At 47.0% G+C, this 57,671-nt stretch carries 42 protein-coding genes (2 of these 42 cut by a window edge); 37 read left to right on the top strand and 5 right to left on the bottom strand.

Going from position 1 to position 57,671, the window contains the following annotated elements; all coding sequences use genetic code 11:
* From Q0V21_RS07125 to Q0V21_RS07045, 17 genes are all read left to right on the top strand, one after another.
* On the top strand, positions 1–10,149 hold the 3' portion of the coding sequence (locus tag Q0V21_RS07125) for a non-ribosomal peptide synthetase/type I polyketide synthase (protein ID WP_301878183.1). It extends 6,720 nt beyond the left edge of the window; 10,149 of the gene's 16,869 nt are visible here — the last part of the coding sequence; its start codon lies beyond the left edge, outside the window; the stop codon is at positions 10,147–10,149.
* Complete coding sequence (locus tag Q0V21_RS07120; RefSeq protein ID WP_301878182.1) at positions 10,139–14,203, top strand: beta-ketoacyl synthase N-terminal-like domain-containing protein; 4,065 nt, start codon at positions 10,139–10,141, stop codon at positions 14,201–14,203. The genes Q0V21_RS07125 and Q0V21_RS07120 overlap by 11 nt, the downstream gene beginning before the upstream one ends.
* Positions 14,200–14,457, top strand: coding sequence for an acyl carrier protein (locus tag Q0V21_RS07115; RefSeq protein WP_079350544.1), 258 nt, complete (start codon positions 14,200–14,202; stop codon positions 14,455–14,457). Before Q0V21_RS07120 ends, Q0V21_RS07115 begins: the two co-directional genes overlap by 4 nt.
* Positions 14,454–15,602 (top strand): acyl-CoA dehydrogenase family protein, encoded by a 1,149-nt coding sequence (locus Q0V21_RS07110; protein WP_301878181.1) that lies wholly within the window; start codon positions 14,454–14,456, stop codon positions 15,600–15,602. Before Q0V21_RS07115 ends, Q0V21_RS07110 begins: the two co-directional genes overlap by 4 nt.
* Positions 15,599–16,564, top strand: coding sequence for an ACP S-malonyltransferase (locus tag Q0V21_RS07105; RefSeq protein ID WP_301878180.1), 966 nt, complete (start codon positions 15,599–15,601; stop codon positions 16,562–16,564). The genes Q0V21_RS07110 and Q0V21_RS07105 overlap by 4 nt, the downstream gene beginning before the upstream one ends.
* A 15-nt stretch (positions 16,565–16,579) precedes the next feature.
* Positions 16,580–17,899: an aspartate aminotransferase family protein gene (locus tag Q0V21_RS07100; RefSeq protein WP_079350541.1), complete on the top strand. Its 1,320-nt coding sequence runs from the start codon at positions 16,580–16,582 to the stop codon at positions 17,897–17,899.
* A 29-nt stretch (positions 17,900–17,928) separates the two neighbouring features.
* Positions 17,929–18,780 carry a 3-hydroxyacyl-CoA dehydrogenase family protein gene (locus Q0V21_RS07095; protein WP_079350540.1) on the top strand — a complete coding sequence of 284 codons (852 nt, stop codon included), beginning with the start codon at positions 17,929–17,931 and terminating at the stop codon, positions 18,778–18,780.
* Between the two features lie 19 nt (positions 18,781–18,799).
* Complete coding sequence (locus Q0V21_RS07090; RefSeq protein ID WP_079350539.1) at positions 18,800–19,849, top strand: HAD-IIIC family phosphatase; 1,050 nt, start codon at positions 18,800–18,802, stop codon at positions 19,847–19,849.
* A 15-nt stretch (positions 19,850–19,864) separates the two neighbouring features.
* Positions 19,865–20,128, top strand: coding sequence for an acyl carrier protein (locus Q0V21_RS07085; RefSeq protein ID WP_079350538.1), 264 nt, complete (start codon positions 19,865–19,867; stop codon positions 20,126–20,128).
* On the top strand, positions 20,125–21,009 hold the full coding sequence (locus Q0V21_RS07080; protein ID WP_179132913.1) for a hypothetical protein: 885 nt from the start codon (positions 20,125–20,127) through the stop codon (positions 21,007–21,009). The genes Q0V21_RS07085 and Q0V21_RS07080 overlap by 4 nt, the downstream gene beginning before the upstream one ends.
* A gap of 21 nt (positions 21,010–21,030) precedes the next feature.
* The gene (locus Q0V21_RS07075) at positions 21,031–21,771 is read left to right on the top strand and encodes a thioesterase II family protein (protein WP_079350537.1); all 741 of its coding nucleotides are present in this window, start codon (positions 21,031–21,033) and stop codon (positions 21,769–21,771) included.
* Positions 21,772–21,806: 35 nt separating this feature from the next.
* Positions 21,807–24,140, top strand: coding sequence for an ABC transporter permease (locus tag Q0V21_RS07070; RefSeq protein ID WP_079350536.1), 2,334 nt, complete (start codon positions 21,807–21,809; stop codon positions 24,138–24,140).
* Positions 24,141–24,153: 13 nt separating this feature from the next.
* Positions 24,154–24,921: an ABC transporter ATP-binding protein gene (locus Q0V21_RS07065; RefSeq protein ID WP_079350535.1), complete on the top strand. Its 768-nt coding sequence runs from the start codon at positions 24,154–24,156 to the stop codon at positions 24,919–24,921.
* A 60-nt stretch (positions 24,922–24,981) separates the two neighbouring features.
* The gene (locus Q0V21_RS07060; RefSeq protein ID WP_079350534.1) at positions 24,982–25,617 is read left to right on the top strand and encodes a TetR/AcrR family transcriptional regulator; all 636 of its coding nucleotides are present in this window, start codon (positions 24,982–24,984) and stop codon (positions 25,615–25,617) included.
* A 20-nt stretch (positions 25,618–25,637) separates the two neighbouring features.
* Positions 25,638–26,966: an MFS transporter gene (locus Q0V21_RS07055; protein ID WP_079350533.1), complete on the top strand. Its 1,329-nt coding sequence runs from the start codon at positions 25,638–25,640 to the stop codon at positions 26,964–26,966.
* A 66-nt stretch (positions 26,967–27,032) separates the two neighbouring features.
* Positions 27,033–27,260, top strand: a complete 228-nt coding sequence (locus Q0V21_RS07050) for a transcriptional regulator (RefSeq protein ID WP_079350532.1) — start codon at positions 27,033–27,035, stop codon at positions 27,258–27,260.
* A gap of 176 nt (positions 27,261–27,436) precedes the next feature.
* Entirely contained in the window at positions 27,437–27,925 is a 489-nt protein-coding gene (locus tag Q0V21_RS07045) for an NUDIX hydrolase (RefSeq protein ID WP_079350531.1), read from the top strand.
* A gap of 718 nt (positions 27,926–28,643) precedes the next feature.
* On the opposite strand, the gene Q0V21_RS07040 is transcribed toward Q0V21_RS07045, so the two are convergent.
* Positions 28,644–29,495: an aldo/keto reductase gene (locus Q0V21_RS07040; protein ID WP_079350529.1), complete on the bottom strand. Its 852-nt coding sequence runs from the start codon at positions 29,493–29,495 to the stop codon at positions 28,644–28,646.
* 171 nt (positions 29,496–29,666) lie between these two features.
* On the opposite strand from Q0V21_RS07040, the gene Q0V21_RS07035 reads away from it, so the two are divergent.
* The 6 genes from Q0V21_RS07035 to Q0V21_RS07010 all read left to right on the top strand — a co-directional run bounded on the left by Q0V21_RS07035 (position 29,667) and on the right by Q0V21_RS07010 (position 34,755).
* The gene (locus tag Q0V21_RS07035; RefSeq protein ID WP_079350528.1) at positions 29,667–30,116 is read left to right on the top strand and encodes a MerR family transcriptional regulator; all 450 of its coding nucleotides are present in this window, start codon (positions 29,667–29,669) and stop codon (positions 30,114–30,116) included.
* A 350-nt stretch (positions 30,117–30,466) separates the two neighbouring features.
* Positions 30,467–31,357, top strand: a complete 891-nt coding sequence (locus Q0V21_RS07030) for an AraC family transcriptional regulator (protein ID WP_079350527.1) — start codon at positions 30,467–30,469, stop codon at positions 31,355–31,357.
* A gap of 236 nt (positions 31,358–31,593) precedes the next feature.
* Positions 31,594–32,202: a chloramphenicol phosphotransferase CPT family protein gene (locus tag Q0V21_RS07025; RefSeq protein WP_079350526.1), complete on the top strand. Its 609-nt coding sequence runs from the start codon at positions 31,594–31,596 to the stop codon at positions 32,200–32,202.
* 695 nt (positions 32,203–32,897) lie between these two features.
* Entirely contained in the window at positions 32,898–33,518 is a 621-nt protein-coding gene (locus Q0V21_RS07020; protein ID WP_079350525.1) for a hypothetical protein, read from the top strand.
* Between the two features lie 119 nt (positions 33,519–33,637).
* On the top strand, positions 33,638–34,258 hold the full coding sequence (locus tag Q0V21_RS07015; protein WP_079350524.1) for a hypothetical protein: 621 nt from the start codon (positions 33,638–33,640) through the stop codon (positions 34,256–34,258).
* Between the two features lie 41 nt (positions 34,259–34,299).
* Complete coding sequence (locus tag Q0V21_RS07010; protein WP_079350523.1) at positions 34,300–34,755, top strand: DinB family protein; 456 nt, start codon at positions 34,300–34,302, stop codon at positions 34,753–34,755.
* Between the two features lie 117 nt (positions 34,756–34,872).
* On the opposite strand, the gene Q0V21_RS07005 is transcribed toward Q0V21_RS07010, so the two are convergent.
* Positions 34,873–35,427 carry a stalk domain-containing protein gene (locus Q0V21_RS07005; RefSeq protein WP_079350522.1) on the bottom strand — a complete coding sequence of 185 codons (555 nt, stop codon included), beginning with the start codon at positions 35,425–35,427 and terminating at the stop codon, positions 34,873–34,875.
* 200 nt (positions 35,428–35,627) lie between these two features.
* Here Q0V21_RS07005 and Q0V21_RS07000 point away from each other — a divergent pair, with 200 nt between their 5' ends.
* From Q0V21_RS07000 to Q0V21_RS06980, 5 genes are all read left to right on the top strand, one after another.
* A complete protein-coding gene (locus Q0V21_RS07000; protein ID WP_079350521.1) occupies positions 35,628–36,071 on the top strand; it encodes a GNAT family N-acetyltransferase in 444 nt (147 codons plus the stop codon).
* A 105-nt stretch (positions 36,072–36,176) separates the two neighbouring features.
* Positions 36,177–37,055: an EamA family transporter RarD gene (gene rarD / locus Q0V21_RS06995; RefSeq protein ID WP_079350726.1), complete on the top strand. Its 879-nt coding sequence runs from the start codon at positions 36,177–36,179 to the stop codon at positions 37,053–37,055.
* A 21-nt stretch (positions 37,056–37,076) separates the two neighbouring features.
* The gene (locus tag Q0V21_RS06990) at positions 37,077–37,394 is read left to right on the top strand and encodes an AbrB/MazE/SpoVT family DNA-binding domain-containing protein (RefSeq protein WP_285078723.1); all 318 of its coding nucleotides are present in this window, start codon (positions 37,077–37,079) and stop codon (positions 37,392–37,394) included.
* A gap of 410 nt (positions 37,395–37,804) precedes the next feature.
* Positions 37,805–40,957, top strand: coding sequence for a GNAT family N-acetyltransferase (locus Q0V21_RS06985; RefSeq protein WP_079350520.1), 3,153 nt, complete (start codon positions 37,805–37,807; stop codon positions 40,955–40,957).
* Position 40,958: 1 nt separating this feature from the next.
* Positions 40,959–41,837: an amidohydrolase family protein gene (locus tag Q0V21_RS06980; RefSeq protein ID WP_079350519.1), complete on the top strand. Its 879-nt coding sequence runs from the start codon at positions 40,959–40,961 to the stop codon at positions 41,835–41,837.
* 179 nt (positions 41,838–42,016) lie between these two features.
* Here the strand turns inward: Q0V21_RS06980 and Q0V21_RS06975 are convergent, their stop codons facing one another.
* Together Q0V21_RS06975 and Q0V21_RS06970 are read right to left on the bottom strand one after the other, a co-directional pair.
* Complete coding sequence (locus Q0V21_RS06975; protein ID WP_079350518.1) at positions 42,017–42,973, bottom strand: phosphotransferase; 957 nt, start codon at positions 42,971–42,973, stop codon at positions 42,017–42,019.
* A 21-nt stretch (positions 42,974–42,994) separates the two neighbouring features.
* Complete coding sequence (locus Q0V21_RS06970) at positions 42,995–44,089, bottom strand: hypothetical protein (protein WP_301878178.1); 1,095 nt, start codon at positions 44,087–44,089, stop codon at positions 42,995–42,997.
* A gap of 293 nt (positions 44,090–44,382) precedes the next feature.
* On the opposite strand from Q0V21_RS06970, the gene Q0V21_RS06965 reads away from it, so the two are divergent.
* Complete coding sequence (locus tag Q0V21_RS06965) at positions 44,383–46,440, top strand: methyl-accepting chemotaxis protein (RefSeq protein ID WP_301878177.1); 2,058 nt, start codon at positions 44,383–44,385, stop codon at positions 46,438–46,440.
* A gap of 320 nt (positions 46,441–46,760) precedes the next feature.
* Complete coding sequence (locus Q0V21_RS06960) at positions 46,761–47,177, top strand: hypothetical protein (protein ID WP_301878176.1); 417 nt, start codon at positions 46,761–46,763, stop codon at positions 47,175–47,177.
* A 441-nt stretch (positions 47,178–47,618) separates the two neighbouring features.
* Here Q0V21_RS06960 and Q0V21_RS06955 read toward each other — a convergent pair whose 3' ends face one another.
* On the bottom strand, positions 47,619–47,981 hold the full coding sequence (locus Q0V21_RS06955) for an iron-sulfur cluster biosynthesis family protein (RefSeq protein ID WP_079350514.1): 363 nt from the start codon (positions 47,979–47,981) through the stop codon (positions 47,619–47,621).
* Positions 47,982–48,332: 351 nt separating this feature from the next.
* Here Q0V21_RS06955 and Q0V21_RS06950 point away from each other — a divergent pair, with 351 nt between their 5' ends.
* From Q0V21_RS06950 to Q0V21_RS06920, 7 genes are all read left to right on the top strand, one after another.
* A complete protein-coding gene (locus Q0V21_RS06950) occupies positions 48,333–49,361 on the top strand; it encodes a LacI family DNA-binding transcriptional regulator (RefSeq protein ID WP_301878175.1) in 1,029 nt (342 codons plus the stop codon).
* Positions 49,362–49,543: 182 nt separating this feature from the next.
* A complete protein-coding gene (locus Q0V21_RS06945) occupies positions 49,544–50,803 on the top strand; it encodes an ABC transporter substrate-binding protein (RefSeq protein ID WP_079350513.1) in 1,260 nt (419 codons plus the stop codon).
* 74 nt (positions 50,804–50,877) lie between these two features.
* On the top strand, positions 50,878–51,765 hold the full coding sequence (locus Q0V21_RS06940) for a carbohydrate ABC transporter permease (RefSeq protein ID WP_079350512.1): 888 nt from the start codon (positions 50,878–50,880) through the stop codon (positions 51,763–51,765).
* The gene (locus tag Q0V21_RS06935) at positions 51,758–52,603 is read left to right on the top strand and encodes a carbohydrate ABC transporter permease (protein WP_301878173.1); all 846 of its coding nucleotides are present in this window, start codon (positions 51,758–51,760) and stop codon (positions 52,601–52,603) included. The genes Q0V21_RS06940 and Q0V21_RS06935 overlap by 8 nt, the downstream gene beginning before the upstream one ends.
* 87 nt (positions 52,604–52,690) lie before the next feature.
* On the top strand, positions 52,691–54,280 hold the full coding sequence (locus Q0V21_RS06930) for a glycoside hydrolase family 30 protein (protein ID WP_301878172.1): 1,590 nt from the start codon (positions 52,691–52,693) through the stop codon (positions 54,278–54,280).
* Positions 54,281–54,349: 69 nt separating this feature from the next.
* Positions 54,350–57,340: a beta-galactosidase gene (locus Q0V21_RS06925; RefSeq protein ID WP_301878170.1), complete on the top strand. Its 2,991-nt coding sequence runs from the start codon at positions 54,350–54,352 to the stop codon at positions 57,338–57,340.
* Between the two features lie 301 nt (positions 57,341–57,641).
* Positions 57,642–57,671, top strand: the 5' end (the start) of a protein-coding gene (locus Q0V21_RS06920; RefSeq protein WP_079350510.1) for a glycoside hydrolase family 43 protein. Its footprint extends 1,305 nt past the window's final position; the window shows 30 of its 1,335 coding nt (coding positions 1–30); the start codon lies at positions 57,642–57,644; its stop codon lies off the right edge, out of view.

Genomic DNA, 57,671 nt, shown 5'->3' with positions numbered 1-57,671 from the left:
GATTACGCGGTATGGCAGCAGCAGCGTCTCGCTTCACAGGGCTATCAATCGCATCAGGCGTTCTGGCTGGAACATCTGGGCCCTTCGGTGCCTGTCCTTCAGCTTCCGCTAGATCATGCACGTCCTTCGCAGCGAACCATGCAAGGGGAACGTCTCCATTTCACCTTGAGTCCTTCGCTGACAGAGCGCCTGCACAAGCTGGCATCTTCTTCCGAATCTTCGATGTATATGGTGATGCTGAGTGTGTGGAATCTGCTGCTTGCACAGCACACGGGGCAGGAGGATATTGTGGTAGGAACGCCTGTTGCGGGAAGGCTGCAAGAGGAGATTAGGGATACGGTAGGCATGTTCGTCAATATGCTTGCCATGCGAAACTTTCCAGCCCGTGGGCGTGTGTATGCTGATTTCCTGCGTGAACTCAAGCAGCACACTCTGGACGCTTTTGCATATCAGGAATACCCGTTTAATGAACTTGTGACGCAGTTGGGTGCCAAGCGGGAGTTGAATCGGAATTCGATATTTGATGTTTGTTTTGATTATCAGAACATGGAGCTGCATGGACTTGAGCTTGATGGTTTGTTCTTCAGCTCGTTTCCGTTTGAGACGGGGACGTCTACCTATGATCTGCTGCTGACCTGTCAGGAAAACAGGGAGAAGCAAGTGATGGAAGGATATCTGGAGTTTTCGCTGGATGTGTTCGAACGAACAACCATCGAAAAGTTTATGGAGGATTTCATCGGCTTGTGTGAGCAGGTTGTTCAGCAGCCGAATCTGTCTGTGGGCGAGTTGCTGGAGCGCAACGCCCTTGCTCGGATGTCCGCCGTACATAGGCTCAATGGTCCACATCTGGAGTATGATTTCTCGTTTGGTTTGCACGGGTTGTTTGAACAGCAGGCGAAGCTTGTGCCAGACAAAGTTGCACTGTTAACTGCCTCGGGAGCTGCTCTTACGTACAGGGAACTGAATGAGAAGGCGAACACGCTGGCATGGCAGCTGTTGGATCAGGGCATTCGCCGGGATGAACCTGTAGGCATATTGTCCAGACGAAATGAGGCGCTGATTATTATGCTGCTTGCCGTGCTGAAAGCAGGAGCAGCTTACGTACCTTTGGACCCGGCTTTCCCGGAACAGCGGATTGTGAACATGATCGAAGACAGCCGCATGAACCTGCTGTTATGCACTTCCGGGGAAGAGGATACCGGCACTTTTGGCGGTGTACGGATGATCTATGATCCAATGGTCGATGGCGTCCGTTCATCCATCAATCCGAACGTGGGTGTCGTGCCTTCCGACCTGTCCTGTGTCATCTTCACTTCAGGATCAACCGGCAGACCCAAAGGGGTCATGATTACGCATGAAGCGATGGTTAATTTTGTCGAGGATATCCGGAACAGAGGAATTTTTGAACAGGAGACAGACCGCGTAATCAGTGTAACGACCATCTCCTTCGACATCTTCGGATTTGAAGTGTGGACGCCTATATGTACAGGACACTCCCTTTATCTGACCGATGAGCAGGAGCAGCTTGATCCGGTCCTGGCTTCGCTCCGTATTCGTGAACATGGCGTTACACACATTCTCAGTACTGTGTCGCGAATCAAAGCATTTGTTGAGAATGCCGATTTCGCCAGGGGGCTGGGCAATCTGAAGTGTGTTCTCACCGGAGGTGAGCGAGTTCCCGCGGGACTGCTGTCTGATCTGAAGCGACTCAGTTCAGCAAGAGTCTTTAATATGTATGGCCCAACGGAAACAACAATCTGGTCAACAACAAAGGAATTGCATGACCCGGCTAGCATTACCATTGGCCATCCGATTGCTAATACAGAAATTTATATTTTGGATGAACAAGGTGCCATGCTGCCGCACGGGAGTTATGGTGAACTGTGCATCGCAGGCAAAGGGTTATCCCGAGGATATCTCAACAACCCGGACGAGACGGAAGCCCGATTCATTACGAATGGCAATGTGCTGGGTGGCCGTTTGTATCGTACAGGTGATCTTGCCCGCATTCGACCGGATGGTGAGATTGAGTTGTCGGGACGGCTGGATCAACAGGTGAAAATTCGAGGTTACCGCATTGAAATGAATGAAATTGAACAGGCAGCGATGGCCCATGAAATGATCAGGGAAGCTGTTGTCAAAACCGAAGGTAATGAGCCGTACCAGCTGCAACTCATTTTGTTTTACAGTCTGAAGCCTGAAGCTGCCCTGATGGGAAGTGAGGGGGATGCCATGCTTCGTTCATGGCTAAGAGAGCGGCTTCCGCAGTACATGATGCCTTCCCGCTTGATTCGTCTGGACAAGCTGCCGGTGCTGCCTAACGGCAAACTGAACCGCAACGCGCTTCAACCGGCTGATGACGAGGTGAAGCAGATGGCTGATCCGGCCCCGGCATACAGCGCATCCCTTTCGGGGGCGGAACAGGCCAAAGCAGCACTGGAGCAGATGCTTGTGGAGGCCTGGAAGGAAGTACTCAACGTCGATCACGTTGGTGTACATGATCACTTCTTTGACATCGGCGGCAACTCACTGGGACTGATTCTGATCAATAACCGATTGAATACGTATCTGGACAAAAGTGTTCCGCTTGTGCAGTTGTTCGAGCATTCCTCTATCGCATCACTGGTTGATCATCTGATGTCCGGGGAAGTGTCCTCACCCGTTTCGCCGCCGATACGGGTGGATTATGTCCGCGAGATTTCGACAGCACCTCAAGTAATGGGACTGAATCCGGCTAGAAGTTTTGCGCCTTACGAGTTGAACCAAGCAGCAGCGGAACAAGTGAGGCCGGAAATGCGTGAACAGGAAGCTTCCGAGCAGGAACGCCCGGTTCTTTCGAAGCAAGCCCCTGCCACAACGTCCGCTTCGTCCGATATAGCTGTCATCGGTATGGCAGGACACTTCCCCGGTTCGAGGAATATTGATGAATTCTGGGCGAATTTAATGGCTGGCAAGGATGGAATCACCCGTCTGACAGAGAAGGACCTAACGGATGCGGGCGTCCGGCCTGAGGATTTTGGACATCCGGATTATGTCAGAGCTAAGGGTATATTGCAAGATACCGGTTTCTTTGATTCCGAATTCTTTGATTATCCGCAGCAGGAATCCAATATGATGGATCCGCAAATTCGCTTGCTGCATCAGTGTTCCTGGGAGGCGCTTGAACATGCCGGATGCGATCCTTACAGCTATGAGGGCTCCATCGGTCTGTTTGCCGGCAGCGGGCTGAGTTTGCCGTGGATGGTACAGTTTCTCGGTCGCTCGGGCAATCTGCTGCAAGCTTTTGAAGCGATGACACTGAACGAGAAGGATTATATTACAACCCGGGTATCTCATAAATTAAATCTCAGAGGGCCTAGCATGGCTGTACAGACGGCATGCTCGACTTCTCTGGTGGCCATTCATCAGGCAGCAGAGTCACTAATCCGGGGAGAGTGCGATGTAGCCCTTGCCGGAGGGGTATCCATCTCCTATCCGCTTAGAGAAGGCTATCTCTGGCATGAAGGCATGATTTATTCCAAAGACGGCCATTGCAGACCGTTCGATGAGCAGGCCTCGGGTACCGTGTCAGGCAATGGATGTGGGATGGTTGTGCTTAAATCGCTCAGCCAAGCCCTCAAAGACGGAGATCATATCTATGGTGTGATTAAAGGCTCGGCCATTAACAATGACGGTCTGGACAAAATCGGATATACGGCACCAAGTGTTGCCGGACAGGTCAAAGTGATTGAGGCGGCTCTTCAACGTTCGGGCATTGCTCCGAGTGAGATTTCCTATCTCGAATCGCACGGAACAGGCACTAAACTGGGTGATCCGATTGAGATTGAAGCGCTCCGGCAGTCATGGGGAACGGCAAATCAAAATTATTGTGCTTTGGGTTCGGTCAAAGCCAATATCGGGCATCTGGATGCGGCAGCAGGTGTTGCCGGTTTTATCAAAACCGTGTTGACGCTGTACCACCGGGTCGTTCCGCCCCAAATTCACATGCAGCGGACCAATCCGATGCTGAACCTGGAGCGCAGTCCTTTCTATATCAATACGGAAGCGCAGCGTTTCAGCAATCCGGCGCAAGTTCTGCGTGCGGGAGTCAGTTCGTTTGGAATCGGCGGAACGAATGCTCATGTGATCCTGGAGCAGCCACCTGTTCAGGAAAGTCATGCCAAGTACCAGTCATTGCAGCTGCTGCCATTCTCGGCCAAGAGCGAAACGGCGCTGGAACGAACGTATGAATCGGTTTTGCAGGCCATCAATGCCATGCCGGAGCAGTTGTCCGATGCCGCCTGGACCCTGCAGAAAGGCCGAAGCAGATTCAATCACCGAAAGGTGATGGTTGCGGTAGATGGATATATCCCGCCAAAGGGACAGGCCAACGAATATGAGACTCGGGCTAATATGACGGAGGGAAGACCGAAAGTTATATTCGACCTCAGCGGAACTGCAAATTGGGAAGCACGCTACATTCGGGAGCTGTATGCTTCCGTTTATCGGAGTCAGATTTCAGAGATGTTCAAACTCCATTTTGAAGAGATACTGAACCTTTTTGAATCCAAGGAACAATATACGATTCGCCAAGGAATGGGACGACCGTTAACGGATTCCAGGCTGGAGCGTATGCAGTGCTTTGTTGTACAGTACGCACTGTTCAGGACGGTCATGCAGTTCGGTGTCCAACCGGACGTTGTATGCGGACAGGGGGTTGGCGAACTGGTTGGCCTGGTCATTAGCGGTGCGCTTGAGCCAGCTCATGCTGTTGCCCTTTTATATGGGAAGGAGGACTGGACCTGGCAGGAAGGCGCCTTGTCAGACGGGTTGACTGGAAGGGTGACAAATGAATATGCAGCAGCCCTTGCATCCAGGATTCGACCGCTTTGTTCAAGAGATGTGCTATTTCCTTTACAGAATCGAAGGTCTTCTTCGGAGAGTGCAGGGAGCAGGAGTGTGCTCTGGATCACGGCAAGTCCGCAGCAGGATAAGGAACAAAGCATTGAAACCGTGTTTTCGGAATCTTCCAATGTCATTTCTCTTCTGGAGAATCGCCAGGGTTCGCTTGAGGCGGATGTATATTTCCTGAAAATACTTGGCTTTTGCTGGTGCTCCGGTGTAGAGCTGGATTGGACACAGCTGTATGGAGCGGATCAAGGGCATATCATTTCCTTGCCGACGTATTCCTTTGATCCGATTCCTCATATTCATGATGTTCCCCTGTACCAGCTTACAGGGATGCCGCAGGCAGCAGTGAGTACAGGACAACGGGCAGAGTTGTTATTGTCTCAAAGTGCAAAGGTTCCCATGACAGGGAACGAGATACAGGCTGCTTTGCTGCAATTGTGGCAGGAACTGCTTGGTTGCGATTCAGTGGATCCCGAAGACGATTTTTTCCAGCTTGGCGGGCACTCACTGAAGGCGATATCCCTGGCGTCCAGATTAAAGGATGTCTTCGGACTGCATTCAGGATTGAACGATGTGTTTGAACATTCAGTTTTTGCACAGATGGTGCAATGGATTAGTGAACATCAATTTGATCATCAATCTGCGAACAACTACAGTTCAATGAAGAATTCCATTCCACCTGTGAAGCAGAAGAACAGGTACAAGACGACCTCTGCGCAACGAAGAATGTACGTGATGCATGAGTGGATGAACGGGGAGAGTACGGCGTATAATCTCGCCAGTTTCTACAGGATTAAAGGGGAGTTGGATATTGCTCAATTCCAGACAATTATGGATGCGCTGGTACAGCGGCATGAATCGTTCCGTACCCGGTTTGAAATGGTGGACGGTGAGCTTTTTCAGATCGTGGAGGATCAGGTTCCATCCGTTGTTGAAGTGCTGGAATCGGAGAGCATGCCGATAGAACATGTACAGAAGTGGATACAACCCTTTGATCTGACTCATGCGCCATTAATTCGTGTGAAACTCGGGCGCCTTTCAAGCAACGAGCACATCTTGTTTATCGACATGCATCACATCATTTCCGATCAGAGCTCCATTGCCATTCTGATGCAGGAATTTGCTCGCCTGTACCTGGGAGAGGTTTTGGAACCACTCGACATTCAATATAAGGATTATGCAGAATGGCTTCATGAGCGTACGCTGAACGGTACATCAGCTGAAGACGCGCAATTCTGGAAGCAGCAATTCACGGATATACCGACACCACTCGAATGGCTTACTGATTACCCCAGACATGAGGCTGCGTCTTACAAGGGAGACAGAGTATCGATAGTTCTGGATGAGTTGTTGAGTGGGCAGGTAGACGAATTCTGTACCCGACATGGCATTACACCATATATGCTGTTCATGGCAACGCTGAATGTGTTGATCTGGAAGTACACAACTCAGGATGATCTTGTAGTTGGTACGGCGGTGGCGGGACGTGAACAACCCGAACTGGACAGTGTTGTTGGAATGTTTGTCAACATGTTAGCTATTCGCACGAGAATGGACAGAGAACTGTCCATCGAGGATTACGTAAAAGGGATGCGTGATAAGCTGCTGTCCTGTTATGCACATCAACAATATCCGTACGAGGCGCTGGTAGAGCAGCTTGGTTTATTTGGTGACACCAGCCGTAATCCGCTATTTGATGTCGTGCTGAATTACATCAACATGGGGACGGCTGATCCTGAAGTGGGTGAATTGACGACCTTTGTACCATGGATCGAGGGCAGTGTGGAGGCCAAATTTGATCAGACCTGGACAGTGGCCGAACATGAGCAGTACTACACCGTGGAACTGGAATACCGTAAGGACCTGTTCAGAGCAGAGTCCATGCAGCAGATGCTGGACAAATTCCGGTATATTCTGTCCCAGATTGCCTCAGGTGAGGTGGAACAGATTCGTCAGATCAGCCTAACCACACCGCAGGAGGAAGAGTGGCTGCTGTACGGGGTGAATGACAATGCCGTTGAATATTCGCGGGATGCAACCATTTCTCAGTTGTTTGAAGAACAGGTTCGGTTACACGGACAACGGACATCTCTGGTCTGGGAAGGTTCCGAATGGAGCTATGCTGACCTGAATGACCGGGTGCAATGGCTGGCTTCCAGGTTGCTGAGTGAAGGTGTGAAATCAGGCTCCCGTATTGCCCTTATCCTGGACCGTGGACCGATCCAAATCGTCAGTATCCTTGCTACACTCAAGGCGGGCTGCAGTTATGTACCGATTGACCCTGCTTCACCATCAGCGAGAATCGAGTTTATTTTGCAGGATAGTGGTGCTTCGGTCCTGTTAACGGAGATGGAGTATGCCTTCACCTGGCAATCGGTGGTACCTTGTATCGTGCCTGCCGATGAACTGAAAGGGTTCATTTCGCCTTTGATGACGGAACTTGAGAACGATATGGAAGGTAACGATACAGGTGATATGGGGACCACTGCTCTCGATCCGGCTTATATCATTTATACATCAGGATCAACCGGAACCCCAAAAGGCACGGTGATGAGTCATCGTAATGTAATCAAAGTGATGAAGACCAGCAACTTTGTGACCGTGGTGCCTGAAGATCGCGTCCTGCAGATTTCCAATTATGCATTTGACGGCTCCATCTTCGATATTTTTGCTTCATTAATAAATGGGGCAACCCTTGTATTAATCTCTAAAGAAATCATTCTGGACATGGCCAGCTTGGCTGACGTCATTCGTCAACAACGAATAACCGTATTCTTCATCACAACCTCGTTGTTCAATCTGTTGGTGGATTGGGATGCCGAATGTTTGAAAAATGTGCGCAGAGTTATGTTTGGCGGTGAGGCCGCATCGGTGAGTCATGCCAACAAAGCTCTCGCAGTAGTGGGGCCAGGCATATTGTTGAATGGATATGGGCCAACGGAAGCGACCTTTTTTGCCTCCTACCATTTACTTGAACAAACGGAGCCTTACACAGGTTCGTTGCCTATAGGATATCCATTATCGAATACCGCTTTATATGTTCTGGATGATGATCTAAAACCTGTTCCACCCAATGTTCCTGGTGAACTGTATATCAGCGGAGATGCCGTTGGGATCGGCTACCTTAATCGTGAGGACCTTACAAACAAACACTTTCTGGACGATCCTTTCCGCAAGGGAGAGCGGATGTACCGGACAGGGGATATTGTCAAACGTTTGGTGGACGGCAGTTTGATATTCATTGAACGCGCTGATTTTCAAGTCAAGATTAGAGGGTTTCGGATTGAGTTGTCGGAGATTTCCAACTGCATGGAACGCGTTGCGGGGGTTCGGGATGCATTTGTCATGACAGCTGCCGATGCGTCAGGCAGTCTCTATGTCACCGCCTATTACACCTGTGAATCCCAAACTGTAATTCATGTGGAAGAGCTTCGAAGAGAGCTGCAACAGCGGCTGCCTGAATATATGGTCCCGGCACAGATTCGACGTTTGGATTATCTGCCGATTAATGCGAATGGCAAAGTGGACCGAAAAGCCTTATCGGAGATGCCTGAAGTCCAACCGGTGTCTCTGCATGAGGAATCACCTCGGACAAGGGTGGAACGGATTATTCTTGACGCCATGCGTCAGGTGTTGGGGAATCCGTCGATCGGCATGGAGGATCATTTCTTTCAGAACGGTGGCCATTCGCTGAAGGCGATTGCTTTAACTCAAATTTTGTCAAAAGAAGGAATTGCCATCAAGGTAAACGAATTATTCCAATATCCGACAGTTCGAGGGCTAGTCAATCTGGTACAGATCCGTCCTCAGACGTCCGTTTTGTACGAAGAAAGCCTGCAAATTCAGTCCCCCATTTCCATTCCACAGGACATCACACTACATGAGAATCAACTGGACAGTCTGGTCCTGCATGTGTTGAACAGCTGTAATCAGGTTTCATCCTTCATGGCGGGCACGACCACCGTTGGTCGCTTCCCACTTTCTCCAATCCAACAGGCACATGTTACTGCAACTTCACGAGCAAGCGGATTTATAACAACACTTGAAGGCGATTTGAATGAACAGGCTGTAAAAGCATTGATCCTTAGGGTTGTAGCCCGGCATCAACTGCTGCACAGCATCCTACATGAGGAAGGTACCTTGAAGTGGCATCAGTGTGATCTGCCGTTAGCCGCAGATATGCTGCAACAATTGATACCGTATCTGGATACGCGTCATTACGCTCAGGCTACCCTGGTGCGATTGGAGCATAAGCTGGCACAGACCCTGCTGCATCAGACATACGATCTGAACGAATTGCCTTGGCGACTGTGCATATTGCGTACAGGAATCAGGGAGCACAAGCTCTTTTGGAGTTTTGATCATCTGGCGTTTGATGGCATGAGTGCAGAGATTATCAAACAACAGCTGGAGATGGAGGCATATGATAGCGAGCAAGAATTCGAAACCGTTCATCCATACAATGTACTGAAGTATGAGGACTACGTGCGGTTGGTATCTCAAGGGCCGGTAGGTGTGGACGAGAATGAACTGGAACAACAATTCTCACTCCAATCGTGGGAAACGTGCAACAACATTGTCATCGACAAGTTCCAGGAAACAGAACGTCTGCAGCCTTCATCAATTACGGTTGAATTACCTCGTGTCGGGAAAGAGGATACGGATGACTGGTGGGTATGTTTCCAATCCTTTGCCAACATTATCGCAACCTATCTGGATGTAAACCGGTTGCCTGTTGCTCTGGTGCACTACGGCAGGGAATACGGCGAGCAGTCCTTTTACGACCATGTGGGTGAATTCCTCGATCTGATCCCGGTGCTTTTGGACCGTGAATTTACTCAGGATGACCTGATGAAACAGCTCGAACGGGTGAAACGACATCATATTAATTTTATGGCACTGACACAGGAAGTTCCTGTTTCAGCAAACTATGCTGTCATTCAGAAACACTTGGGAGCAGCTTATCGGCAAACGCTAAGCCAGAAACGGCGAAATTTGATTCTGTTCAATTATCAGGGCTTTATCTCCAGCCGAGAGGCGGTTCCGATGTTTGAAGCATCGGATGAGCACGACATGTCGTCAGCTCTAGCTCAATTGGAATGGGTCATTCATTACGACGAAGAGTGTCTGTATGTTCACCTGACATGTCAAGCCGGGCTGGATACCAAGCGGTTACAACAGCTTGTTCACCAGCAGATGGGCAGCGATGTGAAAGTGAAAGTTCATAATGAGCCAGTGGAGGTGCAGCATGTCCAGTAAATCCATACAACGAGGGCCCGAACTGATTATGCCGGAGCATTATTCGACTGTGGCTGAGCTTCTAATATATATTTCAGCGGTTCATTCCGAAAAGGGAATCACGTATATCAGTTCTTCAGGTGACGAACAGTTTGAATCGTATCCGGAATTGCTGAATCAGGCTCGTATGTACCTGCAGGGTTTACGTGATCAGGGTATCAGGCAAGGACAGGTTGTTATTTTGGAAATAGATCATTCCCAGGAATTTTACCGTACATTTTGGGCTTGTATGCTGGGCGGCATTGTTGTCGCCCCCGTCAGCCCTCCGTCAGCCTGGGAACCTGGCTCAGCTGGGTTGGAGAAATTTACGAAAGTCTGGGAGGTGCTGGAGCGTCCGGTTGTGGTCGCTGAGGAAGCCTACATGCCGAAATATCAGCAACTTGCGGACAGCGCGGTATTCGAAGGCCTTTCGTTAATCAGTGTGAACAAGCTCAAGGCCTCCCGAAATCCGGCGGAGGCGTGCACAACAGCACCCGATGATATTGTATTTCTGCAATTCTCATCAGGCAGTACAGGCATTCCCAAAGGGGTTCAGTTGACGAACCACAATATTATTGCGAACAGCATTGCTTGCAAGACATTCCTTGGGTCGGAAGAAGGAGACAACGTGTTTACCTGGTTGCCTCATACACATGACATGGGGATGTTTGGACAGCACCTTACCCCTATTTTGAGCGGAGCCAATATCATGGTGATGTCCCCTTATACTTTCGTACGGTCGCCTTATCTGTTCTTGCGGAAAATTACGGAGCACCAAGGGAAATGGTTCTGCTGCACCAACTTCGGTTTTGAATGGATGGTTCAGAAGATTCCGGATTCGAAGCTCGCAACACTTGATCTGTCTTCACTTCGTATGACACTGAATGGTGCAGAGCCTATATCTACAGCAGTAATTGAGCGCTTTGTTCAGAAATTCGGAGCTTGCGGTTATCGACGGGACATGATGTTTCCTGCGTACGGCATGGCCGAAGCGACTGTAGGTGTATGTACTTCCTATCTGGGGGAAGAGCCGCGCATAGAACGAATTTCCCGAACCAAACTTGTGCAGGAAGGACTTGCTGTTCCGGTCGATTTCACGGAAAGTGAACCAACGGATGTGATTGAATTTGTTCATGAAGGGTATCCCATGACCGGCATTCAGATTCGGATTGCAAATGAGCAGGGGGAAGTGCTGGATGAGCGTGTCGTCGGCGAAATCCAGATTCGCGGTGAATCGGTAACGTCCGGATATTACCACCTTCCCGACCTGAATCGCGAAATATTTGTGGATGGGTGGCTGCGGACAGGCGACCTGGGTTTCATGGCCGGCGGCTCGCTCGTTGTCAGCGGACGAATTAAGGATATCGTGTTTATTCGGGGACAGAATTATTACGCGCACGATCTGGAAGAGATCCTGTACCAGAATCGAAGCATTCCGAGAGGCAACCTGACAGTAGTAGGCCATTTTAACAGCGCCAAACAAGTGGAGGAGATGCTTGTATTTGTGAAATACAAATCGGTTGCTCCACAGTTTCTGGAGGTGCGTCAGGATTTGATTCACCGGATGAGAGCCGAATTGGGCATTGAGATCACTCATGTGCTCCCGATCAAGGTGATACCGAAGACGACCAGCGGAAAGGTCCAGCGTTTCATGCTCAGAAATGAATACGAGTGCGGAGCATTTGATGCGGATATTGAGGTTATTGAAAAACTGATTTCCCAAAACAGACAACAGCAGCAGTCCGAGGGGATTGAACCGGCGTCATTGGAACAAACGGTACGTGAAGCTTGGGCCGAAACGCTCCAGCTTCCCCTAGGTCAGATTACGACGGATGCTTCTTTTCTCGCATTAGGAGGCAACTCCATTCTGTCATACCAGCTGCTTGACAGGCTGTCTGCACTTATAGGGCGTGAACTGGGTCAGGAACTGCTTGTTTTTTGCAGGACTGTACGAGAAATGGTGGAGTATCTGCAGGAACTTCCGGCGGAAACAGAGCCAAGTGAACAGGCTGTGCGAGCGGATAATCATCTGAACGTACATCGTGCCATTGCCATTACCGGACTAGCCTTGCGTTTGCCTGATGCGGATACTCAGGAGCAATTCTGGAACAACCTGGTTCAGGGTCTTGACAGTGTTGAGCGGATTAGCGCCGATCGTGCAATGCGTTCGAAGCGTCCGGACTGGGATGACTGGATTGGGGAACTCAAACATCCGGACACCTTTGACCACGAGTTCTTTGATATTCCATCGGAACAGGCTGCATTTATGGACCCGCAGCATCGCAAACTGCTGGAAGTTTCTTATGAAGCTCTTGAAGATGCAGGTATGCTTGTGGATCAGGAGGATAAGCGCAATGTGGGTGTGTACGTGGGCATTAACCCAAGCACCTATTTCGATCTGGTCGTTGACTATATGAATCAACGTGATGGAAAGGATGTTCATTCCCATGCAATGGTAGGCAATATGTCCAATATTGCGGCGGCTTCCATCTCTCATCTGTATAACTTTACGGGTCCAGCCCTTGCGATAGATACAGCTTGCTCGTCCTTTCTTGTAGCACTGACGCAAGCTGCTGCAGCCATTCAGGAAAAGCGAATATCCGGTGCAGTTGTAGGGGGAGCAACCATTCTGGCTTCACCGCATGTACATCAGTTATCCCGCCATGCGGGAATCTGCTCATCCACGAAACACACCAAGGTCTTTGACCGGGAGGCCGATGGTTCAGTGATCGGGGAGGGTGCAGTGGTTGTATATCTGGAGCCGCTAACAGAGGCAGTTCGTGCCAATAAACATATTTATGGACTGATTCGCGGGACAGCGGTTAACAACGATGGCTATTCTCTGGGCATCATGGCACCGAATCCTCAAGGACAATACGAGGTGCTTCGCTCCGCTTACCAAGATGCCAATCTGAATCCGAGCGAGATATCTTATATTGAAGCACACGGGTCGGGTACGAGGATCGGAGATCCGATAGAGGTGAACGCCTTGCTCCGGTTATTTCAGGAAAAAGGGTACGACAATACCACTTCCATTGGCTTGGGTTCCGTCAAAACCAATATAGGGCATCTATTCGCAGCTTCAAGCGGTGCCAGTCTGGCCAAGGTTCTGCTCAGTATGCAGCATGCCGAATTGGCACCAAGTCTGCATATGGACAAGCCCAATCCGGCCCTCAGGCTGGAACAATCGCCTTTTCACATCGTCAGTGAGCATCGGTCATGGGATGTTCCGGTAGGGAAGACACGCAAAGCGGGCATTAGTTCGTTTGGGCTTGGAGGAACCAACGCTCACATTGTTCTGGAAGAGTGGAAAGCGACTGTTCGGGCAGAGGGCTCGGGGCTCGTGCAATTATTAACGTTCTCTGCCAAGACAGAGCAGGCTCTGCAGAAGCTGATTCATAACACCAAGCGATTTGTGTCGGAACATGAGGACCTGCATGCGGCGGATCTGTGTTTTACACGGAACAGGTACAGAAAGCATTATCGGTATCGTGCAGCGGTCACGGTGAATTCAAGCGAGGAGTGGGATTTGGAAGGTATGCAATTCGGTTTCAAGCCAAGGAATCGTGCTGCTCGTGTAACGATTGTTATAGACGGTCATGCTGCACTTGAGGCGACTTATTGGACAAGCGTCATTGAAACACTCACTCGCCTTGTACCTTCTATTCAAGAGGTAAGAGGAATCAATGCCGGAGAAGAGCTGGTTGCCAGGTTGGACCATCCTCAAGATCCGTCCAGCAAGCTAGCAAAGGCAGACATCGTCATTGCGATTGCTGCCGATCCTTCGGATCAGACTGCGGGGCTTGCGGATTGCACTGGCAAGGAGCAATGGATTCATTTATCCGGCATGCCTTCACTGGGTGTGGAGGAACAGCTTGCATCCTTGCTGAGACAGTTATATGTGCTTGGTGCTGCTTTGGATTGGGAACAGTTACACCCGGATGGTTCGGGCCAGATTGTACATCTGCCATCACATCCATTCGAGCCGCATGTCCATTGGGTCGATGTGAATCAGGGAACGGAGGTCATGATATGACAAAAGAGGAAATCGTACTGTTTATGAAAAGCGAAATTGCTGCCGCACTGAATGAGGAGCCGGAGGACATTGATGAAGAGATGAACTTTTTGAAAATTGGCGTCTCTTCTGTACAGGCTCTCAAAATAATTAATCGTACGCGCAAGCACCTGCAGGTGGATATCAGTCCGGTAGCTTTGTTTGAATACAAAACTATTGCTGAATTTGCCTCATATCTCCATGAATCCCTTCTTCAAGAGGGGGTAGTTGAATGATTGAACTGGATCTGCAACAAGAGATTATTCATGAGGCTGAGCAGTTTGCTGCCAGCGAGATACGTCCCTATGCTCAGCAGATTCAGGCACAGCAAGCCATCCCCGGATCACTGATCCGGGCCATGGCCGAAAAAGGCTACCTGGCGGCTTCCGTACCGGCTGAATACGGCGGTCTGGGCCTTGGACCCAAGTCTTATGGACAGTTGACGGAAGTGTTTGGCAAGGCCCTTCCGGCGGTGCGCAGTTTATTGACGGTACATACGTCCCTTGTAAGTGAAACTCTGGTGCGTTTTGGAACGGAAGAACAAAAGTCTTCCTGGCTGCCCAAGCTGGTACGTGGGGAATGGATTGGAGCCTTTGGCCTCACTGAACCGGAAGTGGGCTCGGACGCCAAAAATGTGAAGACAGCGTGGCGCGAAGAAGACGATGCTTATGTGCTGAACGGGACAAAAAAATGGATCACCTTCGGGCATTTGGCAGATGTGTTTATCATCATTGCATCAAAGGACGGAAGAAGCACGGCTTTTTGGGTGGAACGAAAATTCGATGGTGTACAGACCAAACCCATTGAAGGCGTTATGGTGGGCGGGGAAACCGGACTGGCTGTGATTGAGCTCCATGAGGTGCGTGTACCCAAAAGCCATATCATTGGACGGCTGAATGAAGGCTTCGAATATATTGTTACCGGTGCGCTTGACCAGGGCAGATACAGCATCGCTTGGGCCGGATTGGCGATTGCGCAGGAAGCACTCGATTCCATGGTAACCTATTCGCGGAAGCGAAAGCAGTTTGACCAGAAACTCCATCACTTTCAACTAATCCGCGGCATGATTGGAGATGCAGTAACGAAAGTCCATGCAGCAAGGGCATTATGTTTGCGGGCAGCCGAGCTAAGAGAAGCCAGGGACCCGCAGGCTGTCATGGAAACAACCATTGCCAAATATTTCACGTCCAAAGTTGCTGTAGAAGTTGCAAATGATGCGCTCCAGGTTCATGGGGCAAACGGCATTAGCAATGACTATCCCGTATCTAGGCTGTATAAGGAAGCTAAGGTTCTGGAAATTATCGAAGGATCTTCCCAGATGCAGCAGGAGATGATCTCGCATTACGGACTAAAAGCGTATTACAAGCGCGGCGGCGTATGACGATCTGTGCCTTATTTCCCGGACAGGGGAGCCAGTATATCGGAATGTGCTGTGATGTGCTGAACAAAGAGCCGGAGGCAAACCACATTTTTGCCGAGGCGAGTGAAGCTCTTGGTTATGATCTGAGAGCGCTGATTATGGAAGGAACGCTGGAGCAGCTTACAGCCTCTGTGCATGCCCAGCCCGCCGTCGTGACAGCAAGCTACGTGCTCTTCGACTCATTTGTTCGCCGGACAGGGCTCATTCCCGAGTATGCGATCGGTCACAGCCTGGGAGAAATTTCGGCTCTCGCAGCCGCGGGAGCGATGCGCTTTGCCGATGCGGTTCGATTTACGGCAAGAAGAGGCGAATTAATGCACCGTGCGATCCAGGAACAAAAAGGCAGAGCCGGACTTGTGGTGGATATCACCCAGGCAGAGCTTGAGGAAATGGTCAAGACTATACGCCAAACGGAATATGTGACCATCTCCGGCTACAATTCACCGAGACAATTCGTCGTTGCTGGTACGGCGAACGGGCTGCGGTTGCTGGACGACAACATGGATCACACTGGCGGGGAGTTCATTCCTTTCCGCATGATGCCCATGAAAGCAGACGCACCTTATCACTGCGAGCTGATGCAGTTTATTCAACCGGAGCTTGAAGAGATGCTTGCCGGAATAACGTTTGCCGCGCCCCGATTCTCCATCTGCTCCACGGTTCAGGGAGAACTGATTCAGGGGCCTGAAGACATCGCCAAGCTGCTCAGTCATCAATTGCTGCAGCCGATTCGCTGGAATCAGGCATTGGCACATGTACATCAATTGGGAGCAACGGTATGGGTTGATGTTGGTCCAGGGGAAAGTGTCAGAAACATGGTGGCCGAGAATACAGCACTGCCTGCTGCTTATTCCCTGGATAAACCGCAAGATCGTTCCACGTTGGTTCAGTTATATGAAACCCTCACTCAGAGCAATACATAAAGGAGGCACAGTGGGATGATTACAGACATGTCGGATTATAACCAGCGGGTGAAGCAACGACTGCCCGGAGGCGTGCATTATAATTTTCATCTTCCTTGGGAAGAAACGCCGCTCCATTTCACGCATGCTTCCCGAAGCAGAGTGACGGACATGAATGGTAACGAGTATCTGGACCTGTATGCCCGGTTTGGTGCCCTGATCGTAGGTCATGGGAATGAGGAGTATAACGAGTGTCTAAAAGAAACCATTGATCGTGTTCTGTCCGTGAGTCATTGTGATCTGGATGCAGAGGCTCTGGAATTAATCCATCAATATGTACCTTCGGCAGAGATGATTCGTTTCGGGTTATCCGGTACGGAGATTGTTCAGAATGCACTTCGACTTGCGCGAGCATGGACAGGGAAAAACCGCTTTGTCCGCTTCGAAGGCCACTATCATGGCAATGCGGATAATATTATGGGCGGCAAGACCGCACGTACAGGTCTGCCGGTTCCTTCCGACTATCCTGGCGACATGAAAGGAACGAAAGGAAGGGCAAGGGATGTCATGGAGTCCCAGTCCTATCTGCTGCCATGGAATGACACCGAACGTTTGGAGGAACTGTTCCGGCAGCAAGGTGATGACATCGCAGCCGTCATCATGGAGCCCGTATGTGTCAATGGAGGTGGAGTGATGCCTGCTCCAGGTTATCTGCACAAAGTGAGACAGCTATGTGACGATCATCAGGTCGTTCTCATTTTCGATGAAATTATTACCGGATTCCGCATGGGACTGGGCGGGGCTCAACAGATGTTCGGTGTGACGCCGGACCTGACGACACTTGGAAAGGCGATCGCTGGCGGCGGGGTGCCAGTATCCGCACTGGTTGGAAAGTCGGAGATCATGAAGCTGCTTGTGGACAAAAAAGTGATTCATGCGGGAACGTTCAATGGGTATCCGCTGGGCACGGCTGCAGTAAAGGCAACGTTGGAGATGCTTGGCCGCAACGGGGGACAGGCTATGGACACCATGAACCGTCATGCCGAGATGATTCATGATGTGCTCCTCCGGGAAGCAGGAAAGGTTGGACTCCCGCTGATTGTTCAGGGGCCTCCGGGCTGTGCCTCTTATCACTGCTGTACAGAACCGCTTCAGGATACGGCTGAGTATACGTTTGAATTAATGTCTTTTGATATTTTGTTGAACGGCAAGCTTGCCGAGCATGGCATTCTAGTGTCAACACTCTCGCGGATGTACCCAAATATCATGCTGGACATGAAGGATGTTGCCTGGTTCAGCGAGCGTGTTCCTGCCGCACTGGCGGAGATGAAAGAGCTTTATGACGAACTGATCTGACGATAGCTCAACAAGGAGAGTGGTTAGGTTTGCATAATCAACTCATTGCAATTATCGGCGCAGGGGTGATGGGCTGTGCTACAGCACTGGATGTTGCGAGGGCTGGATACCGGGTGATTCTGCAGGATATTTCCGAAACAGCTGTCGCCCAGGCACCTGAAACCATCCGTCGTGAATACCGTTCAGCTTGCTTTTTGAAGCGGGGATACGGAGATGTTCCACTGAGCCAGATTATGGAGCGAGTCTCGTTCCAGACACAGGATGCGGGGATTGAAGAAGCTCATATCATTATTGAAAATGTAACCGAGAATCTGGAATTGAAAAAGGAAGTCTATGAACGTCTGGGCACCAGGGCGCGTTCGGATGTGATATTTGCCTTGAACACGAGCTGTATTTCCGTCACGAAGCTGGCCTCCTTTCTGCCTGATCCCGGCAGGGCCATCGGGGTGCATCTAATGAATCCGGTTCCCGTCAAATCGATGGTTGAGGTGATTAAAGGCCACCATACCACACCGGATACCGAACGAGAAATGGTGGCGTTTCTGGAGAGTATCGGGAAGAGTCCGGTTGTGATCGAGGATTTGCCCGGATTTGTCTCCAATCGTCTGTCCCATCTGCTGATGAATGAAGCGGCGTTCATTGTACAGGATGGCATTGCAACGCCTGAGCAGGTAGATGCCATTATGAAAAAGGGTTTTAACTATCAGATGGGCCCTCTGGAGACCGCCGATCTAATTGGTCTGGATACGGTCGTGCACTCACTCCAAGTATTGTACGACAGTTATCAGGACCCAAAATTCCGATGCTGTCCGATGCTGCAAAAAATGGTTGATGCCGGACAATGGGGACGCAAGACAGGTCAGGGATTCTATGCCTATTAAAATGAAGGAGGGCATGTCCATGGAACGGAGCAAGGATATCAAATGTATCGTTTGGGATCTGGATCATACGATTTGGGATGGTGTTTTGCTTGAGACGGGGGATGTACAACTGAAGGCGGGCATTAAGGAGGTGATCGAAAAACTCGACCAACGAGGTATTTTGCACTCTATTGCCAGTAAAAATGATGCAGAGATGGCTTGGACAAAACTTGTTGAACTGGGCATTGCCGAATATTTTCTGTATCCCGAAATCCATTGGCATGCAAAGTCTGTCTCTGTTCAGCGTATTCAGCAGAACATTAATATCGGCATGGATGCGCTTATGTTTGTGGATGATCAGCCCTTTGAACTGGAGGAAGTGCAAAGTGTCCATGCAGACATCCATGTTCTTCAGGCGGATCAATACGAGACCTTGCTTGATGATCCGAGGCTTATGCCCCGGTTCATTACAGCAGACTCCGCGCGCAGAAGGCATATGTACCAAGCTGATTCAATCCGCAAGCAGGCGGAGGATCAGTATGAAGGGCCATCTGAACAATTTCTGGCCAGCCTTGGCATGAAGTTTGTCATCTACGAAGCCGCCGAAGAAGACCTGCAGCGTGCGGAGGAACTTACGGTTCGCACCAATCAGCTTAATGCCACAGGCATTACTTACAGTTATGAGGAACTGCATCAATTGATGACCTCGCAGGATCACCTGTTACTGGTGTGTGAACTGGAGGACAAATACGGGACGTATGGAAAGATTGGACTTGCGCTGATTCATATGCAACCAGATGTATGGAGACTGAACATGCTGCTAATGTCTTGCCGAGTCATGTCCAGAGGGGCGGGCAGTGTGCTGCTTACTCACATTATGCGTGAAGCCAGGAAGCAGGAGAAACAGATGCTGGCTGACTTCAAAGATACGGGAAAAAACCGGATGATGAACATCAGCTACCGTTTTGCTGGATTTCAGCAGAGATCCGCAGATGAGGACGGAAACGTATTGTTTTATCATAACTTGCAGCAAGCTGTGGAGTTTCCAGATTACATTGAAGTTTGTGTGCCTGAGGGGCAACATCAATAACAAGGGGGAAGGGCAGTGGATTATCGTCAGGAAATTCGAGAATTCATCGGAAACAACCTTACTATGGATCATGAGGACACTCCAATTAACGATGATGACAATTACTTTGAGCTGAGGTTTGTCAATTCACTCTTTGCGATGCGTTTGGTTGACTTTGTGGAACGTAGATTCCAGATTGAAATCGGGAATGAGGATCTGGATTTGTCCAATTTTTGCACCATTAACCGCCTTCAGGATCTGATTGAGAGAAAGCTGACTGCGAAGGGGGCGGCGATATGATTTCAGCGAATCAGGCATCCATCCGTCCAGTCACAAGTCCGGCAACCAGTCCATCCAACAAATACATGTATCTGTTTTTGGGCATTTCCTTTGGTGCGTGTTACGGCATTGCAAGTTTGTTTATGTTCTTTGCCGACTACATCGTCCCGATCACAGGTGAATTACACCTGATGCATCCGCTCGCAATCATTGCGCTGTACTCACCTTCGATTGCCGGATTAATTACTTGTTATTTGATGGGCGGCAAGAAAGCGCTCAAAGGCATGTTTCTAAAGCTGGTTCCACGCAAAAAGGACCTATTCTGGATTCCGCTCATTATCGGAATTTCCATCGTCTTCGCTTCAACGATGCACTTTGGTTCCTTGTTGTTCGGCATACCAGTCCCTGAGCTGACATATAGTGTACCGGAAATGATTTGGCTCGGTATTCTGAATTTGGTTAAGGAAACGGGACTCATTGGCGGGTTGTTCGGCTGGATCGGATTTTTGCTACCCTTTCTGCAAGGAAAGCTGAAAAATAACGTCACAAGTGGTTTGCTCACAGGTCTGTTGTTTGGATTATGGGTGCTTCCGGGTTACCTGATTTCCTCCTTTGGCACCTCAACCACCTACATATACTATGTTGTTCAACTTATGGCATTTATCGTTTTCCAGAGCTACATTTTCAATGCTACCAGAGGTACACTGCTATTCTATCTGTTAGCCTTCTGGCTCGTAGCCACGGGAAGCCAAATTGACCTGTATTACTTTAATCCGCAAGTGCAAATTATGCAGTTCTTCTTCTTTGTCATATCCGCAGTTGTCATTCATGTCATCTTCAAACGCAAAAAAGTGGATGTTCAGCTCCAGACATTTCCTGCTTATGTTCTGGACACGAAGTAGGCGAGTGGTGGTGAATACAGGATGGAATTAAAGTATCTTGAACAGTTGCAAACGGGGAAGGGAAACAGACAACTCGTCTGTTTTCCCTACCTTGGCGGTCACTCTCAGAGCTTTCAGCCGCTTGTTGGGGAACTGCCGGACACAGAGATTTGGGCCTTCACACCTCCGGGCCATGGTCTGAATACCCAAGCTCCTCTGGAGCACATGCAGCAACTGGTGGAGCTGTATACCAGCCAGATTCTGCATGTGATTCGACCGGGCAGTACGTTGTTTGGACACAGTCTGGGAGGAATTACGGCCTATTTCGTTGCACATCGTTTATATCAGGAAATTCCGGATGTTGCGCAAACGCTGCAGCTTGTATTATCTGCCTGCAACACGCCATCCGAGTGCGGTAACCAGCATTACGAAGGAATGTCTGATGAGGGGCTGATTGATCATTTGTTCTCCTATGGAGGGCTTCCTCAAGAGTTGATGCATGAAAAGGAACTGCTATATTATTTCCTGCCTGTGATTCGGGCTGATTTCAGACTGCTTGAATCGGCAGCAAGCCTTGAGCATCAGCCTTTGTCAATGCCGGTGCTGTATTTGTGGGGGGAACGAGATCGCACGGTTTCCCTTCAATCGGCGCTGAAATGGGGCCGATACGTTGAATCACCAATGAAGTTTCAGACCATCAGAGAGGGCAGTCATATGTTTATGATGCATCAACCTTCATCGGTGGCGCAGGTTCTGACAAGCTTTATGACTCCAGATGAATAGGAACAACTTATAGATGAGAGGAGCCATGTTCGTTTATGCTGCTACGAATGCTGAGAAATGATATCACGAGAAAGAAAGGGATTACGGCTGCGCTGTTTATTTTCGTGCTACTGGCTGCCTTGCTGGTATCTTCGGGGTCAAGGATGATTATGGAATTGACGAGTTCTATTCAATATCTGTTCTCTGAATCCAAGACACCACACTTTGTACAAATGCATGCCGGAGAACTGGATCAGGCCAAAGTAAACAGTTGGGCCGAGGGTCAATCCACCGTTGCACAGCATCAGATTGTAGAGATGGTCAATATTGATGGCGCCAATCTGTTTTTCGGGGCAGAGTCGGAGAAAAGCAGTGTCATGGATATCGATTTTGTTACACAGAATCAGGATTTCGACTATTTGCTGAATTTGAACAGTGACATCATTCAGGTTAACGATGGGGAGATCGCGGTTCCTGTATATTACATGCAGCAAAGACAATTAAGCATAGGAGATCAGGTCCAAATCGACAATGGACAATTTCAGCTTTCGTATACCATCGTTGATTTTGTTCGAGATGCCCAGATGAATCCTTCCGTTGTTCACTCCAAACGTTTTGTAGTGAGTTCAAATAATTTGGAGGAACTGAAGCAGGGCGTCGGGGAGATGGAATATCTGATCGAGTTTCGCTTAAAGGACCCTGGACAGACAGGAGAGTTTACCCAAGCTTACCAAAATGCAGGCCTGCCCAATGCCGGTCCGGTCGTGACTTACGGTCTGTTCCAGTTACTTAATGCCATGACCGATGGTGTCATAGCAGCCGTCATCATATTGGTCAGTCTTGTGCTGATTCTGATCGCCATGCTCTGTATTCGGTTCACGATGCTGGCAACAATTGAAGAGGATTACCGGGAGATCAGTGTCATGAAAGCCATTGGAATCGCGGAGAAAGATATCAAGAAACTGTATCTCATGAAGTATATATTTATGGCAGGCTTGGCTTCCCTGCTGGGTTACATTGCGTCACTTGGCGTAAACAGGCTGTTTGTCGCAAATATTATGTTGTATATGGGCAAAGCACCTGCAACCGTGCTGCATTTTGCCGTGCCATTACTGGCTGCCGGATTGATCTTTGTCATGGTGGTGCTGTTCTGCCGAACGGTACTGCGGCGGTTTCGTTCCATCTCTGCGGTGGAAGCGCTGCGGACCGGAAGTTTGGGAGATACGCAGATCGTTCGCAATCGTCTCAGTCTGTCCCGCAATCGCTGGTCTTCCGTACCTGTCTTTCTGGGACTGAAGGAAGTCGTACAGCGAATCAAAATGTTTCGTTTGTTATTATTTGTATTTGTCGTCAGTTCGTTCATTATGATTGTGCCGATTAACTTCCTCAATACCTTGCAGGCACCAAGCTTTATCTCCTATATGGGCGTTGGACAAAGCGACATTCGTATCGACTTGAGACATACGGACGATGTGGAGCAGCGCTATGAGAATCTGATTACCGAGATCCAAAATGACCCGAGTATCAAAACGTATTCTCCGCTGGTAACCAGCCAGTTCAAGGTTCGGAATGCGGAGGGCAGCTATGATAATCTGAGCGTGGAGACCGGGGATTTCAGCATTTTCCCTTTGTCCTATGTCAGTGGTAATGCGCCAGTAACCGGGAACGAAATTGCATTGTCGGATGCGAACAGCAGCGAGCTCGGTCTGAAAATGGGGGAACAGCTCACCCTGCTGGTAAACGGCAAAGACCAGGTCATGACGGTCAGCGGTATATATCAGGATGTGACAAACGGTGGGAAAACAGCGAAAGCTCTGCTGCCATACAACAAGGACAGCGTTTTGTGGTATGTGGTCAGTCTGGATCTGAAAGATCGCGGTCAAATGGCGGCCAAAATTGCCGAATTTGAGACGTCCTTCGCTCCTGCCAAAGTGACGGATCTCCAAGGGTATCTCGATCAGACACTCGGAGGAACCATTCAGCAATTAAAGCTGGTGACCATGCTGGCCTTGGCTATCGGTGTATTCATTTCGATATTAATTACCTCGTTGTTCCTTCAAATGTTGGTAGCTAAGGACAACAACGATATAGCTGTATTGCGAAGTCTCGGTTTTGCCTTGTCCAAGATCAAACTGAAGTATGTAGTGATGTCGCTTATTATTTTGGTCGTGGGCGTTACTGCCGGAACGGTACTGTCCAACACGCTTGGACCATTGCTTGTCAGCAGTATTATGTCCACCTTTGGTGCATCCAGTATCGTCTTCGTAATTGACCCGGTACAGGCGTACATTCTGTGTCCGTTGTTGCTTGCAGGTACCATCGTATTGACGGCTTGGATCAGCATCCAGTCCATCAAAGAAACTAGCATATCCAAAATGATCGTGGAATAGGGGAGAATCAGCGATGACAACGATACTAGAAGCAAAAGACGTGAATAAATCCGTAGCAATCGGCGAAAATGAAGAACATAGCATTTTGAAAGATATCAATCTCCAGTTAAAAAAGGGAGAGTTCGTCTCGATCATGGGACCGTCCGGCTCAGGTAAGTCTACATTGCTGTACAACATCAGTGGCATGGATCAGATCAGTGGCGGGAGTGTCTATTTTAACGGCAAGAAAATATCGGCATTTCAGGAGAGTGATCTGGCCAGTCTGCGCTTGACCAGAATGGGGTTTATCTTTCAGAACATTCATCTGCTCAAAAACCTGAACCTGCTCGACAACATTGTGATTTCGGCGTATCTTGCCAAGAACAGCAGCAGGGATGCAATTAATACACGGGCGATGTCACTCATGAAAAAGATGGGGATTGATACGTTGGCTCAACACAATATCACGCAAGCTTCAGGGGGACAGTTGCAGCGGATTGCCATTTGCCGGGCGTTGATCAACAATCCGGATATTCTGTTTGGGGATGAGCCGACAGGGGCACTCAATTCCAAGTCGACACACGAGATTATGGATATTCTCGGGGACATCAATGCTACCGGCACGACCATTCTCCTGGTAACACATGATGTCAAAGTGGCCGCCCGATCGGAACGGGTTCTGTTCATGATGGATGGCAAGCTGGTCGCTGACAAAAATATCGGTAAATATGCAAGAGAACGTCAGGATCTGAAAAACCGGGAAAGTCATCTGTCACAATGGTTAACTGAAATGGGGTTCTAATCGTAGAACTTCACGACTAGAATAGACCGACAGTCGGTCTAATGGATTGGAGGACAGAAGTTGAGATTGATCAAAAATCCGGAAGAACGCAGAAATGAAATACTGGATGCCGCCGAGATTCTGTTCGTGACAAAAGGATACACCAAAGCGACTGTCATGGATATCCTCCAGGCTTGCAGCATTGCGAAGGGTACCTTTTATTATTATTTCCAGTCCAAGGAAGAGGTAATGAACGCCATTGTCATGCGTTTTATTTTGAACGGGGAGGCATCGGCCAAACGTGTGGTAGCTGATCCGAATCTGAACGCGCATGACAAAATTTTTCGCATTATTATGGCGCAGAATCAGCCTGATGACAACAAGCTGGGACTGATTGAGCAATTGCACCATGTACAAAATGTGGAAATGCATCAAAAGAGTCTTGTTGAGACAGTTCTTCGATTAAGCCCCATCCTGGCTGAAGTGGTTGAGCAGGGCATTCAGGAAGGATTGTTTCACACACCCAATCCCAAGGAATCGATTGAATTTTTACTGGTATCCTCACAATTTTTACTGGATCAGGGCATTTTTCAATGGGAAGAAGATCAGCTTCTCAAAAAAGTGGAGGCTTTCGCTCATATCACAGAACGTGTTCTGGGAGCGGAACAAGGAAGCTTCGCCTATGTTACCCGGTTGTATTTCCCTCATCAAGCCTAAACGAGAAAGGAGCACTATCCATGGAACACACGGTTCACAAGTCCTTCGGTAAGTTTCTGGTTGTATGGTTTGGTCAGTTGATCTCCATGATCGGAATTGGTCTCACAGCCTTCTCACTGGGGGTATATGCTTTTGAAAAGACGAATACGGCAACAAGTGTTGCCCTCATTACCTTGTTTACATTTCTGCCCAATATTTTGCTTCGGCCGATTGGAGGTGTCTTGGCAGACCGGTTTGACCGCAGAACGATGATGATCATTGGTGATTTGGGTTCGGCTGCCGGTCTCGTTTTTATTCTGACCATCATGCTTACGAGCGATATTCAGTTATGGCATATCTATGTTGGGGTAGCATTCAGTTCTGTGTTTTCGGCACTGCAAAGCCCGGCATACAAGGCTTCCGCCACCGATTTGCTGGATAAAGACCAATTCTCCAAAGGAAGCGGACTTGTGCAGCTGGCCGAATCCTCCAAATTTTTATTTTCACCCATTATCGCGGGCATACTGCTCAGTATCACAACCATTGAAGTCATTCTGGTCATTAACATTGCGACTTTCCTGATCGCCATTCTGGCCGTGCTGGTTATACGGAAGAGCATGAAGGTCGAGCGGGAGGAAAAGGAAGACCAAAACTGGATGACGGATATTCAGGAGGGATGGCGCGAGGTTGTAACCAATAAGGGAGTACTGCTGCTGGTCATTATTATCTCTTTGGTTACCTTCTACCTCGGATTCCTGGAAACGTTGATTGGTCCAATGCTCTTGTCTTTCACGGATGCCAAAACACTTGGAACATTTCAGTCTGTTAGCGCCATCGGCATGCTGATCAGCAGCTTATGTATCGGCATATTCACGATGACGAAGAAATACGCCAGTGTGCTGGTGATGGGCTTGATCATGTGCGGACTATCCTTCTCACTACTTGGGGTCTCCACGAACATTTATTTTATCATCTTCGCGGGGTTCCTGTTCCTCTCGTCACTTCCGTTTGTCAACATGAGTGCGGATGTGTTGGTGCGTAACAACATTTCAAATGAGAAGCAGGGCAGGGTATGGGGCATCATCGGTATTCTGTCGCAGCTCGGCTTCATCATCGCGTACAGTTTGGCCGGATTTCTGGCCGATCATGTGTTCAACCCGCTGATGGTGGAGGGCGGTGCACTTGCGTCTTCTGTGGGTCAGATCATTGGAACCGGGCCGGGTAGAGGTATCGCCTTGCTGTTTATCATTGCAGGTCTGTTCGTGATCCTGATCGCCCTCATAACGTCCCGCCTGAAGATGATCAAATCACTGGAGCAAAGCAGCGATATTACATCTCCTCCCGATGTGGGGGGATTGGCACACGATTAATCGGATAAGGAATGAGGGAGAGTTAATATTTTTTAAAATGGAACAATTGCGGGAGGTCATCGCTTCTTGAAATTTGAACTGGGACGTTGCTTACTGAATGAACGATTGATGGAATCCGGAAAGTCAGCGGAATGGCTGGCAAAAGAATTGCTTTTTAAACCAGAACGAGTTTACGACTTTATTGATAACAAAAGAGTGATGCCACTCAAAATGGCCATATCAATCGCCGATTCCATCGGTTGTGACGTTCGTGCCTTGTATGAATTAATTCCGAATGATAATAATGCAATGTGAGATTAATGGAATAAGTGGTAGGTTGAATGCATTAAGGCTACAAACTTGATGCATTAAGCTAACGGGTAGGTTAGTTCAATCGTGTGGAGAGTACCTCTTAGAGACTCACAAAGGCAGGAAAGGTCGCAAATCATGTGGAATAAATATACAACTTTATCTTTTTTGGAGGTTGTAAAATGGCGTTCCCGACACATATTGTATCTGCAGGCGGAATTGTTGAAGATGGAACTGGAAATATCCTTTTAGTAAAAGCCCATGACGATGGTTGGGTGTATCCTGGTGGGATAACTGAAGTTGGAGAAAATCTGATTGATGGCGTCATTCGTGAAATCAAAGAGGAAAGTGGAATAGACGCCACGGTTAGCCATTTAATTAGTGTTGTTTCGAATACAGCAATTCATAAGTGGTATGACGGTGTGACTGATGTCCCTACGAAGGTCATGTTTGATTTTGTGTGTAAAGCTGAGGGTGGAGAGTTAGCTACTTCTATTGAAACGAGCGAATGCAGGTGGGTTCCAAAGGAAAATGTTCTGGATTTGATTACTTTACCTGGAATCCGCATGCGTTATGAAGCTTATTTGAACTTTAACGGCTCTGTGAATTATATAGAGTATGTCACTGCGTCAACGACAGAATTTAATGTCAAGCTTCAAAGGAGTGTTTAGTTGTACGAGGAATCGTGTATTGAACTAACGGGTAACGAGAGTTGAATAAAGAAGAGAAGGCATCTGGTCAGAGCGATCAGTTGCCTTTTTTAAGCTAACCGGCAGGTTAGTTCGGATTGGTGATTTCACTGCGCTAGATCATTAGAACGAGCTGTGTGGTAAAATATAGGAGAACTATTCAAAAAGAATGGAGGAGGCAACAATAGATAATGCTCAATGTATACCGAAAACGTGGTCCATTCTTTTTGAAGAATAGAATAATTCAGATAGCATTTCAGTTTTTTATATCAGCGATAATCGGAGTTATATATGCATTTATGATCATTAATGAAACAATAGGTGGATATATTAATAAAGTATTACCGAGTAACGATGGACCGGATCTTCATCAATATTTGCCCATTGTGATCACTGTGTTCATTTACTCATGCTTCATTCAAAAGAAACAAAGAAATGTTCTGGAAAAAATCTCATTCAGCTGTCTTCATATTTTCATTGCTATACTAAGCTTTATTTCTTCTTTTGTCGTTATATTGATGGTTCAATTCCCATTGATGAATTAATACATCAATACGCTTACGGGAAAGGGTAGTTGAATAAAAAAACAAGAAAGCAGTCGATTTATGTAATCGGCTGCTTTTTGTTAAACTAAGGGGCAGAAAGTTGTCCTTTCTTAATAAAAGAGTTTAAAACGTGATGAGTTTCGGTCGATCAAGGTTTACAAATCGATTTTCCAGTTGCCCATCATCTTGGCGACTTCGGGATCGCGGTACGATAAGAAAAGACTTTCCCGCGTATCGAGGGCCGAAATTTGTTCGATATCGTCAGCGCTCAACTCAAAATCAAAAATGTTGAAGTTTTCGACGATCCGCTCTTTTTTTACCGATTTTGGGATTACAACGACTTCACGCTGAACAAGCCAACGCAACACGACCTGGGCGACGGACTTATTGTGTTTTGACGCGATCGATGTCAGCACTTCGTTGCCGAACAGGTTGCCCCTTCCTTCAGCGAACGGTGCCCACGACTGGTGCTGCACTCCCTGCTCCTTCATAAAAGCGCCATTCTCAATCTGCTGATAAAACGGGTGCGTTTCGACCTGGTTAACGGCAGGCACGATTTCATTATGCATGATGAGGTCCATCAGACGGTCGGGCAGGAAGTTGCTGACACCGATCGCCTTGATTTTACCTTCGCGGTACAGGTCTTCCATTGCACGCCAAGCGCCGTAGTAATCGCCGAACGGCTGGTGAATAAGATATAGATCGAGATAGTCGAGCTGTAGCTTTTTTAAGGATTTGGAAAAAGCCAGCTTGGCGCGCTCGTAGTCGGCATCCTGAACCCAGAGCTTGGTCGTAATGAACAGCTCCTCACGCGGTATGCCGCTGCGCTTGATCGCACGTCCGACCGCTTCCTCATTCAGATAACCGGAGGCGGTGTCGATCAGACGGTAACCAGCCATCAGCGCTTCATATACGGAGTTCTCGCATTCTTCAGCATCTGGAACTTGGTAGACACCAAAGCCGATGATCGGCATTTTCACACCATTGTTTAATGTTACAGTTTGCATTGTAATTCCTCCTAGGGTTTAAGTGTAAAACAGCAAACGGCGCGTATCCCGGGAATCGGGCACTGCAACGCTAATTCCACATACGGCTGAATTTGCATTACAATAAGCTTAGAACCTTCGTGCTACACGAAGGCAAGCGTCTTATAAATTTTTTTTCGAGGAGGGTTTCACATGCATACGGTTAAAGAAGCCGCCAAGATAACGGGACTCACCGAGCACGCCGTGCGTTTTTACACGGATAAAGGCCTGGTGCCAAGCGTACAGCGCAATCAAAACAACATTCGGATGTTCGACGATGAATCGATCAACTGGTTGCATGGCGTCAAATGTCTCAAGCAATCCGGGATGCCAATTGAATTTATCAAAAAGTATATAGATCTATGTCTCGAAGGGGATTCGACCATCCCGCAACGCTTCGCACTCATGATGGAGCATAAAGAAGCGGCCCTCGTTCAGCTCGAAGAAGCCAAACGGCATATTGCACATTTGGAACAAAAGACCGTGCTATATCAGGCCATTTTGGACCAACGTATTCCGGACACGACCAACCCTGGTAACTGGGACAAAATTCAACATATGCACGCTGACGTATTTTACTCGCCCTCTGTTCATAAGGTGTGAGCGATATTCAAGCACATCAACAGGTTTGGAGAAAACCCTCGGTTTAAAACTCTTGATTGGCTTGCAATGAACAAGATTCATGTCAGTCCAGATTGAACTAAAGGGAAACGTTAGTGGAATAATATACATTAATGAGCAGGTACTTCGGTATCCTGCTCTTTTTATTAAATTAATGGGCAGGTTAGCATAAAAGATTATCTTAACGTTCAGAATTACCTTTAATAAGTACATCATTGCGCTATATTATAATTAATTATCGATATGAATTCTCCAAGGAAACTTAATTGTGCACAAATAGTTGCGAAATGAAAACGGTGCATAACTATAATTCTATTAAGAGGAGGGATAGGATGGATTGGCTTATGAGGATGAATCGGGCGTTGGATTACATCGAATTGAATCTAACCGAAAAGATCGAATTGAAGGAAATTGCTCAATGTGCTTGTTGTTCTTCACATCAGTTCCAGAGAATGTTCTCATTCATTACTGATGTGTCTCTTGCGGAATATATAAGGAGAAGACGGCTTACACTCGCTGCAATTGAATTGCAGAATAGTGATATAAGAGTTGTTGACATTGCTATAAAGTATGGTTATGAATCTCCAGTTTCATTCGCAAGGGCTTTTCAATCGTTGCATGGTGTTAACCCAGCAATGGCTCGAGAAGAAGGGACAGCTCTCAAAGCCTATCCTCGGCTTTCCTTCCTTATTTCAATTAAAGGGGAAAAGGCTATGAACTACCGTATCGAGACAAAAGAATCCTTTCAAGTATTCGGAATTGAAAAAGTGCTTCAACTAAACGGAGTGGATACACCAGCAGAATTATGGAAGCAAAGCCATGCTAACGGCGAGGTTGAAAGGCTTGCGAACAATGCAGGCGATTTACCAGCCTTTTTAAATCAGGACTATCATAAAGTGCATGCTGTTTGTAGTTACAAAAAAACAGATGAGAATAGTTTTTCGTATATGCTGTCCGCATTTAAAGGGGATTCAAGTAAAACTGATGGGTACACAAGTATAACAATACCAGCTCAAACATGGGTAATTTTCCCATCTGATCTGTTCACATGGAATAAATTTGATGAAACAATTGAGACATTATATAAACGCTTCTTCTCCGAATGGCTTCCCACTGCTGGATATGAACAGGTCGATGGAATGGAATTTGAGATTACAGGAGGTAAAGACGGGCTTAATTTTGTTGAGCTATGGTTTGCAGTAAGGAAAATAAATAAGGTGTGATTGTATAAGAACGTCTTCTTTTTTAATTATAATTAAAACAAAATTTTTTCAGCTAACGGGAAACTATAATTGATTAAACGACGAAAATGAATCTGCCTGTGTTGGACCGGCAGCTTCATTACGTTAACGGGCAGGATTGTTCAATAACTTCGCGAATACTTTAAAATGGATAATTTTCGTGAAGTCAGTGTTAGCTGAAAGATACGCAAAAATAAAATGATGAAAGGCGGATTCTATTGAAGCCAGGGATTATAGTTCTTCTTAATGGTACTTCAAGTTCTGGAAAGACAAGCATATCTAATGAATTATTAACTCAAATTGATATCCCATTTCAACATTTATCATTTGATAATTTTATTAATGGGGTATTTCATAGTTATAAAGATTTCGTTAATAGCACATATCCGAGTATTGAAACAAATGGTGCAGAGGATGGACAATTAATAAATCAAATTCTTGCAGATCCGTTGATTTCATTATACTACTCGACAATAAAACTATTTTCTGCGATGGGAAACAACGTAGTTGTAGATTCTGTTATAGGTAATGACAAATGGTTCAATACTTGTATTGAATTATTATCAGATCACCCTGTCTTATTCGTAGTAGTTAAATGTTCAAAGGAAGAACTTGCTAGAAGAGAACAACTTAGAGGAGACAGGGAGATTGGTTTAGCAAGTTCACAATACGATAACGTGTATTGCTTTAATGAATATGATCTTGAATTTAATACTGAAATAATGAGATCGAGTGAGTGTGCTAATGAGATATTAAATTTTATAAGATCTAATAAAGAATACACTGCTTTTAAGAAGTTGATTAAGGGGGAAAGTGTAAGTAAGTAGTCCAAAGAAGGCGTATCCATCAGCTAACATCATATTCACGCTTCGGGTCATTCGGCTCTCGGTCCTGTTAAACTAACGGGAAACGATAGTTCAATAATATGAAGAAAGCAGCAGATCAATGTGATCGGCTGCTTTTGTTCAAATAATAGGCAGGATAGTCAAATATCCAGAAAAAGAATCCTTTGTACCGAAAATCAAAATTTTCGGCAATTTTTTGGGGAATCCATATTGCTTTTCCGCAGCGTCTACAAAGTCAAAAATCGATAAAAGATATAAGAGAAAACGAATGTCAATACAAACGATACAAGAGATAACTTTCGATCACTATTCCACGCTCGAAATCCGTTAGCCACATATAAAACAATCACTGAAAAGAGAATGATTAAAACGTTACTCCAAAACAGCAAATTTAAAAGTACAGTTAAGGCAGTCAAACACCATATAACTGTAAACTATAGAGGATACTTCGATAAATATTTTTTAAGCATGTGCTCCTCCTGAAAATCCGTAATGAATTATTAACCTAATCTTATTCGTCACGGTTTGATTAATACCTTTATAGTCGATCATTGTGAACGGCTGTTTTGTTAAGTTATTAGGCAGGTTAGGTTAGTTATAGGATATACATTACCGATGTTTAATGCTAGATTGTAATTTAAGCAATCAGAAGAAAAAGAGAGATAGAGGACCGAGTCATGATGAAAAAAGTGTTACAAATAACTATACTATCAACTTTAGTGTTAACCCTTGTTGCTTGTTCTGTTACAAAAGATGGTGAACAATTATCAAGCGAACAAGGTCAAGCATATGAAAATGCAACCGCTACTGATTATGCGAGGTTTTTCAAAGGTAGAGGACAGACTGTTGTCTTTGCTAATGGAACCTCCCTGCACTATGAAATTGCAGAAAACCATACAGACTCCATGGGTAGCGAAAACGATGGCGATTGGGTAGTCAAAGAGTCCTCGGAACAGCTTATTGTAAGTGTCAACAGCGAAGAAATCAATATTACGGATGCTCTTAAGGAAAAAGGCTATTTTTACTATAGCTATCGGGATGATGTTAACATTCTGCATCGACTATATATCGTTAGAAATGCAGGCGGTACCAAGGATTACGCAGAACGCTGGTACTCCCAAGCTGAATTGCTACCTGAGCTTGGCATGAGTGGAGGTTCAAGAGGACTCAGCGGACCTTTGGGAACGGCAATTATGTCTGCCGAAGTTGAAGTGAAATATGATAATGTTGATCTTGATTTTGCACTACAAAAGCATTTAAAACAATATTGGAACGAATATGGGCAAGACTCATTGTAATCCATAAGCTAACGGGTAGATAGCTTTAATAAAACCAAGAAAGCAGCTGACCAACGTGATTGGCTGCTTTTTGTTCAACTAACGGACAGAATACCACGAAGCTTAGGAGGAGTAGGAAGATGATTCGGGGTGTAATTATTGAAGGGATGTCTACTGTAGGAAAAACATCATTATTTTCTGCTATAAAGAGATTACATAGTCAAACACCGAATAGTGAAAAAACTATAGTTGCAGTAAGTGAACACTATTCACAAGTATTGCATTCATACCAAGGTGTTTTAAGATCCATGGATAAGGAAGAACATATTTCACTTCTAAGTCGACATGTTGATTATCTTGAACAACAATACGATTGGATTAACTCTCTTGGTCATTCAAAACCATCAAAAGGTATATTCTTTCTTTTAGAGAGGTTTCATATAAATCATAGAGCCGAATTTAAAGCCTCTCCTGAGATCGAGTTGCTTGAGAAACGTCTATCCAGCATGAATGCACATTGTGTACTCTTAACCTTGCCCCCGGATGCAGTTGAGCCTAGGTTTATTGAAAGTCGCGGTGAAGCGTGGAAGTCATATGTGATGGGAAAGTCTACTACTACCCAAGTATGTGAAACGTTTTTAGATAATCAAGAAAACCTTCGAATGGCTACGAAACAATCGTTTATTCCAACTTTAGAGATTAACACAGATGAAGCGGATTGGGATGCTTATGCGAAACAAGTCCTTACGGATTTACGTTAAAAGGTGGTGTTCAACGATGAGACGAAGAGGGGGAAATCGAAATGAAGACAATCAAGTGCATGATGGACCACCTGTACTGGGCAGACGGACGTATCTTGGACGCGCTCGAGGAGAGTGGGACGCAGAACAAGGACCTTCTGAAACTCGTTCGGCACGTTGCGGTCGCGGAACGAGTCTGGCTGTCTCGATTGCAGGGCAAGGGAAGTACGCAATATTCGTTGTGGGAGGAATCGGAAGACCTGACGGCGATCCGGACGATGTTCGAAGAAAACGCTGAGCAATATCGCGTCTATATCGAAGGGCTTGAGGAATCTGAGTTGGACGAAATGATCGACTATGCGAATCAGAGCGGGGTTCCATTCCGAACATCCGTCCGGGACATCCTGTTGCAGGTCCTCTTACATGGGCAATATCACCGGGGACAGATCAACCGGGCAATTCGGATCGAATCGGCAGAACCTGTCCAAGTGGATTACATCACGTTCGCGAGGCTCTAACGGGCAGGATAGTGTGGCCTATAGAGGACTGGATATTCATAGATAGGTTTCTTAATAAGAGGAAAAGAAACCTATCCCGAGGATAACCGAAAGAGGATTAGCGAATATAGATTTCAATCAATCATTAAACTCAACAAACACATGCATATACTTATCTAATCCTGGAAGACCGGTCGTTTCTTTGATATCCAAAAATTTAAGTTTTTCTTCCCAGTCCACTCTTTCTTGGTCGGACTCATCAGCAGCTACTTCAAAAATATATGCTAGAACAAAGGCATCGATACTCGAGACTCCGTTTATCAATTGTACCCAATCTTGGGGAAGAGCTACTTGGTTCTTACCCACTGCGATGCTCTTACCAGAGAAATTAAGAATCAATTCCTGTTCTTGATTTTTAATCGTAGTCAGTTTGTTCTTTCCATCCCATTTAATTGTTGCTCCGGATGCTTTAAAGACATCCTTCACTGGAACATAAATGGAGTTATACGTCGTTGTAGTCAACTTGTGGTTCTTTGTGATATTTAGTTCTATCTTTTTTAATGAAGGATTATATGTATACGCGGCACGTTCCTTAAAAGGTAGATCTTTTAAAGGTTGGTCCTTAGCAGATGCAACCGACACTACACCCACAACTAAAGATGACATCAACAATAGAGAAATTATTCGCTTCATCTTGATTCCTCCTTAAGTATTGTTATTCACGTAACATAAACGCTACAAGCCGAGAAAAGGTTTCCTTTAAAATCCATTTGTATGAACGGTGATATATCTTTTTTTTCCAAAACGAAAATTATCCATTAATCTAACGGGCAGGATTGCTTCATCAATTATCGAATGCTTTAACGAACATTTCTATTTAAGGGAGCTTAGGCATGGAAATTAAGATACGAGAAATTGTAGCGAATGATTATAATGAAGTTGTTTTTTTATGGAACGATGTGCTTGGAATTTGCAATGTTAATGATGAAAACTTTCGAGTTATTACAGAAAAAATGAATGAGGAGGGGAATTACAAAACATTTGTTGCATTATTTGAAAATGATGTGGTTGGTTTTCTAACTGTAGTTCAGGCATTAGCTATAGGGGTTTCGATTGGTTATTTACATATACAAGCTCTGGCCGTAAAAAAGGAATTTCAGCATCGTGGGGTAGGTACAAAACTATTAAGACACACTGAAAATTATGCTAAAGAACTCGGAATATCTAGTATTATTTTATGCAGCGGATTCAAGCGAACTGACGCCCATGCGTTCTATGAGCATAATGGCTATGACAAAGATTCATACTGCTTTGATAAGGCTGTTAACCTGGACTAGTAAGTAATAATTAAATCAAATTAATCAATTATTTCCTTTACTTGAGAGGGGATTGAGACGTATAATCCGTTCAGACATCAGAGCAAGAAGAGGGGAAAAATGATTATGAATAACGGGTTGATCAACGCTATTATCGCGTATATTATGTGGGGGGTTCTCCCGCTTTATTGGAAGTTGTTTAGCGAAGTGCCGGCAGGCGAGATTCTATCACATCGGGTTGTCTGGTCATTCGTTTTCATGGGTATTCTGGTCGCCGCCCAGCGCCGCTGGGGTGATATAAAGCGAGTTGCGACTAATCGCTCGCTCCTGCTGTCGCTCGCCGCGAGCGGACTGCTGATTGCTGCCAATTGGCTCATCTTCATCTGGGCAGTCAACAACGGCCATGTCGTAGAGACAAGCCTTGGCTATTATTTGAATCCATTGCTGAACGTGTTGTTAGCGGTCGCCTTCCTTCGTGAGAAACCAAACCGCGGACAATGGCTTGCGATTGCCATTGCTGGCGTCGCGGTACTCATCATCGCGATTGACTATGGGCGTTTTCCGTGGGTCGCGATCTCGCTGGCTGCGTCATTTGGTTTGTATGGCCTGGCGAAGAAGAAGATCAAGCAGGACGCTTCTATAGGCTTATTTTCGGAGACGGCTGTAGTCCTGCCTGTCGCGCTCGGCTACTGGATCTATTTGGCCGTCGTGGGGAAAACGACGGCATGGACGCTGCCTGCACCGACGTTCATCGAATTGCTTCTTTCCGGCGTAGTCACGGCGCTGCCGCTGCTCTTTTTTGCGCGTGCAGCCGCCCGGATGTCGCTGTCAACCCTCGGCTTCGTTCAGTACATCGGGCCGACGATCATGCTGTTACTGAGCATATTTGTATTCAAGGAATCGGTCTCGCCGGTTCTGCTCGTTGGCTTTGCGCTCATCTGGACGGCGCTTGTCGTATACGCTACAGCATCGATTCGCGGCACGAAACTCGCGAAGGCGAGCTGATGATAAAGGACCTTAGTAGGGATGAAGTGGAAAGCCCTGGAGCATCAATCAAATGAAAGGTGTGGGATTACCATGATTACAGCCACACTTAGCAAATGGGGAAATAGCAGTGCAATTCGCATTCCTAACCAATTACTTAAGCATCTTAATCTGGAAGAAGGCTCGGAAATTGAAATTTTGGTGACAGCAGATAATGAATTGTTGTTACGTCCAAAAACCAAGCCTGAAGAGTCCAATGAGGAACTACGTAACCATCTAAAGAATTTGCTCTCTAAAGTGAAACAGGATACAAGACATAAAGTAATAGACTTTGGCACGGAAGGGAACGAGCTACTTTAATCATTCCCAGCGAGGCGACCGACCGATGAAGTAACGGGTCTTGCTGTTGTATGTGGCTTAATGAGCCAATCCCTATGAAATCAGTTCTACGCAATGTCCGTTCTATTTTGGCATAATTTAAGATTATTAGCTGTTCGTTTACCAAAATTCACGTCTAACTCAGAGACGTGGATTTTTTTACATACCTAAATAGATTCGTCCATCCTTGACGCTTCGAACAAGAGCCGAAAGGCACTTATAAGTTGGAAAGAAAGATTTTTAATCCTCTGAAATTCTTTCCAATTATAGTATGATAATACTATCGCTAGCTTCTTCAAACATGGCCTGATTTATCTCTGCGGCTAACGGGCAAAGGCCATATCGAATGACCACGAAGACCATCCTATAGATAAAGATAAGGAGATCCAAATATGACAGTAACTTCGATCATGGAACAAATCCGAATTATTGAATACGATCCCTCCTATGCTGCCGCAGTTGCTGATATGTGGAACCGCAGTAACGAAAGTTGGGGAGGTGGCACCAACCAGAGAACGGAAGATACTGTTCGCCGGGAGATGGAGACTTCGTCCAATCTTCATGTATTTCTTGCCGTTCATGAGACAGAGGTTGTTGGCTTCTGCAGTTTTGCCCACTACCGTTATGACGAGAATGCCCTGTATGTACCGCTATTGAATGTGCGCCCCGATTATCACGGCTACAAGGTCGGACGTAATCTGATCCTGAACGCCGTTCGCAAGACCGTGGAAGCGGGATGGCCTCGCCTGGATCTGTTCACATGGGCAGGCAACACCAAGGCTGTACCGATGTACAAGAAATGCGGATTCTTTTGGGAGAAAAAAGATGATAACGTGCATCTCATGAACTTTATCCCGACCATCTTGCAGACGGAAGCACTTGCTCCTTATTTTGAGGAGCTGGATTGGTACGCAGACAGCACGCGTGAACTCGTCATTGAGCCGGATGGCCGACGGGTGCGTGGTTTCGATTTCTTTGATTATTCCTGGAAAAAGGGAGATATCTCCTTGCGAGCCGAATTCGAGAAGTCTGGTCGCGGGCTGACGGCTCTCGAAACACCAGATTACGAAATCTCAACAGAGATCGATGATCATGATCTCGTATTTGGTTCCGCATACAAGGTTCGCTATCGGATCGCGAACCGCTCAACTTCCGAGTTGAAATTCGAGATCAAGGGCCAGGACAACAAAAATATTCGTTTTGCGTTGGACGTTGCAAGAACGGTTGCTTCGGGAGAAACGGTAATTGTGGAGGGTGAGTTCCACCTTGATCCGGTTCAAGAGGAGCAAAGCCAGAATAAGACTCATCCCGTCGTCACGAGTACATGGCTGATCGGTGGCAGAAAGGCCGAGTTTCGTACGGGCGTTGCCCCGAAATTCCCGGCCAAGATCAACACAGCGTTGCCCGTAAAAGAGCTCTATACAGGCATCCCGGCCGAGCTGTACCTGAACGTAGAGAATAATTTTGATTCCGAAGCGGAATTCACTTTTGACCTGCCGGAGGATGCATTTCTAGAGTGGACAGAACCTTCGGTGCGCTTCACGGTCCCTTCAAAAGGCAAAGCCTCTGTACCGGTAACCTTCACCTTGCGTTCGTATGGTCTCTATTCGAGAGAAGTAGAGGTAACGGCTGTTCCGACGGATAGACAGGCGGTCTCTTTCACAACCAAGCTGTCTGTTCTGATGAAAGGTACACAAGGACGTTATGGCGGGGAAAACGGAGATCAGTGGGTGGCCGTGAACGGTGCATTCTCCCTCCATATGAGTAAGCAAGAGAACAACATGTGGATTGAATACCCTGGCTCGGTTCACACGTTCTGGTGGACCTATCCAAAGCTGGGTAAGCCATTTGCAGAAGAGTTTTCTAAGAAACAAGCCAAGGAAGTGAACATCTATCCGGAGGGAGAAAACCAGGTTCTCGAAGCACTGTATGAATCGGAAGACTTTCCTGGTTTGGAGATCAAGTCCGTTGCCAAGCTGTCTGCTAATGGAATCGCTGAATTTCACCACGAGATTGGGAATACTCGCAGCGCAGAGCTGGAAGAAGATATGTTCTTGATGACGAACTTCGGTTTCTTCGGCAATCGGCTTATTCTCCCGTACCAAGGCCGTTATGTGGATATGGGTGATGCGTACTCTGGCGATCCGAGCCATTGGGACAGCTCCCAAATTACAGAGAACTGGCTGTTCTGTAAGGAAGAGTACGGTGCTTGCGGTATCTATTGGGACCCTTCCCTGAAGCTGCTTCGTCCGGAACATACACTGGGGTTGCAGCATGAGCTTGGCCGAATTCCAGCAGGAGCCGTTGTACGAACAAAGGCGACCGTATTTGCTCTGAACACCTTTGCCAAATGGCATGATTTCCGAGCTTTCGCTCGTAAACAGCCGATCACGGTTGTACCGACGCTGGACAACCATCTTGAGCTGGAATTGGGTGGTGGTAATCCGTTCGCCCAGGATGTGCTGACAGCAGAACTAATTGAACGGAAAATGGTTCCGCTCGCCGGACAGCTGGAACTGTACGTGCAGAATGGTGGCGCAACGGAGCATTTAGCTGGTGATATGGAATTAAATCGAGAGCAGGATCTGCGCTCTGCTAAATTGGAGTTCTCCCCTAAGGAAAAGGGTACGACCGAAGAACACGATCTTGGCTGGAAGGTTCAGGCCATATATCGAGGTGAGGATCGGATTCATGAACGGACCGCCCTTTGGTATCCGCAGACAGGAACAGCCGTTGATTGCGTGATTGAAGAAGGTCCAGCAGGTCCTGTGTACACGGTGATCAACGGAGTTCTTTCGTTGGCAGCTGCCCCTGGCTTCGGAAGTGTCGTGCATTCCTTGAAGTACCAGGGTGAAGAATGGCTGGACAGTACGTATCCGGAAGCAGCTCCACGTTCATGGTGGAATCCATGGTATGGCGGACTTGGTGTGGGTATCCCTGGTATGAACGGTTTCAGCCGTCAGTTGGAACAAAGAAGTGCAACTTGGACGGAGCGGAAGGATGACTACGGTAACGTCTGGAAAGGAATTCAGATCACGACTCGCATCGAGAAGCATGAAGCGAATCGGGGAATCACGGTACAGCAGCATTATCTCATGCTGCCGGGCGTTCCTGTTCTCTGTGAGTTGCATTCGGTTACGAACGAAAGTGGATTGGCGCTGGATTACTCGCTAGCGGAGGAACATTTCTTCAAACCTTCGCCTGTCTTTGCTGATGGTTGGCTGGAACACCCCGAGCAAGGGCGGTACCCTCTCGGAAAGGTAGACGGATATCTTCAGTCCAAGGGTTTCTTGCGAATGGGTGCAGTTTCGCGTAAAGACATGCTCCATGCAGTGAATCGTTACCCTAATCAGAATGCTGCGGGGTTTGTGAACAATGTGGTGCTTGGTCACAATGTGTATCACAATCTGCCACTGTTGAACGGGGAAACGGTCTGGACAGAGCCGACCTATCTGATCTTGGGGCAAATTCCTCTGAATCCAGAGGATGTACGTGGCCTTCTGCAGCTAAACTTTGCAACTTCAAAAGGTGAAAAGGAGGCTTAACATGCCGATTATTGATATTCATATTCATCTGTCGGACATCGACAGCTTTCATCGAACGGCGATCGATTTATCGAAAGTGGATTATTCTGCCGCTGGCCTCAAGGCGGAGTTTGATAAGAACGACGTTATTCTTGGCATCGGCATGGGGGTTACGGAGCAGTCGAAGGGAGCATTCCCGGATTCCAGTTCTCCCAACCCGATGGGACTTGATTTGGAAGAAACCGTTCCGTCATTCCTCATGGAATGCGTCGGCATTAATCCAAACCAGCTTGGTGGTGAACACGCTCAGGACGAGCTGGATCGGATTGAAGCACGATTGCAGGCGCCTGAGGTAGCTGGAATCAAACTATATGCGGGGTACTATCATCACTACGTATATGACAAGATTTACACTCCAGTCTATGAACTGGCAGCCAAGTATAATGTGCCGGTGGTTATTCATACAGGGGATACGTACTCCATGAATGGTTTGCTCAAGTATGCACATCCGCTAACCGTAGACGAATTAGCCTTTCAACAGCGCGGTGTGAATTTTATGATCTGTCATTTGGGAGATCCTTGGGTGATGGATGCTGCTGAAGTCGTGGCGAAGAACCCGAACGTTTACGCAGATTTGTCTGGTCTTGTGGTCGGTGATCGGCCCCAATTCGAACGGTTTATGAACGAATCCTTGTTCATGGATCATTTCCGCCGGGCGCTGGTGTATTCAGATCATTACGAGAAAATGCTGTTCGGAACTGACTGGCCGCTTGCGCCGATCGATCTGTATGCCGAATTCGTCCGCCGACTTGTGCCGGAGCAGCATCATGAGAAGGTATTCTACGAGAATGCTTTTGGACTATTTCCGCGTATTAAACAGCGAATTGCAGATCTGGGTTAGGCACCAGATCATTAGTATCTGAGGGGAATGTATGCCATGTATGTCATGGAAGACATACGATGTTGATGCTGGATTCCTATCATGTAAGCTAAGCTCCTGACACTTCTGGTGGCAGGAGCCTTTTTTTATCCGGGAAAACAGTGAATTCTACCTACGGCTAACTTGGAATGAGTAAGGGATTAGGAGAACAAAGGTTGAGTTACCATCTTCATATATTTTTTTAAGTCGTCTTTTGCATGTGAGTGTTGCTCCCATACCCCAAGGCTCCAACTCATATAACGGATGCCAAGATAACGGGACGCCAGAGAGAAGTATTTTTCGAATTGCTCTTGTGGAATATCGTATCCGTGGGAACTTAGAGCCTCCCGATATATCGCTACTTGTTTTAAGTGGCTACAGCGTAAAGGAATATCGAAGAACAGGGAGCCATACCTTGCTTCCTCCCAATCGATAAAATAAACATTCTCATTGTTATGTACCAGTACGTTTCCGGGATTCAGATCATTATGGAGCATCGTATGCATATGTTCATCTTTGATTAGAACTTCAAGATCATCAACGATGCTACTGGCTACAGCTTCAATTTTCGATATGATCGGTAATCCAAATTCCTCAATGAATGCCGGACTTTCTATAGCGGTGTTCCACGAAGGTCTCCAACGTTTTTCCATCATGTCGATGATGTGATTTCGATCCACAGTGGGTATCCAGGGAAGTTCTTTTTTCGACCCCATATTCGTTCCATGTATGTAAGCCAGCGCTCGTAATTCTTTATTCTGAAGCAGTTCCATATCCAGATGGCTATAATCGGTTTGGTAGTCCACATCCTGAATGCAGATCAAGCTGCGATCTTCAGTATGAGGTTCATTTGATAGACTAAAGGGCACATTAGCCCCTTGTGAAAATAATCTGGACAAGGCGGAGCGTTCAATGAACGTAGCCTTCTTCGTAACGAGAGAAAGGTCCGTTTTTACTCCATTTACTATGAGCTCAATATGATGTCGAAGCAATTCTACGGCCTGAAATCCTGCTTGAATAGAGTTACTTTCCATGCTTAGGATGTGAGCATCCGAGAATACATACTTATTAATCGTTTGTTCTATTAATGGTTGTACTGTGATAGGTTCCATACTCATCTGTTATCTCCTTTCTGTCGGTCAGTTAGTAGCATTTTTAATATTATCATTGAGGACTGGCTCTGCCAGAAGCATAAAGTTATTAATAAATCCATCTTTCTGAAGGAATATGGCTTCCATTTTTTGAGTGTTCATATCATAATAATAGATTCCTCGTTTCTGATCTGTACCTGCATCTGCTTGAATATTTTCCCCTAGGAAATAGAAACCTTGTCCGTCTTTAGACAAGAACAATCCACCGCTAGCCTTAATCGGGAGGTCAATCTTCTTTCGTAGTCCTGTTTTAATATCAACGATACTGTATTCAATTGGATATTTGTTAATATGTTTTGCCGTGGCAATCAGAATCTGATCTCCCCTTGCGGATAGAGTTAGAATTTGTTCCTTGTCCAGTTCAACAACCTTACGTGTCTGTTTCGAAATTCCATCAATCTCGATGATGGTATGTTTTGGAGGAACCATAGGCGTTTGGTTTTTATTAGACTCTTCCATCTGATGAAATTGCTCATCTTCTGAGAACTGAATGGCATAGGTTTTGCTCGTTTCCGGATTATATGTAATTTCCCATGTGGTTGTATCCGAGTCATTGTCATTTAATATAGTTATTTCATGACTTTCTTTATCAAAGAACATGACTTTGACAGGGCGTTCTCCCTTCTTTACTGCAGCTAGTACCAATGTATTGTCAACGGTATTCGGAATAATCGTATTGATTGCAAATAAGCCTGAGCTCATCTGCTGAGTCGTTTTTGTCTTTAGATCATAAGAAAATAACTCATCACCCTTACCTTCTCCACTTCCTGAATAGTAAATGGTTTCATCGGCTAAAGAAGCTACGGTTAAGGGGTATTGGGAGTTATAAGGTAGTTCCGCCGTTTTAGTTATAGATTTAGTAAGAAAGTCATAGGTGTATACATTCATGATCATGCCGTCACTGGTATCCGTTCCATTCACATATTCCGTGTTCGTAATCGAAATATATTCTTGTGGCTCAATAGTTGTCATTTCAAGTGGGTTCACTTCTTTCACTTGATTTTTTCCTGAACTACATCCCCCAAGAAGAAGTAGAACAATCATAACTAAAATGAATTTTGCTCGGAAAAATTTGCTTTTCATGATCTCATCATCCTTTTCATCAGAGAAGATACTATAAGGCGACGTAAAATCGTCTTCTTTATAATATATTTTTTTTAACCGTGTAGGAGTATCAGTCTTTAAATAAAAGAGAAAAAGACCATTTAAATGAAAAAATCAAGAATAAATGGCCATAAGGAATGTTCGTTGCCTTCTCTAAAAAAAATATTTTCTGCAAACGTTTTTCTTGCTGAAAGATTAGATACGATCTACCGATATAAAGTTATCCCATACAAAATTGGACACTAACATCGTAGAAACGGAAGGTGGATTTATTGTTAATCGCGAAGGCGAGAGAACGCATGATCAACATGTCGTTCAGAGTCAAATTACCGCTGATGATCAGTTTGCTGGTAACAATCGTATTGGTGGTAACAGCGATACTCTCTTACAGCGTAGCGGCTATCATTACGCTGGACAAAAGTAAGGATGAAATTAAAGCAACTTCTGACCGGATTGGTGCAGGTTTGCTTACCTCACTAACGCTGGAAGAACAATCGACGTTTCTGATTACAGCGCATCGCACTTTCCGGGATTTACTGGAGATTCGAAATACGGAAGGACAGAGTGACGAAACATTTTTCTCGGAAAATAGTGAACTGGTGGATAAGGCCAACGGAATTTTAGCAGACAGCTTGGCAGGGATGAAGGGCAACAGCGTTCTTATTCTGTTGGACCGAAAAGGTACCGTTGTTGCAGCAAACAATCCTGAAATACTCGGTGGGGAACGCACCAGCCGTACGTATTTCCAACAGGCCATGCAAGGGCAGAACTTCATCAGCGAAGGTGTGATCTCTGAATCGTTAGGGACACTGGGGACCGTCTCTGCCATGCCGATCTATAATGATAACAAGGAAGTGGAGGGCGTGCTCGCATCTACGGCCTCGACCTCATTTTTTGTGAACCAGCTGCAGGACATCAAAATTAATGAAGAAGGTAAGGTCATTATTCTGGATCGTGTAGGCACCGTGATGTTTAATTCCGCAGATGAGAAGACGGAGGGACAGAAGCTGGAATCCGGTGAATATCAATCACTGGTTGATCTGCCTTCAAATGGAGAGCTGCAACAAGGTGAAATTAGCACGGAGGATAAAGTTGTATTCTATTCCAAAATCCCGAGAGCGGACTGGACAATTATTGTTGAAGATAAGTTAAGTGATGTACGGAAACCCTTGGTTGCTATGGCCAATAAAATGTATATTGTATTGTTTAGTGCCATTGCGGTATCTGTCATTGCAGGCATACTAATCTCGCTGCTTGTCACCAAACCAATCTCGAAACTGACTGTATTGTTCAGACAACTTGCTAGCGGAGATCTCACAGTACAAGCTGAGGGAACATATAGCGGGGAATTCAAGCAACTGGTGGAGAGTTTCAATACAATGGCAGAAGACAATAAACAATTGATCTCCAGCATGAACCACTCTATCGGTGTTCTGAATGCAAGTACAACCGAGCTGGACAGGTCCACACAGCAGACGTCGGCATCTATTGCGGATACAACGACGACCGCAATGGAAATATCACGGGCGATGGAATCTCAGGCGAATGATACGGAAGCCATTGTGGATAAATTCATGAATGTGGGCAACAAGATTGAGAATGTGAACGAGATGTCCCAGGCGGTCAAGCAAAGGGCGGATGGAATTACCGAAGCATTCAAAAATAATCAAGCCGTTATTGATGCACTTATCGCGGTGAATGATCAGAACGAGAGCGAAGTTCGCAATATCTCGCAGACTACTCTACAACTCGCTGAGAGCTCTTCCGACATTCATCAGATCACAGGCACCATCGCCGAGATTGCGAATCAGACCAAGCTGCTTGCCCTGAATGCTTCCATTGAGGCTGCAAGAGCAGGGGAGCATGGGCGTGGTTTCGCTGTGGTTGCTTCCGAGATTCGCAAGCTTGCTGAACAGACAACGTCACAGTCCGAGGACATCAAGCGAATTGTAGGCAGAACGATTGAACATGTTGATCAGAACAATAGCAGTGTACAAGCGATCGAGGCGATTACACAACAGCAGAAGAGCAGTGTTAACCAGACCAAAGAGACCTTTACTTTTGTCACCCAAAACATGAATGACATGATGGATCAGGTTCAGGCTATCGCTTCCGAGATTGAATCCATTGAACGTGATAAGGATGACGTTATTGGAGCAGCACAGAATTTGTCAGCATCAGGGGAAGAAGTATCTGCATCTGTAGAGGAAGTGTCGGCTACAATGCAGGAACAGTCCGGCATGACCGAGCATTTGGCAGATATGGTGCAGACCATTAATGGATTGACCAAACAACTTGCCGAAGAATCATCCCGGTTCAAAATAAAATAGAAACAAGAAACAAGAAACAAGAAACAAGAAACATGGGGCATGTAGCACATGGGTGTTAAAACTGTAACGTTCTTGGTTCATTTCGAACTAAGAACCTCCTTTGAAAGTAATAAATACTAATCCGATACCCCAGCATACAACTGAACCTCCAAGCCCTATTTAGTTAAGGGCGAGGAGGTTTGTTTTTTTATAAAAAAAGATCTGATGACATTGGATAAATCCTTTATGTAAAAAGTGAGGTTAACAACGAAACATTTACTGTCTTATTTACGTTTGAATAGGAAAGTAATGTAAATTTAGAGTGAGAAGGTGGTAACTTGATGCAAACACGAAGAAAAGTATTCATTTCCTTCATCGCGTGTCTCTTATTCATTCCTTCAGTAGCTTCGGCTAAAGAAGCTCAATTGAAGGCACCTGTGGTCAAAGCAGTGAAAGTGAAAAAAATCTGTCCTTCAGTGATTCTTGAACCACTTCAAACGCTCATAGACGAATATGAACTGAATAAAACAGAAGAAAAGATCGAAGTGAGTATTATGCTTAGATATGATCTAAACATATCCAAACAAAAGTTTTTGAAAACGAAATTCTCTGCGTTCAAGGACGCTGTCACCGACAAGGAGGGATTCGGGGGATACAGTTTTTTTGCCAAGTTGACGATTACCGAAATAGAGGAAGTGAGTACATGGGAGGCAATCTCTACCATCTCACTCCCATCGGACACGGTGTCCATCTATTAAGTATGTTTATGTTGAGAAGCCTAGAGTAAGCTGATTCTATGGAATCTAGCGAAGTATAAGGTTTTTTTTATGATGTTTCAAAAATATAGGAGGGCAGTATTTATCCAATTCCTCTGACAGAGATAATAAATCAGAGCTGTTTTGGATGCTCATCCATTTTTTGCGAACTCAGTTTATGTATACATAGAGAAGGTGAAGATATATTTTCCTCTGAGAATCGCGTAAGGGGGGGATTCCTCAGGAAACGATCAGATTTAAGCTTACAGCGGGTAGCTACACCATAGGAGTCTTAGCTTACGATTCTGCTACGTATGCCTTGGATTGGACGGGGCAAATATCGATTCCGTGACAGATTTATAGGAAGAGAAATTTATAACAAAAGCCGGTCAACCCTTATGGGTGCCGGCTTTTGTCCTATTTGTAGTTTCAAGATCAGTGAGGTTATCGTACGAACCAACTGAGCGGCTGCGACGAAGTGTCTGCGGTATCCCGAAGATCATGGGCCTTGACATTGCTGCCGTAGATCATGGAATCACTGCTCAGTCGATAGGAAGGGAAGCTGTTCTCTGATTGCAGGCGAAGGCAAGGCTCGAAATAGATCTGTTGCTGTTTGTTAATGAGAAAAGGAAGCGAATCCGATTCAATCCGAATGTCATCACTGTCCGGCTCGCTAACGATCAGAAGCACTGCAGTACCATCACATCCGCATCCATCGGTGTCATAAAACAGCTTGAAATAGCCTGGCCGATCTCCCAGCATCGCGTTAAGTCTTGATTCTGCCAGCGGACTGACCTGAATGATCATAACGTCGTTCACACTCCTCTAATACCTTATGAATTCGCTTACAATCTAATATATGGAACATGAATGCAGAATAGAAGGTAAAATAAATGAAAAGAAGCGAAATCGCATTCATATAAGGCTTATCTACAAGGAAAACAGATATTACATATCTCAATGAGTGAGGAGTTTTTTGAGGACATACCCATGGAGAGATGTCGCTGATTCAGTCAAGCAACGGTACACAGATCGTGAATGCCTACGACAAGCTGTTTATTTGACTCGTGAATATGCCTCGGAATGAAACCCATTTCATCCCGATACCTTATCTGGTATGATAAGCAGGAATATTAGAGAAAAAGGATGGTTCCACATATGACACCGATTACTATATATGACATCGCCAAAGAAGCGAACGTATCCGTATCCACGGTCTCCCGTGTGCTGAATGATACGGCACCTGTGCGTGCAAGCACGAGGGAGAAGATCATGTCCATCATTGATAAACACCAGTTCCAACCCAACGCGCAGGCGCGCAGTCTGATCAAGAAAGAAACGGGAACGATTGCGATCATCCTGCCGGACATTACGAATCCTTTCTTTCCGGAAGTGTTCTGGGGAGCGGAGAACGAGGCACGTGGATTGGGGTATACATTCTTCCTGTGCAATACGGCCGGGGATTACAGCCGGGAGTCCGAGTATTTGTCCATTTTGCGCGAGAAGCGGGTAGATGGCATTATTTTTCTCGGTGGACGAATCAATATGCAGGTCTGTCCGGATGACATGGCTCAGGAATTGATTGATATGGGCAAACGCATGCCGATCGTGCTGGTTAATGGCAATATTGCCAAAGGTGGATTCCACCGCGTGTACACGGATGAAGGGGCAGGGGCGGTTTTGGCTGCTGAGCATTTGCTCGAACTGGGACATCGGGATTTTGCTTTTGTGGGCGGTTTGAAGGAGTTGTCTACCACGATGGTTAAGGTCAAAGCCATTCAGAAAAAACTGCGTGAGCATGGACTCGAAATTCCCAAAGAACGCCAACTGCTCGGAAGCTTCTCCATTGAAGACGGCAAACGAGAGATGTCCAAGCTGCTGGATCGCGGAAATCCTCCAACTGCGGTGATCTGTGTGAACGACTACACGGCAATTGGTGCGATTAAGGCGACCATTGAGCATGGCTTATCGATTCCCAAGGATATTTCCATTGTCGGTTTTGATGATACGCCGCTCGCCAGCGCGGTTATACCGGAATTAACGACCGTATCCCAGAATACGTATCAGCTGGGTAAGCTGGCCGTAGATAAGCTGCATGAGCTGATTAATCAGGGCAATCCGAAGAAACAAACTGTTCTGCAACCAGATCTTGTTGTACGCCAGAGTAGTGGACATGCACCACGATAATTGGGGAATGTTTGGAAAAGAAAGCGTTGACATTCCTTCGGAGGGTGAAATATAATGAGGTCGTGAATGAAACCCCTTTCATAAACTGGAACGGGTTTTAATTTTAAACTTTATGAAACCCATTTCATGAAACGGGTTTCAGTTGTCTGATCTTCCATTCATATTTCGAGGGGGCGTACGGTATGAGAAAAAGTTTAAAGGTCATTTCGTTATTGATGTTGGTCATGGTTATGGGTTTGACAGCCTGTAGCAAGGGGGATAGCGGTGCAGCTGGCGGCAAGGTCGATCTTAGCATGACGATCTGGGGCTCGGAGGATGAGAAGAAGATTTATCAGGAGAGACTCGACATTGTGAAGCAAACCTATCCCGATATTAATGTGAAACTGAACGTTGTTGCCGGGGACTATGACCAAAAGGTCCAGACAATGATCGCCGGAGGAACTGCACCGGACATCATGATGATTGCCGAGAACTATCAGGCGTACGCCTCCAAAAATCAAATTGTTCCGCTGGATGATATGATCCAGGCCAACAATGTGAATATGTCAGAGCGTTATTCGGACGACATTGCAAACCTGATGAAATTCGATGGTAAACAGTTCGGAATGCCGGACCGCGCAGGAGCGATGGTGCTCTTTTATAACAAGGATCTGTTTGACAAGGCTGGGGTGGAATATCCGACCAAAGAATGGACACAGGAGGATTTGCTCGCCGCTGCTCAGAAGCTGACGGTGAAGGAGAATGGCAAAACGGTTCAATGGGGTTACTACCCGGGCAGCTGGTGGCCGCAATGGATGCAGCTGATTTATCAAAACGGTGGTTCCCTGTTTGATGAGAGCGGCAAACCTACCTTTAATACCGAACCTGTACGTAAAGCGTTGCAATTCATGAATGACCTTACCTTCACACATGGTGTGGGGCCGACACCAACGGAAATTGCCGACATGGGAAATATCGGTGCTGACCCATTGTTCGCCCAAGGCAAGATTGCGATGGAAACGACGGGATTCTGGAATATCGGTTCACTTGCCAAGGTGGAAGGCATCAATTGGGACATTTCTCCGATATGGGGAGAGACCAACGCATTCTTCAATGGCTTCACGATTACGAACGCATCCAAGCATAAGGAAGAGGCATTCAAAATCATTGAGGCGCTGACTACACCTGAAGCACAATTGCCGATGATCAAAGCGGGTCAGGATGCCCCGGCTACGAAGGCCGGCCTGTCCAGTGATGAGTTCCTGAATGCAGAATACGGCGGCAAGAAAATCAACATGGCTGCTTTCAGCGAATCCACCATTTACGCAGAACCATTCAATCCGCAATGGAATGAAATGATGAAGCTCATTAATGACAAGCTGGGTGTCTACTTCAACGATAAAGCCTCACTGGACGATACGGTGACTGAAATTCAGAGCGGACTGGAAAGAATCTACAAATAGCATCGACAGGGAGCAGACGGAATTCGGCATGAATCCGGGTTCCGTCTGCTCGCTTCGTTATGGGAGGGCTTAACGTGAGAAAAAAGGACGGGAAATGGTTTTATATTTTCATCTCGCCTTGGCTGATTGGATTCCTTGGACTTACCCTGGGTCCGATTCTGTTTTCCATCTACATGAGCTTCACCAATTGGGATCTGTTCCAGTCTCCTGAATTCATCGGTGTGGACAATTACAAAAACCTGCTGACCGATGATCCGATCTTCTGGAAATCCGTCGGCAATACCTTCTTCTACGCATTAATATCGATTCCGCTGGGCATGTCCATCTCGCTCTGGATCGCCTATTACCTTAACAAAAAAATTAAGGGTATTACCTTTTTTCGCATCCTGTTCTATCTGCCTTCCGTCGTTCCGGTGGTTGCAAGCTCACTACTCTTCATCCATCTGCTTGCGCCAACGGAAGGGTTAATTAACCAGGGGCTTGCCATCTTCGGCATTCAGGGTCCTGCGTGGCTTCTCGATCCAAACTGGGTTAAGCCTGCCTTGATTCTCATGTCACTATGGGGCGTTGGGGGCGGCGTGGTACTGCTGCTGGCGGGTATGAAAGGTATCCCTCAGGAGCTGTACGAGGCCGCCGCCATTGATGGGGCGAAGAGCTCGCAATCCTTCTTCCACATTACATTTCCGATGCTGACTCCCGTCATCTTCTTCAATCTCGTCACCGGAATGATCGGAGCGCTCCAGACGTTCGCACAGGTATTCATCGTCACAGCAGGTGGACCAGACAATGCCAGTCAGATGGTCGTTCCTTACCTGTTCCAGAATGCGTTCCAGTTCTACAAGATGGGGTATGCATCGGCCATTGCCTGGGTGCTGTTCATCATCATCATGGCGTTGACCCTGGTTGTGTTCCGTTCGTCGGCGCTATGGGTGCATTACGAGGAGGGAAAAGCCAATGAGTAATCCATCCACTGTGGAGAAAACGATATCCTACATCTTTCTGATTCTGGTTGGGGTGCTGCTTGCTTCCCCTTTCCTGTACATGATCTCCATTGCCTTGGCGAGTGATGCTACAACAGTAAAATCAGCCTTTACCTTCATACCACTCGAATTCCAATGGTCCAATTTCTACACAATCTTCACGAATAACAATCTGGGTACGTATCTGAAAAATTCAGTCATTATTACCGTGATTACCATTGTCGGATCGGTATTGTCCGCTTCGGTCGTATCTTACGGCTTCGCTCGGATCAAGGCGAGAGGCAGTCGGTTCCTGTTCATTGTACTGCTCAGTACAATGATGATTCCGGGCGAAGTGACGATGGTGCCGCAGTTCATCATCTTCCGCCATCTGGACTGGATCAATACATTCTTTCCATTGATCGTACCGAGCTTCTTCGCTGGAGCGTTCAATGTATTTCTCATTCGGCAGTTCGTCATGAGCATTCCGAAGTCGCTGGATGAAGCTGCCATGATCGACGGCATGGGACATCCGGGAATCTACTGGAAGATCATTATGCCGCTCACGTATCCGATACTTGCTGCCATCGCCATTTTCTCATTCTCCTATAACTGGGGGAACTTCATGGGGCCGCTCATTTACATCAATGATCCGGAGAAAATGCCACTCGCGCTCGGTGTTCAGCTTCTGACTACCGTAGGTGGGGGACAGATGCCGCCATGGAACCTCGTTATGATTGCTTCCCTGTTCCTGACCATTCCGATGGTGCTGGTGTATCTGTTCGGTCAGCGTTATGTCTATGAAGCGAATATCAGTGGCGGCAGCAGCGGAATCAAGTAACGGGAGGTGCAGCATTGCAGAACCAGCCAAGCGTGAAAGCCAGCGACCGAATACGATACTGCACATGGGGAAAGGGGCGTATGCATCATGGATCATAACAACCCCCCTTTTGAGAACGACAGGAATGATAACCATGTTCATACCAAGCATGATTACAAAAATCGGATTCGGCATGACAGGAATGAACATAACAAGCATCGCCGGTGGTGCAAGCAGAGCTACATTCTGATGAGTGTGGCCCTGGTCGCGCTGCTTGCTGGAGGAGGAATTATCATCAATCATTTTGTCAACGAATCATCCAAAACAATTGCATTCCAAGGTGAACCGGTACGTCTGAAGCTGGAGCAGTCCTATGATCATTTTGAAGGCTGGGGTACGTCGCTCGCGTGGTGGGCCAACAATCTTGGAGGATGGAAAGATCAATCAAAGGTCGATGAAGTCATGGACCTGGTATTTGACCCGGAGAAAGGACTTGGTCTGAACATTGTTCGCTACAACATTGGCGGAGAGGAGAATCCCGACATGAAGGCCCTTCGGCCCGGAGGCGATGTTCCCGGCTTCCAGCCTGAACCCGGCGTGTGGGACTGGGAGGCAGATGCAGGACAACGTGCCATATTACAGGGTTCTCTCGAACGTGGGGTCAACATTGCCGAAGCGTTCTCCAATTCACCACCCTACTGGATGACAATCAGCGGTTCGGTTACGGGTGCGGTGGATGGCAGCAACAATCTGCGAGAGGATCAGTATGATGCATTTGCAGATTATCTGACCGAGGTCGTGAAGCATTATCGCGATGAGTGGGGCATTACGTTCCGCACGCTTGACCCGCTCAATGAACCATCCTCGGACTGGTGGAAGAAGGGCAATATGCAGGAAGGCAGCCATTTTACCAATGACAAACAGGCCAAGATTATCCAGAAGGTTGCGGCATCGCTCAAAAGTAAAGGACTGGATGATACGGTCATCAGTGCTGCGGACGATAACAGCATTGACGAGACCGTTCACAATTTCAGCCTCTATGATCAGGACACGCTCGATGTGATCGACCAGATTAATACGCACTCCTATAATGGTAGCAAAATGGAAGAACTGCGCACGCTGGCTGAACGGTATGGCAAGAAACTGTGGATGTCCGAGTACGGAACAGGCGGTAGCGAACCGCATAGTCACGAGGACATGACTTCCGTGCAGGAACTGGCGGAGCGCATCATGTTTGATCTGAAAATCATGCAGCCTTCTGCATGGGTGTATTGGCAGGCCGTTGAAGATGAAGGTGCCAACAATAACTGGGGCTTTATTCATGCCAACTTTAATGGAGAAGAGCAGTATGAGATGACCAAGCAGTATTATGGCATGGCCCAGTTTACGAAGTTCATCCGTCCAGGTGCAAAGATTATTCCAACAGATGATGGGCGAACACTGGCTGCCTATGATGCAGAGCAGAAGAGACTGGTATTGGTCATTCGCAATGAGTTATCTGCCGGAACTACAGCATTTGAACTGGGGGCGTTTGACCTCAATAGTACGTCTACGGCACAGGTGTACCAGACGTCACCGGATCGGAACATGGAGGAGCTTGAAGATGTTCCGGTGTATGCCAATGGATTGGAAGTATCGACTGCGGACAATTCTATCACCACCGTGGTATTGGAAGGCATAACAATGCAGGCGAACTGAGGGTTAAGCAATATCTAATTTTGAATTACAGGACATATGAACTTAAACACAGAGAAGGAGGGCTTATCTTTGACAGAGAAACCATCCCTTTTGCTTCAGGAGCAGGAGAAGAGTATACAGGCCAGCGCTGAGCGCAGCGTTCAATCCGAACTGACTTACGATCAACGCAGCTTCATCATGAATGGAGAACGAGTCTTTCTGAACAGTGCTACCATCCATTATTTCCGCATGCCGAGGGAGGAATGGAGGGAAGTATTAATGAAGGCAAAGCTGGCTGGCATGAATTGCATTGATACCTATTTTGCCTGGAACGTGCATGAACCGGAAGAAGGACAATGGTCGTTCGAGGGTGACAATGATTGTGGAGCCTTTCTGGACCTTTGTGCAGAGTTAGGCATGTACGTCATCGCGAGGCCGGGTCCGTTTATTTGCGCTGAATGGGATTTCGGCGGCTTCCCGTATTGGCTGGAAACGAAGCCGGGAATCAAGTTCCGACAAAATAATGAAGCCTATCTCTATTATGTAGATCTGTATTTTGACCGAATTATTCCAATCATCCGCGAGCGCCAGCTATCTGCCGGAGGCACAGTTATTCTCGTACAGGTCGAGAATGAATACGAATATCTGATGGATGATGCAGCAGCGAGTGCTCATATGAACCATCTTCGGGATAGCTTGCTTTTACGAGGGATCGACGTTCCGCTTATCACCTGTGTGGGTGGTGCGGAGGGCACAATCGAAGGGGCCAACTTCTGGTCGGGTGCTGATGGGCATTATGCGAAGCTTCGGGAGAAGCAGCCGGATACACCGAAGATCGTTACAGAATTTTGGACGGGATGGTTTGAAAATTGGGGTGGGCCTTCTGCCATTCAGAAGACGGCGCCATTGTTTGAGAAACGCATGATGGAAATTCTTCGCACCGGCTATACCGGAATCAGTCATTACATGTTCTACGGCGGGACCAACTTTGGCGGATACGGTGGCAGAACCGTGGGCAGCAGCGATATTTTCATGATTACCTCTTACGATTATGATGCGCCGCTGAACGAGTACGGGCGGGTGACGGCCAAGTATGCTGTAGCCAAAACGTTATCCTATGTTGTCCATGCGTTTGGAACATTGCTGATGGAGACGGAGGAAGTGCCAGCAGAGCAGATCAAGGTGCGTCATCCACACGGCGTTTCGGTACGAGGCAGGTCTAAAGGCAGCGAGAAGATATGGTTCCTTGAGAGTCACAAGGATGAGCGGGAGACGGTTCACGTCACGCTGGAGGAAGGCCGGACGCTCCCTGTATCTCTGAATCCGGGGCAGATTATTCCGATACTGGACAGGGTGGAGATTGCCGAGAATGTATACCTGACAGGCGGCACGATGATTACGGGCAATGAAGTAGTGCACGGGGAATTGACTCTGTTCATCATTGCGGATGCGGGACAGCGTTCAGTCGTGGAACTGGAAACGAACGCCTTGAATGTAAAGCGTAGCAACATGCAAGTACTGGTTGAACATGATCAGTTAAACGGAGCCTATCGCTTCGATCTGGTACATTTCCGAGAGCCAGGCATCATTCATCTGGAGGCAAGCGGTATCTCCATTCGGTTTGTGATACTGGACAAGGAAATGATGGATCGCACGTGGAGAATCGATGGAGGTGGAGAGCCGGATCAGCTGCGATATGCAATCGGATTTGATGATATTGATGTCTCCCTTTCAGGGCAGGTCACAGGGATGATCTCTGATCCGAATCGAAATATTTTGCTTCTCGGGAGCTGGACGGAAGGTGAACGGACGTTGACTGGACATGAGTTCATACACGGAGAAGGAAACGATTCACAGAGCGGCGTACAGGATGGACATGTTCAGGAGTCATCCGCAGCCATTCAGCATGCGCAGTTCACAACGCCACCAATGCCACCGAAACTGTCGGGTTCCCCTGAGCTGTCTCGTGTGACATTGACAGCGGAACAGCGTGCTTCGAGTGGTCAACCCGATCATTTTTCCCAGTACGGACAGGATTTTGGGTATTTGTTGTACGAGTGCGACTTCGACCGTCCGGAGGATGGAATCACCACGCTCATTCTGCCGGATCTTCAGGACACGGCCAGAATATATGTTAATCGTGTGGAGAAAGCGCTGGTGCGTCAAGTTGGTGCAGCCGGTGTCCAGGTGCAGACGACGAAAGGAAAGAATACACTTCAGGTGCTGGTACAGCATATGGGCAGGCTGAATTTTTCTCCATATTTGGGTGAAAGCAAAGGTCTGGCAGGACCTGTGTATATCGGTGGTTCCGTTCAGGATATCCGCCGGAATTGGCGGACTGAGCATGGGGTGGTTCACCTTGATGAAGTGAATCAGCTTCAGGAGGCTCCGCTTCTGAGCAGAAGCTTTACGCTGGATGGCATGGACCGTGCGATTCTCGTTGGAGCGGTGAGCCAGGGGTTACGCATCAATGGCATGGATGTGCCGATGGATGGATATCAGGACTGGTTTTCGTTCAACACATTGGATCTTTCCATTTACTTACGACCGGGAGAGATCAACACGCTGGAGATGCCTTATCGCAGAACACCCTTGAACCGGTTGGAACTGATCCTTTACCGGAGCGAAGAGGAGTTGAAGGATTGGCGCATGGCAGGTACGGATGCCTTGCTGCCGCAACAATGGGAGACGTATGAGGCATCAAATGAGTCAGGTGATCTCACTAAAAGTGGGCAGGCTGCTGGCTATAGTGGCAATCGTAGTGCCATTTCTGTGGGTAGCGATTCGCATGGTCAGCCTGTTTGGTACCGCTGGCGCTTCTCCAAATCAGCTGTGCCAGAACAGTACCGAGTGAACCTGATGCTTCGCCTTACCGGGATGAGCAAGGGAACACTTCATCTGAACGGGCATCATCTGGGACGTTACTGGCAGATCGGTCCGCAAGAGGATTACAAAATTCCGGTATCCTGGCTGCAGGATGAGAATGAATTGCTGCTGTTTGATGAGGAAGGCCGGACGCCAGAACGGGTGCGCTTCTTGTATGATAACTTGTCCCAGTATCCATGGGTTGTGGTCGAGTAAATCTTCTTTTTATTGTACCCTGCAAGGGAACGGGGTCTGTTCTAATCAGTCGTGTCCTGTTCTAGGTAGTCGCCTTTATTCTCTTAGCCTCTCTTAGCGGAGACTGCTCGGATAATTGAATCTATAGATTCTGAATCTCCGGGCAGCTCGGTTAAGATGGATGGACGATGAGGATCGCTATTACCACTTATTGAAACCGTTTACATAATAGAATAGCGTGTAGTCACATGATCTGTGAGGGGGGTGATGTTTGGCAAAAGAAAGATATTCCTGTCCCACATTTTGGATAAGGAGATGACCCATGTTCACAACGAAAAGATGGAGTACAAGG

Source organism: Paenibacillus sp. 11B, assembly GCF_030487755.1.
In the GTDB taxonomy this organism is placed as follows: domain Bacteria; phylum Bacillota; class Bacilli; order Paenibacillales; family Paenibacillaceae; genus Paenibacillus; species Paenibacillus vandeheii.
This window is presented reverse-complemented; position numbering and strand designations above follow the sequence as displayed.

Excerpts from the sequence above, each read along its gene's own strand:
- Q0V21_RS07120 (WP_301878182.1), top strand. The coding sequence starts at position 10,139 with ATGTCCAGTAAATCCATACAACGAGGGCCCGAACTGATTATGCCGGAG.
- Q0V21_RS07115 (WP_079350544.1), top strand. The coding sequence starts at position 14,200 with ATGACAAAAGAGGAAATCGTACTGTTTATGAAAAGCGAAATTGCTGCC.
- Q0V21_RS07110 (WP_301878181.1), top strand. The coding sequence starts at position 14,454 with ATGATTGAACTGGATCTGCAACAAGAGATTATTCATGAGGCTGAGCAG.
- Q0V21_RS07105 (WP_301878180.1), top strand. The coding sequence starts at position 15,599 with ATGACGATCTGTGCCTTATTTCCCGGACAGGGGAGCCAGTATATCGGA.
- Q0V21_RS07100 (WP_079350541.1), top strand. The coding sequence starts at position 16,580 with ATGATTACAGACATGTCGGATTATAACCAGCGGGTGAAGCAACGACTG.
- Q0V21_RS07090 (WP_079350539.1), top strand. The coding sequence starts at position 18,800 with ATGGAACGGAGCAAGGATATCAAATGTATCGTTTGGGATCTGGATCAT.
- Q0V21_RS07080 (WP_179132913.1), top strand. The coding sequence starts at position 20,125 with ATGATTTCAGCGAATCAGGCATCCATCCGTCCAGTCACAAGTCCGGCA.
- Q0V21_RS07075 (WP_079350537.1), top strand. The coding sequence starts at position 21,031 with ATGGAATTAAAGTATCTTGAACAGTTGCAAACGGGGAAGGGAAACAGA.
- Q0V21_RS07070 (WP_079350536.1), top strand. The coding sequence starts at position 21,807 with ATGCTGCTACGAATGCTGAGAAATGATATCACGAGAAAGAAAGGGATT.
- Q0V21_RS07065 (WP_079350535.1), top strand. The coding sequence starts at position 24,154 with ATGACAACGATACTAGAAGCAAAAGACGTGAATAAATCCGTAGCAATC.
- Q0V21_RS07055 (WP_079350533.1), top strand. The coding sequence starts at position 25,638 with ATGGAACACACGGTTCACAAGTCCTTCGGTAAGTTTCTGGTTGTATGG.
- Q0V21_RS07045 (WP_079350531.1), top strand. The coding sequence starts at position 27,437 with ATGGCGTTCCCGACACATATTGTATCTGCAGGCGGAATTGTTGAAGAT.
- Q0V21_RS07040 (WP_079350529.1), bottom strand. The coding sequence starts at position 29,495 with ATGCAAACTGTAACATTAAACAATGGTGTGAAAATGCCGATCATCGGC.
- Q0V21_RS07035 (WP_079350528.1), top strand. The coding sequence starts at position 29,667 with ATGCATACGGTTAAAGAAGCCGCCAAGATAACGGGACTCACCGAGCAC.
- Q0V21_RS07030 (WP_079350527.1), top strand. The coding sequence starts at position 30,467 with ATGGATTGGCTTATGAGGATGAATCGGGCGTTGGATTACATCGAATTG.
- Q0V21_RS07020 (WP_079350525.1), top strand. The coding sequence starts at position 32,898 with ATGATGAAAAAAGTGTTACAAATAACTATACTATCAACTTTAGTGTTA.
- Q0V21_RS07015 (WP_079350524.1), top strand. The coding sequence starts at position 33,638 with ATGATTCGGGGTGTAATTATTGAAGGGATGTCTACTGTAGGAAAAACA.
- Q0V21_RS07010 (WP_079350523.1), top strand. The coding sequence starts at position 34,300 with ATGAAGACAATCAAGTGCATGATGGACCACCTGTACTGGGCAGACGGA.
- Q0V21_RS07005 (WP_079350522.1), bottom strand. The coding sequence starts at position 35,427 with ATGAAGCGAATAATTTCTCTATTGTTGATGTCATCTTTAGTTGTGGGT.
- Q0V21_RS07000 (WP_079350521.1), top strand. The coding sequence starts at position 35,628 with ATGGAAATTAAGATACGAGAAATTGTAGCGAATGATTATAATGAAGTT.
- rarD (WP_079350726.1), top strand. The coding sequence starts at position 36,177 with ATGAATAACGGGTTGATCAACGCTATTATCGCGTATATTATGTGGGGG.
- Q0V21_RS06990 (WP_285078723.1), top strand. The coding sequence starts at position 37,077 with ATGAAGTGGAAAGCCCTGGAGCATCAATCAAATGAAAGGTGTGGGATT.
- Q0V21_RS06985 (WP_079350520.1), top strand. The coding sequence starts at position 37,805 with ATGACAGTAACTTCGATCATGGAACAAATCCGAATTATTGAATACGAT.
- Q0V21_RS06980 (WP_079350519.1), top strand. The coding sequence starts at position 40,959 with ATGCCGATTATTGATATTCATATTCATCTGTCGGACATCGACAGCTTT.
- Q0V21_RS06975 (WP_079350518.1), bottom strand. The coding sequence starts at position 42,973 with ATGAGTATGGAACCTATCACAGTACAACCATTAATAGAACAAACGATT.
- Q0V21_RS06970 (WP_301878178.1), bottom strand. The coding sequence starts at position 44,089 with ATGAAAAGCAAATTTTTCCGAGCAAAATTCATTTTAGTTATGATTGTT.
- Q0V21_RS06960 (WP_301878176.1), top strand. The coding sequence starts at position 46,761 with ATGCAAACACGAAGAAAAGTATTCATTTCCTTCATCGCGTGTCTCTTA.
- Q0V21_RS06955 (WP_079350514.1), bottom strand. The coding sequence starts at position 47,981 with ATGATCATTCAGGTCAGTCCGCTGGCAGAATCAAGACTTAACGCGATG.
- Q0V21_RS06950 (WP_301878175.1), top strand. The coding sequence starts at position 48,333 with ATGACACCGATTACTATATATGACATCGCCAAAGAAGCGAACGTATCC.
- Q0V21_RS06945 (WP_079350513.1), top strand. The coding sequence starts at position 49,544 with ATGAGAAAAAGTTTAAAGGTCATTTCGTTATTGATGTTGGTCATGGTT.
- Q0V21_RS06935 (WP_301878173.1), top strand. The coding sequence starts at position 51,758 with ATGAGTAATCCATCCACTGTGGAGAAAACGATATCCTACATCTTTCTG.
- Q0V21_RS06930 (WP_301878172.1), top strand. The coding sequence starts at position 52,691 with ATGGATCATAACAACCCCCCTTTTGAGAACGACAGGAATGATAACCAT.